General features: G+C 37.3%; 47 protein-coding genes, 1 pseudogene and 2 riboswitches. Of the genes and pseudogenes, 4 read left to right on the plus strand and 44 right to left on the minus strand.

Annotation, left to right across the window (positions count from 1 at the left end):
- A pseudogene (locus tag MT391_RS11585) lies at positions 1 to 711 on the plus strand (IS4 family transposase); the annotation flags it as partial.
- Between the two features lie 121 nt (positions 712 to 832).
- Here MT391_RS11585 and MT391_RS11590 read toward each other — a convergent pair.
- From MT391_RS11590 to MT391_RS11675, 18 genes are all read right to left on the minus strand, one after another.
- Positions 833 to 2053 carry a glycosyltransferase family 4 protein gene (locus MT391_RS11590; RefSeq protein ID WP_499498125.1) on the minus strand — a complete coding sequence of 407 codons (1221 nt, stop codon included), beginning with the start codon at positions 2051 to 2053 and terminating at the stop codon, positions 833 to 835.
- The gene (locus MT391_RS11595; protein WP_499498127.1) at positions 2053 to 3678 is read right to left on the minus strand and encodes a heparinase II/III family protein; all 1626 of its coding nucleotides are present in this window, start codon (positions 3676 to 3678) and stop codon (positions 2053 to 2055) included. The genes MT391_RS11590 and MT391_RS11595 overlap by 1 nt, the downstream gene beginning before the upstream one ends.
- 43 nt (positions 3679 to 3721) lie before the next feature.
- Positions 3722 to 5842: a bi-domain-containing oxidoreductase gene (locus MT391_RS11600; protein WP_499498129.1), complete on the minus strand. Its 2121-nt coding sequence runs from the start codon at positions 5840 to 5842 to the stop codon at positions 3722 to 3724.
- A 95-nt stretch (positions 5843 to 5937) separates the two neighbouring features.
- Positions 5938 to 6921, minus strand: a complete 984-nt coding sequence (locus MT391_RS11605; protein WP_499498131.1) for a glycosyltransferase — start codon at positions 6919 to 6921, stop codon at positions 5938 to 5940.
- Positions 6908 to 7996 (minus strand): glycosyltransferase, encoded by a 1089-nt coding sequence (locus MT391_RS11610; protein WP_499498133.1) that lies wholly within the window; start codon positions 7994 to 7996, stop codon positions 6908 to 6910. Before MT391_RS11610 ends, MT391_RS11605 begins: the two co-directional genes overlap by 14 nt.
- Positions 7997 to 8000: 4 nt before the next feature.
- Positions 8001 to 9116 carry an O-antigen ligase family protein gene (locus MT391_RS11615; RefSeq protein WP_499498135.1) on the minus strand — a complete coding sequence of 372 codons (1116 nt, stop codon included), beginning with the start codon at positions 9114 to 9116 and terminating at the stop codon, positions 8001 to 8003.
- Between the two features lie 2 nt (positions 9117 to 9118).
- Complete coding sequence (locus MT391_RS11620; protein ID WP_499498136.1) at positions 9119 to 10036, minus strand: glycosyltransferase family 2 protein; 918 nt, start codon at positions 10034 to 10036, stop codon at positions 9119 to 9121.
- Positions 10021 to 10998 (minus strand): glycosyltransferase family 2 protein, encoded by a 978-nt coding sequence (locus MT391_RS11625; RefSeq protein ID WP_499498138.1) that lies wholly within the window; start codon positions 10996 to 10998, stop codon positions 10021 to 10023. The genes MT391_RS11620 and MT391_RS11625 overlap by 16 nt, the downstream gene beginning before the upstream one ends.
- Before the next feature lie 47 nt (positions 10999 to 11045).
- Positions 11046 to 12344 (minus strand): oligosaccharide flippase family protein, encoded by a 1299-nt coding sequence (locus tag MT391_RS11630; protein ID WP_499498140.1) that lies wholly within the window; start codon positions 12342 to 12344, stop codon positions 11046 to 11048.
- On the minus strand, positions 12337 to 13119 hold the full coding sequence (locus MT391_RS11635; RefSeq protein ID WP_499498142.1) for a glycosyltransferase: 783 nt from the start codon (positions 13117 to 13119) through the stop codon (positions 12337 to 12339). The genes MT391_RS11630 and MT391_RS11635 overlap by 8 nt, the downstream gene beginning before the upstream one ends.
- A complete protein-coding gene (locus tag MT391_RS11640; protein ID WP_499498144.1) occupies positions 13112 to 13255 on the minus strand; it encodes a hypothetical protein in 144 nt (47 codons plus the stop codon). Before MT391_RS11640 ends, MT391_RS11635 begins: the two co-directional genes overlap by 8 nt.
- A 2-nt stretch (positions 13256 to 13257) precedes the next feature.
- Positions 13258 to 14520 carry a UDP-N-acetyl-D-mannosamine dehydrogenase gene (gene wecC / locus MT391_RS11645; protein WP_499498147.1) on the minus strand — a complete coding sequence of 421 codons (1263 nt, stop codon included), beginning with the start codon at positions 14518 to 14520 and terminating at the stop codon, positions 13258 to 13260.
- A 20-nt stretch (positions 14521 to 14540) separates the two neighbouring features.
- Complete coding sequence (wecB, locus tag MT391_RS11650) at positions 14541 to 15665, minus strand: non-hydrolyzing UDP-N-acetylglucosamine 2-epimerase (RefSeq protein WP_499498149.1); 1125 nt, start codon at positions 15663 to 15665, stop codon at positions 14541 to 14543.
- 575 nt (positions 15666 to 16240) lie between these two features.
- Positions 16241 to 16756, minus strand: a complete 516-nt coding sequence (rfaH, locus tag MT391_RS11655; protein WP_499498151.1) for a transcription/translation regulatory transformer protein RfaH — start codon at positions 16754 to 16756, stop codon at positions 16241 to 16243.
- A gap of 38 nt (positions 16757 to 16794) precedes the next feature.
- Entirely contained in the window at positions 16795 to 19014 is a 2220-nt protein-coding gene (locus tag MT391_RS11660; RefSeq protein WP_499498153.1) for a polysaccharide biosynthesis tyrosine autokinase, read from the minus strand.
- Between the two features lie 104 nt (positions 19015 to 19118).
- Positions 19119 to 19550, minus strand: coding sequence for an arsenate reductase/protein-tyrosine-phosphatase family protein (locus MT391_RS11665; RefSeq protein WP_499498154.1), 432 nt, complete (start codon positions 19548 to 19550; stop codon positions 19119 to 19121).
- A 153-nt stretch (positions 19551 to 19703) separates the two neighbouring features.
- Positions 19704 to 21005, minus strand: coding sequence for a polysaccharide export protein (locus tag MT391_RS11670; RefSeq protein WP_499498155.1), 1302 nt, complete (start codon positions 21003 to 21005; stop codon positions 19704 to 19706).
- A 928-nt stretch (positions 21006 to 21933) separates the two neighbouring features.
- Positions 21934 to 22425 (minus strand): OmpA family protein, encoded by a 492-nt coding sequence (locus MT391_RS11675; RefSeq protein WP_499498157.1) that lies wholly within the window; start codon positions 22423 to 22425, stop codon positions 21934 to 21936.
- Positions 22426 to 22545: 120 nt separating this feature from the next.
- Between MT391_RS11675 and MT391_RS11680 the strand changes: the two genes are divergently transcribed.
- The gene (locus tag MT391_RS11680) at positions 22546 to 24042 is read left to right on the plus strand and encodes a peptidoglycan-binding domain-containing protein (protein WP_499498159.1); all 1497 of its coding nucleotides are present in this window, start codon (positions 22546 to 22548) and stop codon (positions 24040 to 24042) included.
- Positions 24043 to 25242: 1200 nt separating this feature from the next.
- Positions 25243 to 25404: riboswitch (FMN riboswitch) on the plus strand.
- A 500-nt stretch (positions 25405 to 25904) separates the two neighbouring features.
- Entirely contained in the window at positions 25905 to 26822 is a 918-nt protein-coding gene (locus MT391_RS11685) for a DMT family transporter (RefSeq protein WP_499498161.1), read from the plus strand.
- A gap of 273 nt (positions 26823 to 27095) precedes the next feature.
- Here the strand turns inward: MT391_RS11685 and MT391_RS11690 are convergent, their stop codons facing one another.
- The 25 genes from MT391_RS11690 to MT391_RS11810 all read right to left on the minus strand — a co-directional run bounded on the left by MT391_RS11690 (position 27096) and on the right by MT391_RS11810 (position 55260).
- Complete coding sequence (locus MT391_RS11690) at positions 27096 to 27857, minus strand: transporter substrate-binding domain-containing protein (protein ID WP_499498163.1); 762 nt, start codon at positions 27855 to 27857, stop codon at positions 27096 to 27098.
- A 182-nt stretch (positions 27858 to 28039) separates the two neighbouring features.
- The gene (locus tag MT391_RS11695; RefSeq protein WP_499498164.1) at positions 28040 to 28489 is read right to left on the minus strand and encodes a DUF302 domain-containing protein; all 450 of its coding nucleotides are present in this window, start codon (positions 28487 to 28489) and stop codon (positions 28040 to 28042) included.
- 129 nt (positions 28490 to 28618) lie between these two features.
- Positions 28619 to 30646, minus strand: a complete 2028-nt coding sequence (locus MT391_RS11700; protein WP_499498166.1) for a sensor domain-containing protein — start codon at positions 30644 to 30646, stop codon at positions 28619 to 28621.
- A gap of 98 nt (positions 30647 to 30744) precedes the next feature.
- Positions 30745 to 31815 (minus strand): threonine-phosphate decarboxylase, encoded by a 1071-nt coding sequence (locus MT391_RS11705; protein ID WP_499498168.1) that lies wholly within the window; start codon positions 31813 to 31815, stop codon positions 30745 to 30747.
- A gap of 137 nt (positions 31816 to 31952) precedes the next feature.
- Entirely contained in the window at positions 31953 to 32903 is a 951-nt protein-coding gene (gene cbiB / locus MT391_RS11710; protein ID WP_499498170.1) for an adenosylcobinamide-phosphate synthase CbiB, read from the minus strand.
- Positions 32900 to 33535 carry a histidine phosphatase family protein gene (locus MT391_RS11715; RefSeq protein WP_499498172.1) on the minus strand — a complete coding sequence of 212 codons (636 nt, stop codon included), beginning with the start codon at positions 33533 to 33535 and terminating at the stop codon, positions 32900 to 32902. The genes cbiB and MT391_RS11715 overlap by 4 nt, the downstream gene beginning before the upstream one ends.
- Before the next feature lie 360 nt (positions 33536 to 33895).
- Positions 33896 to 35113 (minus strand): sirohydrochlorin chelatase, encoded by a 1218-nt coding sequence (locus MT391_RS11720; RefSeq protein ID WP_499498173.1) that lies wholly within the window; start codon positions 35111 to 35113, stop codon positions 33896 to 33898.
- Between the two features lie 186 nt (positions 35114 to 35299).
- Positions 35300 to 35971: a 5,6-dimethylbenzimidazole synthase gene (bluB, locus tag MT391_RS11725; protein WP_499498175.1), complete on the minus strand. Its 672-nt coding sequence runs from the start codon at positions 35969 to 35971 to the stop codon at positions 35300 to 35302.
- Positions 35968 to 39765: a cobaltochelatase subunit CobN gene (gene cobN / locus MT391_RS11730; RefSeq protein ID WP_499498177.1), complete on the minus strand. Its 3798-nt coding sequence runs from the start codon at positions 39763 to 39765 to the stop codon at positions 35968 to 35970. The genes bluB and cobN overlap by 4 nt, the downstream gene beginning before the upstream one ends.
- A gap of 6 nt (positions 39766 to 39771) precedes the next feature.
- Positions 39772 to 40866 (minus strand): cobalamin biosynthesis protein CobW, encoded by a 1095-nt coding sequence (gene cobW, locus MT391_RS11735; RefSeq protein WP_499498179.1) that lies wholly within the window; start codon positions 40864 to 40866, stop codon positions 39772 to 39774.
- Positions 40850 to 41656 carry a precorrin-4 C(11)-methyltransferase gene (cobM, locus tag MT391_RS11740; RefSeq protein WP_499498181.1) on the minus strand — a complete coding sequence of 269 codons (807 nt, stop codon included), beginning with the start codon at positions 41654 to 41656 and terminating at the stop codon, positions 40850 to 40852. The genes cobW and cobM overlap by 17 nt, the downstream gene beginning before the upstream one ends.
- Before the next feature lie 248 nt (positions 41657 to 41904).
- Positions 41905 to 42690 carry a precorrin-3B C(17)-methyltransferase gene (gene cobJ, locus MT391_RS11745; protein ID WP_499498183.1) on the minus strand — a complete coding sequence of 262 codons (786 nt, stop codon included), beginning with the start codon at positions 42688 to 42690 and terminating at the stop codon, positions 41905 to 41907.
- Positions 42691 to 42713: 23 nt separating this feature from the next.
- Entirely contained in the window at positions 42714 to 43490 is a 777-nt protein-coding gene (locus MT391_RS11750) for a cobalamin biosynthesis protein (protein WP_499498184.1), read from the minus strand.
- On the minus strand, positions 43487 to 44215 hold the full coding sequence (cobI, locus tag MT391_RS11755; RefSeq protein WP_499498186.1) for a precorrin-2 C(20)-methyltransferase: 729 nt from the start codon (positions 44213 to 44215) through the stop codon (positions 43487 to 43489). Before cobI ends, MT391_RS11750 begins: the two co-directional genes overlap by 4 nt.
- A gap of 1 nt (position 44216) precedes the next feature.
- Complete coding sequence (gene cbiE / locus MT391_RS11760) at positions 44217 to 45656, minus strand: precorrin-6y C5,15-methyltransferase (decarboxylating) subunit CbiE (RefSeq protein ID WP_499498188.1); 1440 nt, start codon at positions 45654 to 45656, stop codon at positions 44217 to 44219.
- Positions 45656 to 46297: a precorrin-8X methylmutase gene (locus MT391_RS11765; protein WP_499498189.1), complete on the minus strand. Its 642-nt coding sequence runs from the start codon at positions 46295 to 46297 to the stop codon at positions 45656 to 45658. The genes cbiE and MT391_RS11765 overlap by 1 nt, the downstream gene beginning before the upstream one ends.
- Positions 46287 to 47129, minus strand: a complete 843-nt coding sequence (locus tag MT391_RS11770) for a precorrin-6A/cobalt-precorrin-6A reductase (RefSeq protein WP_499498191.1) — start codon at positions 47127 to 47129, stop codon at positions 46287 to 46289. The genes MT391_RS11765 and MT391_RS11770 overlap by 11 nt, the downstream gene beginning before the upstream one ends.
- Positions 47126 to 48292: a cobalt-precorrin-5B (C(1))-methyltransferase gene (locus MT391_RS11775; RefSeq protein ID WP_499498193.1), complete on the minus strand. Its 1167-nt coding sequence runs from the start codon at positions 48290 to 48292 to the stop codon at positions 47126 to 47128. The genes MT391_RS11770 and MT391_RS11775 overlap by 4 nt, the downstream gene beginning before the upstream one ends.
- A 13-nt stretch (positions 48293 to 48305) precedes the next feature.
- Positions 48306 to 49745 (minus strand): cobyrinic acid a,c-diamide synthase CobB, encoded by a 1440-nt coding sequence (locus MT391_RS11780; protein ID WP_499498194.1) that lies wholly within the window; start codon positions 49743 to 49745, stop codon positions 48306 to 48308.
- 54 nt (positions 49746 to 49799) lie between these two features.
- Complete coding sequence (locus MT391_RS11785; protein ID WP_499498196.1) at positions 49800 to 51653, minus strand: AAA family ATPase; 1854 nt, start codon at positions 51651 to 51653, stop codon at positions 49800 to 49802.
- Between the two features lie 20 nt (positions 51654 to 51673).
- Positions 51674 to 52363, minus strand: a complete 690-nt coding sequence (locus tag MT391_RS11790) for an energy-coupling factor ABC transporter ATP-binding protein (RefSeq protein WP_299661822.1) — start codon at positions 52361 to 52363, stop codon at positions 51674 to 51676.
- On the minus strand, positions 52347 to 53141 hold the full coding sequence (cbiQ, locus tag MT391_RS11795) for a cobalt ECF transporter T component CbiQ (protein WP_299661825.1): 795 nt from the start codon (positions 53139 to 53141) through the stop codon (positions 52347 to 52349). Before cbiQ ends, MT391_RS11790 begins: the two co-directional genes overlap by 17 nt.
- Positions 53141 to 53743: a NikL family nickel/cobalt ECF transporter subunit gene (locus MT391_RS11800; protein ID WP_299661828.1), complete on the minus strand. Its 603-nt coding sequence runs from the start codon at positions 53741 to 53743 to the stop codon at positions 53141 to 53143. Before MT391_RS11800 ends, cbiQ begins: the two co-directional genes overlap by 1 nt.
- Positions 53743 to 54351, minus strand: coding sequence for a cobalt transporter CbiM (gene cbiM / locus MT391_RS11805; protein ID WP_028870308.1), 609 nt, complete (start codon positions 54349 to 54351; stop codon positions 53743 to 53745). The genes MT391_RS11800 and cbiM overlap by 1 nt, the downstream gene beginning before the upstream one ends.
- A 90-nt stretch (positions 54352 to 54441) precedes the next feature.
- Entirely contained in the window at positions 54442 to 55260 is an 819-nt protein-coding gene (locus MT391_RS11810; protein WP_299661832.1) for a DUF4198 domain-containing protein, read from the minus strand.
- Positions 55261 to 55407: 147 nt separating this feature from the next.
- Positions 55408 to 55543, minus strand: a riboswitch (cobalamin riboswitch).
- Between the two features lie 389 nt (positions 55544 to 55932).
- On the opposite strand from MT391_RS11810, the gene MT391_RS11815 reads away from it, so the two are divergent.
- Positions 55933 to 56514: a PEP-CTERM sorting domain-containing protein gene (locus tag MT391_RS11815; protein WP_299661835.1), complete on the plus strand. Its 582-nt coding sequence runs from the start codon at positions 55933 to 55935 to the stop codon at positions 56512 to 56514.
- Between the two features lie 286 nt (positions 56515 to 56800).
- Here MT391_RS11815 and MT391_RS11820 read toward each other — a convergent pair whose 3' ends face one another.
- The gene (locus tag MT391_RS11820; RefSeq protein ID WP_499498199.1) at positions 56801 to 57667 is read right to left on the minus strand and encodes an AraC family transcriptional regulator; all 867 of its coding nucleotides are present in this window, start codon (positions 57665 to 57667) and stop codon (positions 56801 to 56803) included.
- Positions 57668 to 57671: the final 4 nt, after the last annotated feature.

Here is a 57671-nt window from a genome sequence, read left to right on the forward strand (position 1 = left end):
TAGTGCTTTTGACAGCGTAGCAGAAAGTGAAATGAATCTAGCGGGCGGTTTAGTTGATAGCATCCCAGATAACAGCCTTACGCTCTTTGATAAAGGGTTTTATTCATTAGGTTTATTGCATGATTGGCAGAAAAAAGGAAAACACACTCACTGGTTACTACCGTTAAAGAAAGGGACTCAATTTGAGCTGGTTAGAAGCTTAGGTCGCCAAGATAAACTGATACGCATTGCAACGACTCCTCAAGCGAGAAAAAAGCGACCGCACTTACCTTCGTATATCGATGCGAGGTTGGTGACCCGAAATATCAAAGGAAAAGAAGTAAAAATACTGTCCTCAATGACAGATAATATGGCTTACCCTAGCGCAGAAATTGTTGATTTATATACGCATCGTTGGGAAATTGAATTAGGTTATCGCGAGATGAAGCAGCATATGCTTGAAAGCCGTTTTACATTACGTAGCAAGCTACCTGAATTAATTCATCAAGTGTTATGGGGTGTTTTACTTGCTTATAATTTAATTCGTTACAAAATGATACTGATGCCGATATATGCACCAGGAAACGTCCCGAAAATAGTGATTGATATAGAAAAGATGCCGCACAATTTAAGCTGGAGGGAAAGATAGAACGAAGTTATCCTAGGTGTTTAAAAGCCTCTAAGAATCGATATCCGGTTGCGAAAAGTAAATATGCAGCTCCCCTTAAGTGAACGGCATTAGGCCGAAGCCTGTTTTTTATTACCGAAATACCTATTACTATTATCCCTAAATCAACTAATAACTACCAAACAGGTTCATAAATAACAACTTAGATATTAAGAAAGTTTACTATTACATAACTTTATTAAATATTTTTAATATTTTTTTTGCCATTAGATCGCGACTAAATTGACTAGCTGCAGCTATACTACTCAGTCTCAATTCATCATAAAGCGCTGGATCATTTTTAAGCTTCAGTATACCTTCTGCTATCCGATCTACATTTTCAGACTCAACCGTTAAACCCGAATTTGTTTCTTGGATAATTGCAGTCGCTTCACCTTGTGGTACGCTCATTAAGGTGGGGATTCCCATGCCCATACATTCAAATATCTTTGAAGGAATAACCGTTTTAAATAACTCACTGTCTTTTAATGGTACTAATGAGATATCACATAAGCTCCACAAACGAGGCATCATCTCTTTTGGTTGACGTTCAATTAATACTACATTCGTCAGCTTTTTCTCTGCCACTAAGTCGACCACCTTACGCCTTGCTGCCCCACCGCCTGCAAAAACAATACGAATATCATCATGATCTTTTAACTGCTCGGCAACGCTCACAATATTTTCTAAACCATGTGCCATGCCATGAGTGCCTATATAGCCTGCCACAAACTTATTTTCTAAGTTATATTGCTTAGCTAATTCACAGTCTTTTTCTGCTACAGGTTCATATTTAGTTAAATCAACACCATTTAAAACCACATCAATTTTATCGCCATTCACACCACGTTCAATGAGTTCTTTCTTAAATGAATGTGTTACTGAAATAATAGAATTCGCTTTTTTATATAAAAATAGCTCTATTTTTTCCAACATGCGAATTGCAAAGCTATCTTTCATCGCTCCTACAGCGGTGATCGAAGCTGGCCAAATATCACGCAGTTCAAACACAAAAGGTTTTCTTTTAAATACAGACAGTAACCAACCAGAGCATGCACAAAAAAACTGCGGCGATGTGGCAACAATCACATCAGGTTTCTTTTGAAATAATCCAGCAATAAAAGCTGTCACCATAAACGACATATAATCTAAAATACGTTTAACAAAGCCTTCATTGGCAGTGATAAAGGTTTTTACTCGAATAACATTAATACCGTCTAATTCATGCTTCTGATACCAGCTATTTTTATAACCATCAAACACTTTTCCTTCTGGAAAATTTGGAGCACAAGTTATCACTGTTACTTTGTGACCAGCTTCAACCCAACGGATTGCATGCTCGTAAGTGCGTGTTGCAGGCGCATTCCCCTCAGGCGGGAAGTTATCGGTTAGAAAAAGGATATGCATTATTTCACTCTTTTTATATTAAAGAACACTTCAGCTTGTTTGAACTTTAAAACAAACTTCTTATTTGCAATTGAAAGCCCAAACTCAGGGTGCCAAGTTGAATCACTTATCAATAAGTCAGCGCCTATTTTCTCTATTTCAAATTGCGTTCCATCAGGAAGGATTAAGCTAACATCATTACTGTTTTGCTTAATAACAATATCAGGATGAAGGTGGTAAATAGCTTTCGCTGAAGAAAATTCGCCTGATAGATTATCGACTATTAAAAAAGTGTCATTTTTCATTGTCCAATTACGAGTGTGTGTTACTTTACCCGACAAACGCAAATAGCCATTATGTGAACACTCAACACTCACCATATCAGCACTTTCCTGAATAATAGGTTTTGTTGGGTAAGCGCGTCTCGCAACTCGAAACCCACTCCAGACCTCAGATGAATCTTCTTCATCAACCACAACGGTATTATGAGCTTCTGTTTTACGCTGTCTTAATCGCTCATCACCTAGGCCATAAACTGACGTCCCACTATTCACAAAAATACGCTGTGTACCATAATTCCATTCAAATGAAAGTGTATCTGCGTGAGCATGACCAGGAATATAATCAGGGCCGATTCTAGCAACGTCTAAGATTGCGCTTTGTTCATTAATAGCTAACTTAATATAACCAGAGTCTCTTAGATAAGTGACCTTTTCAGGCACCTTTGATAAAGGCTCCAATAATAGCTTATTAGCATATTGATTAATTCTTTTGGCTGTTGGGGCAATACCTATTGCTGAATCATTGAAGAGTGCAACTTCACCACTGGCATGGGTCATTGTCGCCATCCAATTCAGCATACGAATTGAAATTTCTTTCCATCCGTTAACACGTGATTGCAATGCAGGATGTTGGTATGTATTGCTCAGATTAATCAAATCCAACATATCAGCCAAAATAGTATTGTGATACATAGGCGAGAGCTCGAAATTCGCGCCATCGTCTAATATTTGCTCTGCTAATTCCTTATCTAAAATAGACAAGCCTTTATTTAGCCAACGCGTCGCATCTTTACCATCAAAATAAACACCAGCAAATACTAACGCTTTTGCATTCGCAAATAGGTGATTACCCAATAAATGGTATTCTAAATCTTGTTCAAGCACCGCAGCTTGTTGCCATAAGCTTTCTTGCCAAGTAAGCTCAGCTGAATTACCAGACAAAAACCATTTCACCCAATTTACAATACGTAAAGACTGAGGGTAAGGCTCCCAGCCATTTCCTAATAACGGTGGGTTCTCTTCAATCCACTTATTAATAATTATACGGTGCATAACTACACGTTGCTTTGAATCAATCGCATTAAAATCGTCAAAATAGTGCAAGTTATACAGCCATAGTTTTTCTTGTTGAGTATCATTCCAGTTAGAAATATCACCTTCATGATTCAAGAAACAAAACGTTTCACCTACAACATGTGAGCTTTTTAATAAGCCAGCAACTACCCATTCAGCCTTAGGCTGGGTTATTAAAAGCTCAGGACAATTTTTTACCTTAGCTTTGATGATCTTTCGCTGAATACGATTAATTAATTGAGTTGGTTTTAGATGCTTAAGGGTGTGATATAAATTGTGCAATTTTTTCATAAAAAAAAGGGAGGTTAAACCTCCCTACCTTTATTGGTTTAGATTATTTTCTCAGACTTTCCGCCACTTGGCATGAAATGCGAGCGACTTCGATAATTTCATCGAAACTGATTGGCGAAGCTTGCCCTTGCTTAATGCTCTGAACAAAAGCTTTGGAGCAATCTTTTTGACCTTTATCTTGACTCGATAATTTCATTTTAGAGAACCCCTTCCAGCCAAAACCGATTAACTTTCTAAAGTTATCGAGTTGTAATACCGCATCATTCGCAAACACTTCAATACGTTCTTTCGGAAACGCTTTACCACCATTAGCAAAATAGTGAATAGTACCTATTGATCCATCTTCAAATGACAAGGTAATGCTTGCTTTGTCTTCACGAACAGCAATGCCCGGTGCATCGCCTAAACACATCGCATTAAAGCCAGTAATTTTAGACCCCGCTAAGTGGCGCATTAAGTCGATGTAATGACAGGCTTCACCAATAATTCGACCACCACCCACAGCAATGTCTTGTGTCCAATGTTCAGCAGGAATATCCCCCGCGTTCATGGTCATAATAAAGGTTTTAGGCCCCTTCGCTGAAGCCAATAACTGTTTCATTTTTACCACATGAGGCGCAAAACGACGGTTGTAACCTACCATCACTTTAGGTTTAGTTGCACTTTCATTGTAAGCGGCTTCAATCTCATCGATTTCAGACTCAACTAATGCTAATGGCTTTTCAACAAACACATGTTTTTCATTCTTTAAAGCAGCAATTGTTTGTTGAGCATGTAAATTATGTTGTGTGGCAATCACAACTGTATTAATTGCGCTATCTGTTATCACTTGCTCAAAGTCAGTAGACGCTTTAACAAAACCTTGCTTATCACCATGATGAACAGCACTTACGCCACCACTCGTTACAACAGTATCAAGCGAAGCCCCCGCATCTTTAAATGCAGGCATCAATACGCGAGAAGCATAGTTTCCCGCGCCCACAAAGGCACAAACAGCATCACTGGCTTTGTAACTAACTTCTGCAGATAGCTTAACAGTACGATCCGTTAATTCAACTTTGTTATTATTCGGGTAATCTAAAACAATCCCTAAAGATGATTTATCATCCAAGCATTTGTAAGCATCAAGCGCATCATCTATTGAAAAACGATGCGTGATAAGAGGTTTAATATCAATAGCCCCCGTTGCCATCATATCTAAAACGGCTTCAAAATTACGTTGCTCAGTCCAACGGACAAAACCAACCGGATAATCGTTACCCTTATCTTCATACTCAGTATCATAACGACCAGGGCCGTACGAACAAGAAACTTGGAAAGTTAGCTCTTTAGCGAAAAAATCAGCACGTGATATCTCTTGACCAATAACCCCAACTAAAACAATACGGCCTCGCTGACGACACATAGTGGCAGCTTGACTTAATGGTTCACTGCTTTTTGTAGAAGCAGTAATTATGACGGCATCAACACCACGACCACGAGAGAAAGCTTCAGCGACTTTAATCGGATCTTCACCTTTTGAAAGGTCCACCGTTTCAGCACCCAGCTTTCTGGCTAATTCACATTTAGTAGAATCAAAATCCAGTCCTAAAACGCGGCAACCATTAGCGCGTAATAGCTGTACTGTGATTAAACCAATTAGACCTAAACCAGTAACAATAACACATTCACCCAGTGTCGGGTTAATTAAGCGCACACCTTGCAAACCAATTGCGCCTAATACTGTAAAAGCAGCGGTCTCATCATCAACATTATCAGGTACCTTGGCACATAAATTTTTAGGCACACGAACAACTTCAGCATGATTACCATTCGAGACAACACGGGTGCCAACGTCATAACCTGTGCCACCGTTATTAATAACCGTACCCACATTACAGTAACCTAATGGCAAGGGTTGATCTAACTTAGACTTAACCGCTTCAATCGTCGGCATTAAACCATCTGTTTTAATTTTACCTAATACCATTTTTACTTTATCAGGTTGCTGACGCGCTTTATCGATAAAATTCGCTTTGCCAAAATCAATTAACATACGTTCAGTACCTGCTGAAACGAGTGTTTTAGAGGTGGAGATTAAAAGGTTGTTGTTTTTAACTTGTGGGCAAGGAACTTCGACAAGTGAGGTTTCACCGTTTGATATATTTTGTAGTACTTGTTTCATAAAATTCCTATAACTATAAAAAGTGTAATTAATTTTTAGACTTTGAAAATATAAATGAGAAAACTGTATTTTTGACTGATACAAAAGATTGGGTTTTAATCTGCCAACGAATCCCATTCAGCATTCATATATTCAGAACTTTCATTTTCTAAATTTTGAGCAAGTGAAAAATCATCACTTTCAAAATCAACCACCATGACATTGTGCAATGTGTCAAATTTCTTTTTAAGTTCAATGACGTAATTATAATTTCCAACGAAAACAGGTTTATTAAAACTAGAAAACTCAAAAATAGGAAGACCTACAGTTTCAACTTTAGAAGGGAAAAGCATTGCATCACAATTTTTATAAATATAAAAAAGATCATTTTTGGATTGTTTACCAATAAAATGAAATGCTTTATGAGAATATTCTTCGTTATGATCTGCAGTTATAATAACCTTAATACCTTTCGAAAAGAAATAATCACCTCTTTTATAAATAGCTTCAAAATTCTTATGTTCAGAAAAAATATCATAAAAAGGAACAATAAATGATTTACCTTGGTTCACTAAGCATGCCAAATCTCGATTATAATAATCGCTGTCAACATCCTGGAAATCTATACCAGGCCAAGAAACTAATACCCTAGATAAAGGTATGTTAAATTTTTTAGATAATTTTGCTTTCACAAAGCTTGTTTGAACCACAAATTTACTTTTAGTTTGCAATCTAATTAGAGCTGAATATATAAAAGATTTTAATTCAAATGTAGTAAATACTTTAAATTGATGAAAGTATGTAATGCGTTTACAACAATTAATCAAAAGATTAACATTCGAAAAAGATATTATTTTTTGAGCTTTATATTTATACCAGTACCAAAGAATAAACAATGAAGAAAAAAGAATTGCATTTAAACCAGAATGGTCTTTTTCAAGGTAGTGAATATTATTAGGTAAATTTAACTCCCCTATCCAACTTGGGCCTAGCACCAAATAAGTTCTTTGGGAATCATTTTCGATTAAATATCTTAAATATGAGCTTGCTATAGTTCGAGCTCCGCCTTCTCTAGCAGAACACATGTTAATAATGATCATCGACTTCCACACTTTTTATCAATTTTAAAGCACCAACAACAGGGGACAATGTTTTCTCTGCAATATCCATTATATTCATTCGATCTATATCCCGGCAATATAACAATGCAGTATTAAAATGATTAAAATCTTGGACTTCCAAAACCACTCCAAATTTATTTTGTTCATAAATAATACCGCTAGAACCTGTTTTGGGTGTACAAATAACAGGAACCCCATGTAAAAGAGACTCATTAACTACAGCACCCCAACCTTCGTCACCATCATTCAGCAAACACAGAACTGTAGCTTTTTGGAATACTTTTTCTATTTGTTTATGATTAATAATCCCATGGAAATTTATCATTTTTGAAAGGTTATTTTTCTCTACATAATCTCTGAGAGGGAGAAGAAGAGGCCCGCCACCATAAATATTAATTTCATTAGTTCTTTCATCTAAGTATTGACCGTATTCTAATAGCCTCTTCAGGCCTTTGCCTTCAACAAGTCGTCCTAAGAAGATAATATTATTTTTTTTCTCATTTTCAGAAGAAATAGTTATGCTTTTTTTGTAATCTAATGGACTAGGCGCCGTGAAGTACATAAATTTTATTAATTTATCTCTTTTAAAGCCAATCATTCTAAACCAATCATATCCTTTATTACCAATTGTAAATATTCCTGCAATATATACCTGATATTTATACCTATAATAAATATTTTTTAGCAACCTAAGAGGTAGAAGAAGAGCAGAAGAAGTATTCCCCCCTTCAGAATAAAGGTAAATCGATAATTTTTTCTCACGCACCCGAGACATAATATATCTAGTGTTGGAGCAAATACAAAATCCACTAATAACAAATTTAGCATTACTTTCAAGTAACTTGTTTATAGCTTTTCTATTAGGAGCAATAATAATATTTATATTTTCATTAATACCTTGAGCGGACCAGCCAGAGTTTTTTTCTCTTACTTCACTTGTTTCAAAAGCAACGAGAGTTACATCATTACCTTGCTTATAAATTTCATTTAAAAGTGGTAATTGGTGGATACTGATGATTGGTTGAAAAAAGATAAAATGTTTACGCTTTTTCATGATGTTAACCCTCTTTATCTAGGTATCTTATTGAACCAATCAATAAATAAAAATATATCGATATTGGATTTCCAATACCGATGAGGTAGGCTTCGGATAATGAAAGTATGCAAATCAGTGTAAAGATAGTTTTTGTAAGTGCATCCCGAATAGTAAAAAAGACCATGCTTAGAAGAGATATAAACGCTAACGTACCAAAAAGCCCGGAGGAAGGAAGTAAACTGAAATAAGTACTTTCGGCTAAATTCACAAAATAACCAAGATTATCATCACCTAAGCCTATGCCAATCCAAGGGGAATAATAAAAAGTATTTAATTGTGCAGTAAAAAGATCTAACCTATTGTCTAAAGACAATTCTCTAATAGTGATTTCAGGCTGACTTAAGTAGTAAAAAAATAAAAAAATAGACAAAATGACGATTAGATATAATACATTTTTTAGATCAGATAAATATTTATAAAGAATCAACATATATATAAAAACTATTAAACAACCATATATAGCAGATCTACTCTGAGTCAAGTAAACTATATAAATCATCACACAAGCCAACGCTCCGTATTTTATTTTTTTCAGAAAAAATGTTTGATTCATTAGGAAAACAAAACCAATAGCAGATAATGCACCAAGCATATTTGCATTATCTAATAACCCAATTAATCTTCCTCCTGATAAATAAGTTACCCCTAACAAAGTACTCAAGAGACTCAATATGGATATATAACAACAAAAAACTCCAAAATAGTAAGAAACTGATTTTAATGAAATTGAAGTTAAGTTTGATTCAGTAAAAAAAAAACCTAAATATACTATGTAAAGCATTAATATACTTTTTAGTATCGTACCAAATGGATCAGGACTAATGAAGATTGCAGAAGTAAATTGAAAAATGATAAATATAAAAAATGGGATTAATAATCTCGTAATACGAACCTTCGCGATCTTACTGATAGACACAACTAGAATAGGCAAGCTAACTATTAACATTACCCATTTTATTTTTTCAAAAATAGCAACCAGAGGGAGTGCTTTATTTGAAAGTGCGAATGTAAAAGCCGTAAATAAAGTGAAGTAGACCAAAAGAACTAACCAATGTTTTCTTATTTCTAATAGAGGCATAATTATTGCTTACTCAGTATTTTTTTCCATATTGAATAGTTCCCAAAATGAGGTCTCAAATCGTTATTAGAGTAAATTTTTAATGTATCATTTTTTTTCTTTTTGTAAGAACATCGACCTGAAATTGCCCCTTTAAGAAAACTATTACAAATAATAATAAAACCATTTGTATATGAAAGATTCTTATTAAATTTAAGATTATAAAGGTGAGTAATTAAATAATATAAAGAAAGTTTAATCGCTCTTAACATCGGAAAGTGTTTATAAATAACTCGTATATAATTAAAAATCCATTTTGACCTTCTATCAACACCTTCATTGCCGTCTCGGATTTTACAATAATGCTTAACTTCGGTATTCTCTAAAAGCAACACTTCGTAACCGGCATCCCTACAACGTATAGAGTAATCTAACTCTTCGCCCCCAAACGTACATTTTTCATCCAGAAATCCAACTTCATCAATCACTTTCCTACTAATTACGTGTCCAGCGCCATGAAAATTAGAAATAGAATTTGGTGCAATTAAGTCCTCAGAAAAGCTACGTTCTGTAGCCATATTTTTAACGTTGAGAGCTAATATACCGAAGTTATGCTTTGATGAAAATGATTTTACTTTCTTAACTGTATCTATGGTGATTAAAGAATCATCATCTAGTACAAATATTAGCTCACCTTTTGAAAGTGAAAGCCCTAAATTCCTGCCTTTTGCAACACCTAAATTAGAGTCACTAAGCACTATATTTACATGCTGGTTTACACTATATTTCTTAAGTAGTGTTCTAGTATTATCTGTTGATAAATTATCAACAACAATAACTTCATAATTAAGGCGAAGCTCCTGCCCTATATTAACGACAGTATCTATAGATTTATCTATAATATCATCTCTATTGAAACTTAAAATCACGAAAGTAAACATTTCAAACCCACCAACACTTTAATCAATCTACGAGTTAATTTATAAAATACGCCAAAAACAACTGCAAAAGACGATGAAAATAAACTCAATTTAATTATGCGATACCTGAAAGATCCTAGCTTCTCTTTATTTATATCTAAGTAACATTTAGATATATCCCTTCTCACTAAATCTAAACATTTATTTTGGAAAGGAGAATTTGACTTGATAAGAGAATATAAATATTGGAGCTTATGAAACCCAATCTCTTGAGGAAACTTGGGCTCACTATCAGATACAATTTTTAGTACCATATTAAAGGATTTATAACTATCCTCAAACTTACTATAATTAGTGCTAGCAGTTACACTCTCATTATGCCGTCTATACTTATGCACTATTTTATCAATCACGAATACGGAATTACTTTTCATAAAAGCGGATGCATTTAATACATAGTCTTCGCCAACTTTTATATCATCAACAAATTTTAGTTGTTTTATTAGCTCGCTACGATACAAGTTTGGCCACAAGGTATAAGGTAGTTCACCATCCATATAGTTTTTAATAGGGTTTACTAATAACCCTTTTTTAAAGTTCGTAGATATTTCCCTACAATCTCCAAAAGAAAGAGATTGTCCAATAACAATATCTATATTTGCATTTGATTTTAGTGGTTCATATAGAAATTCGATACCATATTTATCAATGAGGTCATCTGCATCAACAAATAAAACCCAAGAACCCGTAGATTTTTTTAAACCTATATTACGTGCGGCATTTGCGCCAAGATTAACAGAGTTAATAAGCTTAATCTTATCATTATAGCGTTTCAGTATTTCCAACGTACTATCATTACTACCATCATTAATAATAATTATTTCGACACGATCATATGACGACTTTAAAATGCTAATAATGCAAGATTCGATATATTTCTCACCATTATATACAGGGATTATTACTGAAATTAAATCATTCATATTAAAAGATCTTAAATTGTTTATTTGCGTAAATAAATGAGGTAACGTTAAATGAAATTTTCATTAGACCTCGTCCTATTAGTCGATAATTTAATATGATTATTAAAAACTCTAAGTTGATAAAATAAAGCTATCATATGTAAAATAATTACAAGTTCAAATATATAACTCATCATCCCCAAAGAAACGCAGAGTATTATAGAGAGTGGGACAGAAGCATTCATAAACAACGTAATCCAAAAAAATGGTTCATCTTTAAATACTCTTAAATACGTCGCCATTATCTCTACAACAAGTATCATTAATCTAAAGAAAAAAAGTAGAGAAAATAGGTATGGGTCAACAAGCCTAGCAATAATTTCATTCCCTTGGAAGTACCATATAATTACCCCTAGAAAAGTCACCGCCAATAGATAAATCACGATAGAAATCTTCGATAACTTTATAAACTGTTCGTAAGAATCTACAACTTTACCTTGTGATATTAAGTTTCCGAAGTGTGCTCTTTTAGTTCGAACAAAAGAAGCGGATGCACCTGATATAGCAGCCAAGATTGCAAGCGAAATTGCAATTTTTCCGGCAAATTCAGGACTTTCATACTTAAAATAAAATATGGTAAAACTATTCCAGTAGAAATAACCAGTTATCCATACAACTGATAGCTTTAATTGAAATTTGATGATACTTGAAAATGCGTATCTAGCTCGCCTTAAACTAGTATTAATAAATGTTTTTATTGCGTATGAATAAATATCTTTTAAAACTATAAAATTAAAAATAAGTACTACTAACTGTGCGATTACCAACGCCCATAATTCTAACTTTAATATAAATGATAAGATAAGGCTAAAGGAATAAGCTAAACCAGATAAAAACCTTAGCTTGTATACATCATCATACTGCAACATCCCTTCTTTAATACTGTAGAAAATCGAGAAGAAAACATTACCTGACAACACGAAGCAGAAAGAATACCATTGAAATTCCCACACCGTTTCTGGTATATCAGAGAAAAACCAACTGCCATAAATAAGAAGTGATATAAAAAGCAAGATAGATGTTACTAAAAAGAAAATCATTCCAAGCTTAACATAGGCATTAAACTTAGGGCCTTTTGACTTAGTTGAGGCCAAATGCTGTACAATTGCTGTATTAAAACCCATTTCAAATATGAGTTGAATACCTCCTATCGCCAAGAAGGCATAATAGATACCTTGTTGCGCAGCTGTCAATGATTTTGTCAATAATAAGATTATTAGTGGACCTGATAATGTTCTTATTATAAGGCTTAAGTTACTATACACTGCAGCTTTATTACCCCTAATAAACGACAATAAATTAAACACCTAATAACCTCTTAATATTAGTAGTTATCGCTTTCCCTCTTAAGCAATTAATCAACTTAGTTAAAACTAAAAAATTAACAATGACCTTCTTGACACCCTTAATATGTTTATACCTTAAAAAATTTAACCTGGCATCATTAGTATGCCAAGACTTACCCCACCAATGTATTGTATAAGCTTTATCTGTGATTTTTTTATAATCAAATTTTTCTAAATAGTGGTAAGGGTAGAAGTAATCACTGTTAAATATAATGATATCATCTAACTTTACTGTTTTATTTTCCAATGCAATAAAACCACAATGCAACTTTATTATTCGAGTCATTACATCTGGTAATGTAAATATATTACAATGCCATATATCAACTTCATAAAAAGAGACCAATTTTTGAATAATTTCATTATTTTTTGGTGAGTATATAACAGCACCATTAACATGTTTGCCATCTTCAAATCCAATGGTCAATATATTTATCTTTGGTTCGAATTTTTTAAGTACTTGAATATCTGTATCAAAATATATCCCACCTTCTTGGTTTAAAATATATACTCTGGCAACATCTGCGGCATATGCCCAAAGCTGTCTTTTAAGGCACTCCTTAAAGAAAATATTTTCTTTAAGGCCTTTTATTAGGTGTATATTTAATTCATTCCATTCGATTATTTCATAGTCACTATATTTTTCTCTCCATGAATTAATGCATATGTTTATTAGATCACTTTTTTCAGAGAGACCAAACCATACGTAATTTATCTTTTTATTCCCACTAGACATACAAAAAATATTCCACTTTAAAATCGAGTACATAAACAAATATCGGGGTCAGATCTTTCATTTTGCATAATACATTATCTAAAAAACCGACATAACCTAAACCAACAATTTCTATTTTTAAGTTACTAATATTCATAGCTATTTCCAAATCCCTTTAGTATCAATGACATACGAATCATTTGACTTGATTTTCTTAAATTGTTTGTGATCAACCAACATTACATGAATATCTGTTTTTGTCAGTGACTCATCAATTGATGCTAACTTGATATTTTCAATATCGATTGACTTGATATTCGGCTCTATGGCTAGAACTTGCCCAGCATGTTCAGCGGCAATTGCTTTAGCAATATCTAAGGCAGGACTTTCACGTAAATCGTCAATATCTGGTTTGAACGCTAACCCATAGCAAGCAATCGTCACGTCTTTTGCTGTTTTTGTAGGATTAGCTTGTAAAAATTCTGCTAGTGCGATTTTAACCTTTTGTATTACCCATTCAGGCTTACTGTCATTCACATTACGTGCAGTATGGATCAGTTTTGCTTTAGTTGGAGTTTTAGATACTATGAACCAGGGGTCTACAGCAATACAATGCCCACCAACACCAGGGCCGGGTTGTAAAATATTAATGCGAGGATGACGATTAGCTAGGGCAATAAGCTCCCAAACGTCAATATCTAATTTATCGCAGATAATAGACAGCTCATTTGCAAAGGCAATTTGCACATCACGGCAACTATTTTCAGTTAATTTAGCCATCTCTGCTGTACGCGCATTGGTGATGACACAATCACCTAACACAAAGTTTTTATAGAGTTCAACAGAGCGTTCAGAACATTTTTTACTAATACCACCGATAACCCTGTCGTTTTCAACTAATTCACGAACAACATGACCAGGCAATACTCGCTCAGGACAATGCGCGATATTAACATCTGCATATTCACCTGCAGTTTGAGGAAAGGTTAAATCTGTTCTTGCGGCGGCAAGCCAAGCGGCCATTTGTTCCGTAGTCCCTACCGGTGAAGTAGATTCAAGAATGACTAAATCTCCTTTTTTAAGCACTGGCGCAATAGCCTTGCTAGCTGCTTCAATATATTTCAAATCAGGCTCGGGGATTTCACCTTTATTACAAGCTTTAAAAGGCGTAGGTACAGCAATTAAAAATGCATCAGCAGGCTCTGGAATAGTTACTGCTTTTAAATAACGTTCGGTTACCGCTGCATGCACTAACATATCTAAATCTGGCTCCACAATATGGATTTCGCCACGGTTAATAGTGTCAACCGCATGTTGGTTAACATCAACACCAATTACTTTTATTTTTCGTGATGCAAACATTGCCGCTGTTGGTAGGCCTATATAACCTAGACCAATCACGGAGATGGTTTTAAATGACATTTTTAATTCGACCTTTAATATTATTTAGCTAATTCGTTTAATATTTTTAAACAAGCATTACCATCACCATAGGGGTTATGTGCAAAGCTCATTTTTTTGTAGGCATCTTGATCGGTTAGCAATTCATTCAAGTTGCTTACAATCACATCTACATCTGTACCTACTAATTTTACAGTTCCTGACTCTACAGCTTCAGGACGCTCAGTTGTATCACGCATGACTAAAACCGGTTTACCTAAAGATGGGGCCTCTTCTTGTATACCACCTGAATCCGTTAGGATAATATGCGAACGCCCCATTAGATAGATGAACGGTAAATATTGTTGAGGCTCAATTAAATGAATATTATCTATACCTGCTAAAATACGATTAACGGGCTCACGTACGTTTGGATTTAAGTGCATTGGATATAAGATTTGAGTTTCTGGGTGCGCTTTAGCAGTTATAGCAAGAGATTCACAAATTCGCTCAAACCCGCCACCAAAACTTTCACGTCGGTGACCAGTTACCAGTATCAATTTTTTAGTTTTATCTAAAAATGGAAACAAGCTCTCTAACTCAGTATTTAATGCGACATCAGTATCAATTTTATTTTTGACCATTAATAGCGCATCAATAACTGTATTACCGGTTACTGTAATTGATTCAGCATCAAAGTTTTCTTTTAATAAATTTTGTTTTGACGTTTCTGTAGGTGCAAAGTGATATTTACTTAGCGCCCCAGTTAAACGACGATTACCTTCTTCTGGCCAAGGAGAGTAGATATTACCAGTACGCAAACCAGCTTCTACATGCCCTACAGCAATTTGCTCGTAATAAGCAGCTAAGCTTGCTGCAAATGTTGTTGCGGTATCACCATGTACTAATACAACATCTGGTTTAAATTCTTCCAATATAGGCTTTAACTTTATTAAAATACGAGCAGTCACTTCGTTGAGTGTTTGGCCTGCTTTCATTAAATCTAAATCATAATCAGGTGTAATTTCAAATAATTCTAATACTTGATCTAACATTTCTCGGTGCTGTGCAGTGACACAAACTTTAGCTTCAAAACGTTCATCTTCATTTAATGCGTGAACAAGGGGAGCCATTTTAATTGCCTCCGGTCGAGTTCCAAAGACAGTTAAAATTTTCTTTTTAGACATAATATTATCCATTAACACGTTTCAACTCACACAAGTATGTGAATTATTCCAACTTTACATCTCAACTCTTAATTTTGTACTGAGACACTTTTTATTTGTTTTGAGACATTCAGTTTAAGCAAAACCCTATACAGCCTAGATTTAACACCTTTTATCAAAAAGGCCCCAATAGGTCCTGAAAAAGGCCCTTTTAAGCTCTTAATTTGTCTTTTAAAAGGGTCTTTTTCCTTTTAAATAAAATATAGGCACGCTACCGCCACTAAAGTGCATAGCTCTAGTGGTCCAAAGACGAAATATTGTAAAAAATGTATAACAAAATAATTGGCGTTATTCATTTTCTTTTGTAACGCTATATATCTTCAACACAACCTTAATAAATGCAGTTATGTTTGCTTCTTTTTAAATAATGCTTCAAACACGCAGAAATCACTAAAACACATAAAATTAGTAATCTTAACGTCAAAATTTGAAATATTATAAACGAAAAATGTGACAAAAAACACTTTTCAAGGAAATGATTATCATTTTAATCAAACTGTTCTATGTACATTTCGAAGCGGTCTTAATAAATAGACTTACTTGCCTGATTTTTGAACATGCTCATTGGCAACATTAACAGAAACCGTGTTATTCAACATTTTCAATAATAGTACAGAGCGAAGCAAACCATCTTGATGTTGATATATCGCTTCAAGTCCCGAGAAGGGTCCTTCTGTGATTGTTACTTTTTCATCAGGCTGCATTATTACTGTTTTATTTAGCGCAATATCATGGTTAATCAAGTCTTTTTTCAGTTTTAAAATGAGTAGCTCATCAATCACCGCAAGCTTCGCTCCAAAGCGAACGAAGTTTGCAACGCCAGGCGTTGAACGAATACTATTAAAGTTAGCATCTACTTGGTTGGCTTTAATAAAAAGATAACTAGGAAACAGCGTCTCCACTTTTATGACACGCCGGCCACTTTTTGTTTTAGTCAATTCAACGGTTGGTAAAAAAACCTCATAACCTTGATCTTGTAAATTATTTGAAGCTCTCTGTTCATTTTTAGGTTTAGTGGTTAATACATACCAAAAGAACTTATTTACAAACATAATCACTACTTTTTAATAACGTAAAGCTCATCAAAGTACTAAGCTTTGTCGCTTTTATAAGCGTAATTATAGTAACCATAACCATAGGTACTGCTAGCTTTTTTCTCAACGGCGTTGAGGATGAAGCCTTTCACTTCTATTCCGGCCATATCAAAACGATGCAATGCCACTTCTACTTCTTTGGCTGTACTTTGGTCAAAGCGACCTACCATCAAGGTTGTGCCCGCTAATGCACCGACAATACTTGGATCTGTTACTGCTAACACAGGAGGTGTATCAATTAAGACTAAATCATATTGCTCCGAGGCAAATTTGATGAAGTCACTAAAACGAGGATGCATTAATAACTCTGACGGATTCGGTGGTACTTGTCCACGCGTTAGGATATCTAGGTTATCAATATCGGTTTTTTTGATCACCTCATTAATTTGAAGTTTACCCGACAGCATTTCTGACAAACCATTCTCTAATGTCAGTCCAAAATGACGTTGCAAATAACCTTTACGCATATCTGCATCAACTACTAATACCTTCTGCCCTGTTTTAGCGACTACTGCTGCAAAATTAGCGGATACAAATGATTTACCGATACTAGGAGCAGGACCTGAAATCATCACTACGTTATTCTTTGCTTCCATCATGGCAAAGTGCAGGCTAGTACGTAGACCGCGTAATGCTTCAATAGAGAGATCTGCAGGATTTGCTTCTGCTAATAAAATATTTTGCGTATTGTGGCCTTGTTTTCGATGCTGCTTATTGCCTTTACGTAATTTAGCTAATTTACTGTCTAATTTTTCCTGCCACACAGATTTAGGAATACTTGCATAAACAGGTAAACCTAACGCTTCTACTTCCTCAGGGCTTTCAATCCCTTTATGGAAGGCTGCTTTTAACAGTACAAATGCAACGCTTAGCATGCCACCTAATAACGTTGCTAATACAGCAATTAAAGGTTTCTTAGGTTTGATCGCGATATCAAATACTTGTGCTTCATCTAATATGCGTACATTACCGACAGTGCCTGCTTTTAATACACTTAATTCTTGTACTTTATTCAATAACTGAATATAGATTTGTTGGTTTACTTCTACATCACGCGTCATACGTAATACTTCACGCTGTGTTTTTGGTAGTTTTTGAATACTGCTGTCCAAGGTGTCTTTTTTAAGTAACAGCGTTTTACGCTTGTCTAACAGTGAAATGTAGGCAGGATGATCTTTGGTGAAACGTTGACTAATATCTGCTTCTTTAAACGTAAGATCATTTAATTGCTTCTCTAGTTCGACCATCACTTTTAATGTTGATGCAGCTTCTAGGTTTAAATCAATCGATTCATTTTTTTGGCGAAAATCATTTAATACATCTTCAGCCGAGTTCAATTCTTTTTTGATAGTTGGAAGATGCTGTTTTAGAAACACTAAGCTTTTTTCGGCTTCAGCAGAGTTACGCTCAACATTTTGTAAAAAATAATTTTGGCTAATATTATTTAAGATTTTGCCAATTAATAACTTATCTTCACCTTCAAATGATAATGATAAAATACCCGTTTGTTTACCACGCTCACTTACTGCCAAGCTTCCTTGTAACCATTGAATACTCTTTAGTTTACTGCGCTTACTTAAACTAAATCGAGTACCTTCAGCAGCACTTAACGCTTGTACAAACAAACGATAACCGCCTTTTTCAAGTGACTCCCCTGCTTTGCCATTTGCAATTTGATTGCCTTCGTCATCAAACAAAGAAAATAAACCTTGTTCTGCATCATTAACCACTAATTCAATAGCGACTTCTGCTAAGTAATCCGGCACATCAAAACGGCTGATGGTGATATTAGCTTGTTCACCAGATAATCTCGCCAACCCTTTACCAATGATAGGTGTGTAGATAGGTGCAGCTTGGATAGTTAAATTGAGTTCATCAACGGTTTTTCCTAAAATCATGCGTGATTTAATGATTTCAACTTCGGTTGTGGCCGATGATTCACTGGAGAACAGATCGCCCATATCCCCAACCATTGCAGACATGCCAGAACTTTTGGTTTCAACTTGTAACAGTGCATCGGCTTTGTAAATTGGCGTCGCTAATAATGCATAAGCAACACCACCGATAGCAAACAAAGCAGTAACAAAAATGATCAGCCATTTACGATCTAATAACAGCCCTAACAGTTTACCAAGGTCGATCACGTCTGCATCGGATTGTTGGTTTTTGCTCTCAGCTTTTTGAGAGTTACTTCTTTGGTTTATCGTGTTGGTCATAATTTTTCTTATTATCTGCTTTAATTAGTACCCGTGAAGGTAACTATGAAAATAGTAACTAAACATAAGTAATGCTTACTTAGTAATGGGTTGCTTAAAGCACATTAACCAAGCTTTTTAGCCCAAGACATCGCACCCTCTTCAATCATTTTAAAAGCATGTTCAAATGCTTCTTTACTCTGACGATAAGGATCTGGAATATCCTCTTGCCCAGCCCAACGGCTTAATAACATTGTTTTACCACGCGCTTCAGGTGCAATATTGGTTACAGCCTCTACATGGCCTTGTTCCATCACTAATATCAAGTCGTACTCGTGACATAAATCTGCGGTTAATTGCTGAGCTTGATGGCCCTCAAGGCTAACACCGTGCTCTAATGCAACTTGACTTGCTAGTGCATCGGCAGGTTTACCGACTAAAGCGCCAACACCTGCAGAAGCCACTTTTTTATTTTTTAATAAATTTTTAAGTAGAAACTCGCCAGTAGGTGAACGACAAATATTCCCTACACATACAACCAAAATTTTATCAAACATGCTTGGTTTTCTTCCCTATTACTACTGTTTTTTATCGTCAAACACTTCACTTTTGAAGCTAATATTTATTGCTAACTCTTTACTAACTAAAACAATGATAACTCTTTATTAATCCATTATCAGATGCTTAGTACACGGTAAAGAAGTTAGCCATTACCAGTTACGAACGCGTAACATACCTTCTGTTAATTCATTAAATGCTGAAATCGTCGGAACTAACTGTTTAATTACACGATTGTAACGCTCAATTGGTGCAGCGGTAACATAAACAACGTCGTAAGGTTGTAGTTTAAAGTCTGTACCAATCACTAATGCAGCTGCATCAGTAATATTTAGTTGGTAAATATTTGCCACTAAACGCTCTGGACGGCCGCTTTCATTGGTACTGACTTGGCTAACGTTAATTTGAGCAGAATTTGTTTCAGCCACAGTATTTGTTGACTTCACTTGTTGTTGCTCGATTTTTTCATTAAACGCATCTCTACGTTGTTTTAAGAACGCTTCATTATTAGTATCACGCTCGGCACTACGTACAACAAAAATACCCGTTGCATCTGCTGATAGTTCATTGATACCACCTACACTGCTTAACGCTTCAGTTAATGTCATGCCGTCACGGTCAATTTTCAACATTTCAGGACTTTTCACATCCCCTAATACAAATACTTTTTGCGCATCATTACGGGGCACATGGATAATGTCACCTTTAGCAATAAGGCGATTTTGTGTCAAATCTCCTTTTTGCATCAACTTATATAATGAGATAACTTCTGACTGACCGTTTCTAGTTAAGTTCACATTACGCCAATCAGCGGTTGTAGTTAATCCACCGGCAAGGTTAATTGCATCTAGCAACGTTAAAGGTATGTTAGTGATAGGTTGTTTACCAGGGTTAGTAATTTCACCGGTCACATAAGCCTGTTGCGAACGGAAAGCTGCGATATTCACATCTACTTGTGGTGTTTCAATGTATTTGGCCAAACGTTTTGCAATATACCAACGAATTTGAACAACCGTCTTACCAGCTACCGGAATAAATCCGATGTAAGGGTAAAAAATACGTCCATCAGCGTGAACCCAATGTCCAGCCTCTTCGGCACTTCGGTATGAACCAGCAGGGATGGTTAATTCAGGGTGATCCCAAACGGTAATATTTAAAATGTCGCCAACACCAACTGTATATTCATAATCTGCGATTTGTTCGTCTAATACGTTATTTACTTTACTAACGTTAATACCTTGGTCGCTACTTTTAGCATAAGCAGTCACAAACGAAGAGGTCAATGGGTAAACGTTAATTTGCTCCACGGGCATTTTTTGTTTTTGTTCATCACTTAAATTGGATTCATCAAATGTGTTTTTATCACTTAATGAAAGGGAAGAACCAGGGATCGTGCATCCAGAGAGAAGCAATACAAGGCAAATAGATAATGTACTTTTAGGTGTATAAAACATGATTTATATTACTCTCAGTGATTGAATAGGAATGTGAATATCGCCATAACTTGTTCAATGAGAGCTTGGTTGGGCACAACGTTTTTTTCACTTTGTTACCATTCCCTGTATCCATTCACTGTCACCATCCTATGGTGCTGCTATGGTTTAACGCTCATTGCCCGTTGTATCACGAAACATTTACATTTTAATTTTTAGTTTATTGTTTTGTCTTTTACTATTTTTTATAGTGCCACTTTTGTTGCATTGACCGCAACTCATTGGCAATTCAGACATAATGTATTGGTACTTAGCTAAAATGCCAATACATTATGTAATAAATAGTCAAAATTAATACCTAAAACTATGACTTACAGATTAAACTTGCTGTTTTTCTTTAGCTTATTATGTTTCGTAACTAGCTATATTTATTCAAATTTTAGTTATATATCAAGATAACGTTTAACTAAATTATTAGTCTGGTAAATATATTTATGCGCAGGATACCGAAGCAGGTGGATTGATGCAAGTATCCATACTTTATTTACATCTATTATTAAGTTTTTCTGTGTCATTTCTTTATTCATATTTTTGCAGATAAAACTTAGCAAATTTAATTCTTAGATTTAAACTTGAATCCATCAAATAATAAAAGAGAGATCAATTAAACAACTAATGTAATTAAACTTAGACCTAGTTAGGTTTAGGTCAGGTCAGGTCAGGTCAGGTTCAAAGAATAAGTGCACAATTGTATTGGGCGAAACTAGTTAGATTGAGCGCCTATCTTTAGGTTGTTGTAAAACCTACTCCCGTCTTACTAGGTGTAGCTGAAAAAAAGTCCGATATAGTGCCATTATTATTTGAATCTAAATAATAAAAAAGGCAATAATAGGTTTATTAACACCTCTTATTGCCTCTTTCCATCATCTAATTATAGATTGACGCTAACTTATTGCTCTTGAAACTTTATTTTAGCAACACGTTGTTTTTCTGAAGCTAAGTAATCAGATAACTCTGCTTTACTATTAAATACTTCAGCAATCACGCGTCTATTTTGCTGTGCACCAACTTCAGTATTGTTGTCATATAATGGTGAGCTTTCACCAAAACCTAACGCGCCAACTTGTGATGATTTAACGCCTAGCTTGATAAGTTCAGATCTCACTTTATCGGCTCTTTTTGAAGATAAATCGTAGTTATAAGGGGCCGTTGCAAATTTACTGGTATGCCCTTCTACAATTGCATAAAGATCATACTTTTTAAGAAAATCTGCAAACTCGGCAATTTCTTTTCTTTCATCACTATTCATATAGACAGTTGAATCATTTTTAAACTCAACATTTAAATCTGCAACCATAATACAGTCGTCAGCAGCATAAGCCGTACTCATTAAGCCTAAACCTAGCACTGAAGATACCATTAATGTTTTTAACTTTTCCATTGTTAACTCCTTCCTTTGTTTAAAAATTATTCTAACTATATCATAAAATTAGCAAGTAATTGAGATGCAAGCTATTCTTTTGTGGTAAAATATTGACAAACACAACGAAAAGGAAATCAAATGAATAAATTCTTCAAAATATCAGCCGCTGCTGCGGTAGTTATGTTAGGTGTTACAGGATGTACTACAACTGACAGTTCAGATGAAGCCTTGATGATGAAAAATCAAGAAATTCAATCGCTGACTGAGCAACTTCAGTCAAAAAATAATACTATTGCGAATTTAAACTCACAAGCAACGGTGTCACAAACACAATTAAATGATAAAGATGCGGTGCAAAACTCTTTAGTTCCTCTGCATGCTAAAGCTGGTGAGTGTTATGCGAAGGTATTAGTACCTGCAAAATATGAAACAAGACCCATTGAACGTTTAATTAAAGAAGCGCAATCGCAAATTCAAATTACACCAGCTACTTATAAAGTTGTTGAGCAAAAAGTAACTATTCGTGAAGCAAGTTCAAGACTAGTACCCGTTGAAGCTACTTACAAAACCTTTGCTGAGCAAGTAATGGTTCAGCCTGAAAAAACAGAATTAGTGCCTGTTCCTGCTGTTTATAAAACAGTAACTGAGCGAGTGATGGTTGAACCAGAGAAAACCAGGCTAGTGGCAGTACCTGCTGTTTATAAAATGGTTTCTGAAAGAATAATGGTTGCGCCTGAAAAAACAGCATTAGTGACAGCTCCTGCAACTTATAAAGTTACTTCTGAAACGATTATGGTTGAACCTGAAAAAACAGCATTAGTGACCATCCCTGCGACATATAAAACAGTGTCAACACAAGTGTTAGTTTCTCCTGCTTATACCGCATGGAAAAAAGGTCGTGGCGAGATAGAAAAAGTGGATCACTCAACGGGTGATATCATGTGTTTGATTGAGTTCCCAGCGGTATACAAAACGGTTACAACTAAAGTATTGGATAAAGATGCTTATACTAAGCAAGTTGTTACTCCTGCGGTTTACAAAACAGTTAAAACACGTGCTTTAGATAACGCGCCAACGTCTAAAGAAGTTAAAACAGCAGCGACGTACAAAACTGTATCTAGACAAGAACTAGTTACGCCTGCAACAACAAAAGAAGTTAAAACGCCGGCTGTTTATGAAACTATTACTAAGAAAGAGTTAGTCACACCAGCAACAACGAAAACGGTTACTACTCCTGCTATCTATGGTTCTGTTACTAAAACCGCTTTAGCAACGGCAGCGACAACACGAGAAGTTGCTATTCCAGCATTATGTAAAATGGTTAAAACACGTGTTTTAGATACGCCAGCGACGGAGAAGAAAATTTCTATTCCAGCCGTTTACGATACTTATGACACAACCGTTAAAGTGGCCGAACCGTACTTAAGATGGCAAGAAATTTTGTGTGAAACTAACACTACGCCAGATGTAGTTACAAAATTACAACGTGCGCTACAAGGTGAGAAATATAAAATTTCAAGCATTGATGGTGTTTACGGTCCAGAAACCAGTGCAGCAGTTAATGCTTATCAGAAAGATAAAAATCTTAACCAAGGTGCTTTAACCCTTAAAACTTTAGAATCTTTAGGATTATAATTTTTTAAAGTGTTTTTTAGCTAATCACTCAAGCATTTTTTTAGGCTAGAGGTTTTTAAGTTAAAAGTTTGAATGTATTAAGGCTTTATTTCAGTTTCACTGGAGTAAGGCCTTTTTTATGTCTGTTGTATTAATGAGTTTGCTTGGTATGGGTGTGATTTTAGTTAGGTTGAGTTAGGTTCGCCTACGCTCATCTGGTCAGTGTGATTAATTGTATGCTTGGTATTTCGCCCTTATGGCGACCAGCGCTTGTTTTGGTGAGGTTGTTTGATATTTAGCTCGTCTACGCTCGTCGAGGCAGTTTTATTATGATTTACAGTGGTTTCGGCCTGTCGGCTACCCTACTTTCTTTTATCAGAAAAGAAAGTAGGCAAAGAAACTGACACCGATGCGTTTTCTGCTCCAAGTAATAAACTCCTTTTATAACGCACCAGTTCATACAGCACATCCTTGTGCTGAATGAAGTTAAGCCAAACGTCCTGTTTGGCTTTGCTAAAAGGAGTTGCTGACTTAGGAAAACTGCACGGTGGTGTTGTACGTCCACTATGAGTTGATGTCCTATTGTGGCTTAGCTATATATCTGCCAGTTTGCTTTGAGTTTCATCTCGTCTGCGCTCGTCGAGTCAGCTTGGATTATTATTCATAGTGATTGTTAGTGGTTTTAGCTCGTCTGTGCTCGTCGTAGCAGTTTGATTATTATTAACAGTTGTTTCGCCATGTCGACAACTTTACTTTCCCTTTGTCAGAAGAGAAATTAGTACTCCAAAAAGTCAAAGAGACTGACACGGGAACGTTCTCTGTTCCAAATAATAAATCGCTTTTATAGCGCACCGCCTGTTAAGGCACATCCATGTGCCAAACGAGCCTAATCCAAACATCCAGTTTGGTTTTGCTAAAAGCCATTGAAGATTTGGGAAAACTCGACAGTGGCCATGCTGTAGGGACATTGAGTCACGTATTATTGTGGAAGTTTGGGCATTATTTTTTGTAGTAATTTTATTCTACGAGCTTAAATTCTGTAGTTTATTTCAGCTTGTGGGCTCCGCTATTGTGATTAAATGAAGAACATTATTAATGGGCATTTTATTTGTTCATTTCGCTAATTAAATAGAAGCATCAAGCACTTCATTTTACTTGTTTTTTTTAAAAATATTATTACTATAACGCTTGGTTGATTTATTTATAAAATAGTTTCAATCAATTCGACTTCAGGGCGGGGTGAAATTCCCCACCGGTGGTATTTTTACGAGCAATATTTGTGAGTAAAAGAGCCCACGAGCGCCTAACTATTAAGTTAGGGTCAAGCAGATTTGGTGAGAGGCCAAAGCCGACGGTTATAGTCCGGATGGAAGAAGATCGATAACAAACAGATTAAAAGTCATAACAAATAATGCTTTACGGTTCTTATAAGTCGTTGAAGCATTTTTTTGAGTGACTTTTTAAATTTTGTCAAACTAAGCGTAGTCTTGTGTAAACAGGAATAAGTTTTATAAGATTAATGGCTTTCTTAAAGTCATTTACCTTCGTCAAATTTTCGTCTGTATGTTTTATTCTGTGATGTTTAGCTTTTACTATTTTTAATAGCAATTGTAATAAAAAGTGTAGTGATTTTTGCACTGTATATATGCCTTAGTTAAAGGTGTGAATTGATGAGTTTGACGATTAACCACATTAGCTTTTTATAGTTGCTTCTTTTGCGGAGTATTCGATAAAGAAACCGGTAAGTGCGCTTAACAGTTGAATTCAAGCAGTAAAATAGATCACTCTAGTGTTACAGTTATTTATAATTGCTATATCAGCATCATTGAATTAGATTCGTTCCAAGCTCTGTCTTTCTATCCTTTTTATTTTTAGGAAATGTCATGACAGGTATTACTTTTATATTTTTTGCGTGCCTACTTTGGGCCGCTGATACTCTTATCCGCTATCCTTTACTGTTTGGTGGTTCAAATGCACAACAGATTGTTTTATTTGAACATCTGATCCTTGTTACTGTGATTATCGCATTTTTTATTGTGCAACGTCGCAAGTTCAACTTTCTTAGCCGCCAGACTATTGTCCCATTTATTGTTATAGGCGTATTTGGATCTGCACTGGGCACTTTAGCTTTCACCGAAGCCTTTTATCTGGCTAATCCAACTGTAGTTATCCTATTACAAAAGCTACAGCCTTTAGTGGCGGTCACTTTAGCTTGCGTATTATTAAAAGAACAAATTAACTCGCGATTTTTTATCTGGCTAAGTTTAGCACTTTTAGGTAGTTTGTTGCTTATTTGGCCAGATCTACAAGCTTTACTCTCTAGTTTTAGAGAAGGAGATTTGGAGCATAATAATAAGGCGCTACTAGGTTACGGGCTGGCTTTATTTGCAGTGATCAGTTGGGGAAGTGCAACGGTATTTGGTAAAAAATTAAGTTCAAAAGGTCTAAACAGCATCGATCTAATGGCTGGACGTTTTAGTTTTGGACTTTTAGGGATGTTACCTTTTGCGTTTATCACCCCAACTTTAGTCACGACTATTGAAATAAGTATTTTTCAAAAAATTGCCATTTTGGCGCTACTTTCCGGTGTTTTTGGTATGTATTTTTATTACCAAGGCTTAAAGCGGATCCCTGCTCATTGGGCGACACTTGCTGAAATGTTTTTTCCTGTAGCAGCTATATTTATCAACTGGTTATTTTTAAGTGTCGCGATGACACAGGTACAATTGATTGGTGCAGCGACGCTTATTGCAGCTAGTACCATGATTCAGAAGCAAACAGCACCAAAGCAATCAATATAAATGTTAATGACCGGTAAGTGCTGACGAGTCTAATTTTTTAAAATTTGGCGGATTCAACATTGATGAGCTTTCTTTCGGTTTTGACTCGACTGCGCTCGTTGTGGCAGCTTGATTATCATTCATAGTAATTGTTAGTGGTTTAAGCTCGTCTGAGCTCGACGTGAATGTTTGATCATTATTAGCATTGATTTCATTCTATCGGCGACACACCTTTCTCTTACCAGAAGAGAAAGGTGTTATTTTGATCTAATCTAGATCGTCATTTGGTATTCATTATAATAATGAATTTTTCTTCATTATTTCTTTATCAACGCCTTTTAATTTCATTTCATCCATGATGAAATTAACTGTGTTTAATAGGCGTTGCTCTCCTACTGGCATGAGGTAACCAAACTGGCTTTTGGTAAATGGGTTTTCTTCTCTTACAGCTTGTAGGGTTTTATCCGTTGCTTGGTAAAATAAAGCTTCAGGAGTTTCAGTTACCATCACATCGACCGTACCGGCGGATACTGCTTTGGGTACATCAAGGTTATTTTCATATTTTACAATGGTGGCTTTAGTCAGAAATTGTTCTGCGAATTTTTCATTAGTTCCACCAATATTAACACCTACTTTAACACTCGGTACATTCACTTCTTTTAATGTGTCGTATTGGCCTTGCTTGCCATTGGCAACCAAAAATACTTTACCGAAGGTCATATAGCCTTGAGATTGTTCAGCTGCTAATTGACGTGACATTCGACGAGTGATCCCACCCATTGCGATATCATATTTTCCTTGTTTAAGATCTCCGACTAGATTTTTCCAAGTCGTTTGCACAAAACGTACTTCAACGCCTAACTGCTCTGCAAAATGTTTTGCAACATCAATATCGTAACCAGAATACTGTGTATCATCGTAATAACTAAAAGGTTTGTAGTCGCCCGTTGTACCAATAGTTAGTACTCCTTTTTCTTGAATATCCCCCAATAAGTCAGCTTGAGTATTAAAGCTAATAGCAGCGATTGAAAGTAAAGCAATAGAAGATAGTTTCATAAATTCCCTTAAATTTTGAGGTGTTAGTTTAATAAGCCATTATGTTGCGAAGGCGTCAAACCCTATAGCGAATTTATTCAACATAGGGTTCGACCATTTGTAACTTTATAAATCCAAGCAATTGATTTTATTCACTAAAAATCAACAATCAACAATTAGCAATTAGCAATTAAAAGCGTTAGTTATTTTGCAGCCGCTTGCGTTAAGCCACTTAATACGTTGGATACTTTCATTAATACTTTGTCACATCCTTTCAAATCATGGCGTTGCTTCATATACTCTGGGTCGTTGTAAGTAAGCCAAACTTTGTTATCCGCATCAGTCCAAATTAATACTTTTTGGGGAAGATCAATGGCTGCTAGTTGTGAACATTGCATAATTGGCGTACCAACCTTGGGATTACCAAAGATGATCACTTCCGTTGATCTTATTGTTAAATCAACGCCAGCAGCATTTTTTTGATGATCAATTTTAGCAAAAAGTGTTAAACCTTTTTTTTCTACGATTGATGCAAATTTATCTGCGGTCTCTTTTGCTGAATGCTCACTCTCAACTGAAATTAGACCTTCTGAAGCTTGCACATAGCCGGAAACAAAAAACGAGAACAATACAAATGTAATAAATTTTTTCATGATAATCTCTCTTCAATTATAAGGTTAGAGGTATAGGGTTAGAGGTTTCTCCCTGCATAAAATTTTTAGCAAGCGATGGTTGCCAAGAAATTAGCAAAGAGACTAAAGTATTAAAGATGACAGATGAACTTAGAGGTGTAAATGATTAACCTTATGATCATCAAGTAATGTTTCAAAATCGTTAATTCTGAGAGGTTTACTGTACAAAAAGCCTTGATGATTGAAACAACCTAATCGATTCAAACAATCTGCTTGTTGTTTGCTTTCAATACCTTCTGCGACCAACCCAAATTTGAAGGTTTTTGATAATAAGATCAACGCATTGATGATGGATAAGTCTTTTTCTGAATCAACAATGTTATCGATAAAACACTTATCTATTTTTACATTATCAACGGGTAACGTTTTCAAACGCTGTAGCGAAGAGTACCCAGTACCAAAATCATCTATTGATAACTTGATACCTAAAGCTCTTAATTTATGTAGTGTTGGGATCAAGTATTTATTATTTTCCGAGAACAAAGATTCCGTCACTTCAAGTTCTATTGAGCAACCTTCTATCTGATACTTATTAAGTATATTCTCGATGGTTGATACAAAACCTTCATTGTCTAATTGTCGTAGGGAAACATTGATCGCGACAATACCGTTAAACTTTTGTTTGTTTTGCCATTTTTTCACCTGCATGCAGGCCGTTTCAATGACAAAGTCACCGACCTCTTTCATCATGCCATTAGATTCAAGTATCGGAATGAAGATATTAGGTGAGATAATGCCATGATCATAATGTTTCCATCTTAGTAAACATTCGACACCATAAACCTGGTTGGTAATTGAATTAATTTGAGGCTGATACCAGACTTCAAACTCTTGCCTAGATAAAGCCACTTTTATATCTTGCTCTAACAAGTGTTGTTGTCGAACTAACTGCTTCTCTGATGAATCAAAAATCGCATATTGATTACCACCTAAGCGCTTCACTTTTTGCATCGCTACATCGGCAAAAGAGATAAGCTCGCGTAAATCCGTTGAATTTACAGGGAACTGACTAATGCCAATACTGATCGACATTTTAAATTGTCCATACCCAGTAAGAAAAGGACGATCAAAGATAGTTAATAGTTTAGCTGTTATTTTATCTATGTTTTTAAGTGACTCTTCACCTTCGATAACAACAACAAACTCATCATCGCCACTTCGTGCAAGTATGTCATTATCTCTTAATCGTCTTTCAAAGCGATTAGCAATACACTTTAAGAGCTCGTCACCCACATGATGACCATATGTGTCGTTAATCATTTTAAAACGGTCTAAATCACAACACAAAACCGCAAAATAAGCAGGTTTAACTGCATTAGACTTTTGTAATTCAGCTAGTTTTTCAAATAATAATCTACGATTAGGTAAACAAGTCAATGAGTCATAATAAGTATGAAACTTCTTTTCTTCTATTGATTTTTTTAATGTGGTGATATCGTTAAATTGACAAATATAATGCGTAATAATGTCATTGTCGTCTTTTAAACATGAGACATTTAACCACTCTGGGAATACCTCACCATTTTTACGTTTATTCCAAATCTCACCATGCCAACTACCGGTATTTACTAACTCTTGCCAAAATTTACGATAAAAATGCTTGTCTTGTTTACCTGATTTTAATATCGCGGGTGTTTTACCCAACACCTCTTGACTGGAGTATCCTGTAATTTCACTAAAACTATCGTTAGCACATAAAATATAACCCGATGCATCTGTAACCAATACTGCTTCTTTATATTCTCGATACATTTTCGATAAAAAAGATAACGCATGCTTTGCTTCATCTAAGTAAGATAAGTTTTTAATAAATAAAGTGATCACATTGGTTTGATCATGGCGGCGGAAAAATACGACTTCAACGGGAGTCGTATTAGCATTCATGGTAAGTAAACGAGAATGATAATGCCCATAGGTTGTATTGTGCAGTGTTGAAATACCCTGTTCAGCTAAATGCAGATCAAACTCTTTAATATTTTTACCAATGGTATTATCAGTGGTTGTATTGAGCATTTTTAAGTAGTACTGATTAACCTCGAGAATAGTCCCGTCTAATTGTAACGTTAAAATTGCGCCGTTTTTTTCGTATCTATCGAGTAAGTTTTCAAAAAACGCCACTTTCCACCTCCCTTAACGTTAAGACTGGATCTAAATTTACAGATATTAAAATAAGTAACTTATAACACTCATAGTCAAACAATGAACGTAAAGTTAGATTAATGACTAGTCACATTCATTAATGCCAACTTCAATTTTTTAAATTGAGTTTCATTAGCAATGCCAAAACGTAATGAGTCATTTTCATCGGTTAATCTGACATAAATACCTTGTTCACAAAGCTGATGATAAACATCTGAGGCTTGATTCAGAAAAACAGTAATAAACAATGCATTGGCTTCAATACGTGCACCTACAAAATGTGTTTTGAGTATAGTTCGCATTGCTTTGCTTTGTTGCTGTAATCGCATTTTTTGAGTTACTTGCCACGTTTTATCTTTCAAAGCCTGTTCGGTAATAAATAATGCTGGTCCATTGATTGACCAAGGTCCAATATTTTCTTGAATAGTTTCACACCACGCTTGGCTACTACAAACAAAACCAATACGTAAACCAGCAAGCCCAAAAAATTTTCCAACGGAGCGTAATACAATCACATTTGCTCTAATTTGATCTAAGCGATGTTCTTGATAGGTTATATCATTTAAATCCGCAAGGTGAGAAATAAAACTAAATTCAGGCTCAAAAACATCTGCAAATGCTTCATCAATGATCAATAAAGCTTGTTGCTGGGTACATAGCTCCTGACATTTTTTTAATTGATCAATAGTAAAAGCATCGGTTAGAGGATTATTTGGATTGATCACCACCACCACACTATTTTTTTGTATCTCACTGGGTAATGACTGTTGATAAAAATGTAATTGATAGCCAGCTTTAGACCAAGCTTGTTGGTGTTCTTTATAACCTACTTTAGGTAAATAGGCATGCTTATCTTTGGGTGGAGTTTTATTGAGTTCAGCCACTTTACAATTCCACAGTTCAGGTAATTTTTCAATCAATTGCTGACTGCCAGCTAACGGCCAACAATACTGTGCTTGATAATAGGCTTTAGCTGCATTGACTAAACCTTGCGAAATAGTAGGAAGATCTTGCCATACATGAGTTGGAATATTGGGGATCGGGTAACTAAATGGTGCAATGCCCGTAGACAGATCTACCCACTCTTTCTCCGGGATTTGATACTGCTTTGCGACGCGACTAAGCTGTCCGCCATGTAATATTGCCATTATTCGATTGCACCTTGTTGGATTTCTGTAATGCTATTTTTTAATACTATGTTCTAGGAACGCTATGCTTCAAAACTGTACTTTCACTAACGAGTATTTTTATTGATTGCACTTATGACTCTATCCTAAAGTTGAATTTAGAGACAATATTCATAAATAAAAACAATAAGTAACCAAGCCATAACCGCCTGTTTGACAAGACTTAAGCTAGCTTTAATATGTTTACTATTAACAGTTTCACCTTGCCCTAACAGGGGAGAATGTACTACTTTTCCAAAATAAACCGCAGAACCGCCCAAACATACATTAAGTAGCGTTGCACCTGATGCCATTACCCAACCACCGTTATGGCTTTTGTAGGATAAACTTTGGCGATAGGCATTGACCATCACTTGCTTACTTAGACTAATGTTTTTAATGATATTGCTAGTTTTCATTAAAGCAATGACAGCAAATAATAACGTAGTTATTTTAGCGCTCACAAATCCTAAAATATCATCCATACGCGCACTGAACTTACCAAAATAATTAAATTGCTGCGTACGATAACCCCACATTGCATCTAATGTGTTACTTAGGCGATGCACAATGACCAAAGGCGCTCCGCCCAACACAAAATAGATAAGCGTTGCAGTGACACCATCATGACCATTCTCTAACATTGATTCTGTGGTTGCGCGACTAATGGCTTGCTGATCTAACTGGCTGGTATCTCGGCTTACAATATAGGAGCAGAAGTGTTGTGCTTTGGTTAAGTCACCATTCATTAACGGTGTATAAATTTGCATACCGTGCACATTCAAACTATTTAATGCAACGGCCCAATACACAATATAAATGTTAATCAGCACCATCAGGTAAGTCGGCAAAAATAACATTAAAAGACAATATGTTAATGGCACCGGTAAAACCAGTACTAACCAAGCTAATATCCCTGACCAAAAGCGTTGCTTGTCACTGCCTTTATTTAATCTTTTTTCTAATTTTTGAGCTAAATTTCCGAATATAACCAGAGGATGAAAACGATTAGGCTCGCCAATATAATGATCAATGGTCAATGCCATGATCAAAGTAATAAATAACATCATAGCGCTGAGAAAGTACCCGTCTTAATATCGTAACTTAATGCGATTAACTGTGCATTCTGATAGTCATAACCTGTGCTGGTTGCCGGGATAACTGGTGATGCCGTTGTTGATGCCACATGAACTTGCGATTGCTGATCAAAAGCAAACCACTTTGCCATAAAGCAACGTAAGATATCACCATGACTAATAATTAAATTTATCTCATCACTGGATGCTTCAAGCTGTTTAATTAATGTATTTTGAAAACGGGTTAATAACTGTTTTGCACTTTCACCCTGACTTGGTTGGAAATCGGTTATTTGTGAGGTTATTTCTACATAATTAGGATTACTTTTCATTTCACTAACTAACTTCCCCTGCCAATCACCAAAATGACGCTCTTCAAAGCCAACGACTTGTTTAACGGGCAACTGCAAATATTGAGCACAAATATTAGCGGTATCAACGGCACGTCCGAGTGGTGATGTGAGTATTTGCGTAATGTTCAAATCAGCACACTTAACTGCTAACTGTGAGGCTTGCTGTTGACCTGCTTGTGTTAACCCACTATCAAGTTGCCCTTGAATACGTCGCTGTAAATTCCACTCGGTTTGGCCATGACGAGCAAGATAAAAGTTAATTTTATTATTCAATATAAGCTCTTGTATTAGTTAATAAGTATAGCTTGAGGGCTAGCATATTTGGCATTGTAAACTTTAGCATTAGTTAGCTGAATGAATATCAATTAATTAAGGTAACTATTAATCAACGTAAATATTAATTAACGTAAATATTAATTAACGTAACTATTAGTTAAGGCAACTATTAGTTAAGGCAACTATTAATCAATCATAACGCTTACATTTTTAAATTATTTTAGCTTTTAAAGCCTGATAATTTCTGACATAAAAGCTAACCTTTAGTTCACAGAAAGATTAAATCCTGTAAGCGCTAATGCTACTAACTTTCTCATTATTAGCGCCTACAAAATTTACAAATACTGCTTACAGTTACTATTTTCTATGTGCTAGTGCCTCACCTTGTACGCCATTATTAATACGCTCCATCTCTTCGTCCAATAACTCTTGAGGGAATTGGCTCATGAAACAACAACAGATGCCTTCACCAATCATTGTTCTTGGCCCTAACGGATGAGCGATATGTTTGTAAACACCATGACTATGAGGCTCAGGCTCGCTATGGCTGTGCGAATGTTGGTGTAAATGGCTATGCGAATGATCGTGTGAATGACTATGACCATCATGTTTATGAGAGTCGTCATGTGAATGGCTATGGTCGTGAGCATGATCGTGGCTGTGTTCTTTACTGTCGCGATGCTCTTGACTAGACGCTTCTGGATCTTGATATTCAGCATGGTGATGATGAACATCAATTTCACCCGCGGCTAAACGACGTTTAAATATAGCCATTAAATCTTCTTCACTCGATTGTGTATTATCCATGATGTCACGAACACGCACCTCAAAAGCATCGATGACTTTTTCGTGGTCACGTAAGTAAGGTGTATTGATGAATTCAATCCCTGGATTTTCTTTTGCAACTTTATCAACATAACCAGAAATACGTTTGATTAATCGGCCCGTAAATAAGAAATAAGGCGCAACGACAATACGCTTATAATCAAGTTTAACTAGCTTTTCAAGACCGACACCAACCGATGGATAAGTCACGCCAGAATAAACAGTATCTGCCCAACCAAAGCCCATATTCTCACTAACAATACGTGTCAATTTAGCAGCTTCAGCATTCGCTTGTGTGTCCGATGTACCACGCCCAACCACAACTAACATAGTATCGTATAATTCAGCGGGAGGATTATTCGCATCTAACCCTAATGACTCATAAATACGTGCTTGAAATGCATTAATCATAGGCTCTTGTAAACCTAATTCTTTACCGTAACTAACTTGCAAACCTTCATTTTTGTCTTCAAAGGTTGTTAATACTGAAGGAATATCATTTTTTGCATGAGTAGCCGCAAATAACATACCTGGTACGGCATAAATATGTTCAACACCTTGATCGATCAGGTTATTTAATCCCATATGAATATTAGGTGCTGAGTATTCTAAAAAACCGTATTCAACTGGTAGGTCTGGAAAACGTTTTTTTAGTCCTTCAGCAACCAATGAAAATTCCATTTCGGCGTCTTTATCACGGCTACCGTGACCACATACCATGATGCCTTTTTTTACTGCTTTATTAGTCATTTTAAATCTCTTTCTTATTTTGATTTGAGTATTTTTCACGCTATTTTCGATATTCTAATTAACTGCTCTTTATTTTTTATTTAAGCTTAACAATATTAAGTATTAATGCTTTTTCATTCGCTCGCGGAGCATGACACGAGTGTAAACATTCCATTTAAACGTCTATCTTTTAAATTTTGAAAACGTTTAAGGCTTTTCAGGCTTTTCAGGCTTTTCAGGCCAGGTATTCTCAAACAAAAAAGTTTCAATTTCAGCGGCCTGAGCCCAATTTTGTTCAATCAGCATAGGTTTTTCATAAAATTTTTCAACATGACCGATACACAAGATTGCGATCGGTCGGCTATCTGTCGGCATATTAAGCAAAGCAGCTAATTGAATTGGGTCAAATAATGAGACCCAACCAAGGCCAATGCCTTCAGCACGAGCCGCTAGCCATATATTTTGAATAGCGCAAGAGACTGAAGCCAAGTCCATATCTGGCATGGTACGACGACCAAATACATGCTTTTCTCGACCTTCGGGCAGGGCCACAATGATCAATTCGGCACATTCTGAAATGCCTTCCACTTTGAGCTTTAAAAAATCACTTTTACGTTGATTTAATAGGTCAGCAGTTATATTACGCTCTGTTTCTACTAGCGTTTTTATCGATGTTTTTAGTTTATTATCCGTAATACGAATAAACCGCCAAGGTTGCATTAAACCAACGCTCGGTGCTTGGTTTGCGACGGTTAACAAGCGTGTTAATAAACCTTGTTCAAGTGGTTGATTATTAAAGTGACGCATATCGCGACGCTCTTTAATTACTTTATAAATAGCCTGCTTTTCACTGTCTTTATAACTATGCAGACTCTTCATGATTTACTCTCTTGCATTTCATCACACTGTAATAACAGATCTTGTAGTTTTTCTCGGTAGGCATCGGGTGCTTGCCACAAACCACGTTGCGCCGCTTCCATTAAACGTTCAACCATTTCTTCCAAAATTTGCGGATTATTATCTTTCAAAAACTGCTGATTAACGTCATCAAAGAGCAAGGTATCAGTGACTTGCTGATATTGATAATCCGCAATCAAGTCAGTCGTTGCATCATAGGCAAAAAGATAATCCACAGTTGCTCCCATTTCAAAAGCACCTTTATAACCATGTTCACGCATACCTTCAATCCATTTAGGATTTAAAACACGTGAACGTATAACTCGATTCAATTCTTCCTTCAAAGTACGAATAACCGGCTTACTTGGATTACTATGGTCACTGTGATAAATAGTCGGCGCTTTACCAGAGTAAACCTGTGCGGCGTTACTCATGCCTCCTTGGAACTGATAATAATCATCGGAATCTAATAAATCATGCTCTCTGTTATCTTGATTTTGCACCACAACTTCAATATTGCTGAGTTGATGTAAAAAAGCGTCTTTAGCTTGTACGCCATCTTTTTCACTATTGCCGTAGGCGTACCCCCCCCAATTTAAATAGGCTTCTGCTAAGTCGCTTTTTTGTTCCCAGCAACGTTCATCAATTAAACCTTGTAACCCTGCGCCATAGGCACCAGGTTTAGATCCAAACACGCGATAACTGGCTTCACGTTTAGCTTCGCTAATTGTCATACCATCAGCGATTAGCTGCGCTTCACGTTGTTTAATATTTTGTTTAATGAGATTACTATTTCCCGGTTCATTGAGTTCACTAATCGCGACGACTGCTGCATCAAAAAGTGCCATGACATTAGCAAAAGCATCACGGAAAAAGCCAGATACACGCAGCGTCACATCGACTCTTGGACGATTCAATAGTTGAAATGGGATAATTTCAAAATCAACCACTCGGTTACTAGCTTGAGCCCAGATAGGTTTTACGCCCATCAGCGCAAAGGCTTGAGCAATATCATCACCGCCTGTACGCATAGTGGCGGTTCCCCACACCGATAAACCAAGTTGTTTAGGGTAATCACCCTGTTCTTGTAAATGTCGATGAATTAACGCTTGCGCCGATTCTTGCCCTAATACCCAAGCGGCTTTTGACGGGATAGCACGATTATCAACGGAGTAGAAATTTCTACCTGTTGGTAAGGTATCTAAGCGGCCACGGGTTGGTGCGCCACTTGGCCCTGCTTCAATAAATTTCCCATCTAACCCGTCAATAATCGCACTTAATTCATTTTCAACACTTTGATTTAGTGCCGTTTGAATTGTTGATTGTGCATATACCAATAATGCTTGTGTTGCTGGGTAATGATTAAGCTCAATGAGGTCGTTATCGTTAAGTAAAAAGTGCTCAACCCATTCTAACGCCAACAATTCTAAGCGCTCACGAGTATCAGCATGGGTTCGCCATAGAGTTTCACTAACATTCGCTAACAATTCAGGTTTTTCGCCACACCATTGTTCACGAGTAGCTTCTAAAGGGTCAAAAGGTTGGCCCTCTGCCATCAGTGAAAAATCGCTCACCAAGCAATGTAAAACACCTTGATTAATCGCACCTTCTCCACGCGGTAAACGCAATAAAGCAATTAAGGTATTAGCGACTTTATGCGGCTCAGGCAGTTGCCCGAGAATATGCAAACCATGGCGGATCTGCGCTTCTTTGATATCACAGAGATAAGTATCTAACTCTTCTAATACTTGGTTATCATCTTCTCGAGCAGCGGCATTTAATTCATCTAAAATATTGGTTTCTTGTACTTTTGCTAAAATTTGCTCGCGTAACCAGACTTCGCGGCGCAGATCTAAACCTTGAGCTTGGTAATACTCATCCACCAGCCCTTCTAATTCAGCCAGTTCACCATAGGTTTCTGCACGTGTCATCGGTGGCATTAAGTGGTCAATAATAACCGCTTGAGTACGTCGTTTCGCTTGTGCTCCTTCGCCGGGATCATTAACAATAAAAGGATAAAAGTGCGGCATAGGACCTAATACGGCATCTGGCCAACATTCATTAGAAAGCGCGAGCCCTTTGCCCGGTAGCCATTCTAAATTTCCATGTTTACCCACATGAATCACCGCATTCACTTGATAAGTAAATCGTAACCAAAAGTAGAACGCTAAATAATTATGTGGCGGCACTAAATCAGGGTCGTGATAGTTTGCTAATAGGTCGATATTAAAACCACGTGCAGGTTGAATACCGAGAAAGGTTTCACCTAAGCGAATACCTGAAATCATTAAACGTCCATCACGACATTTAATATCGTCTTCGGGTTTACCCCAACGTTCTATAATGGCTTGCTGGCTGGCTAACGGTAAATCTGCAAAGGCTTTTTTGTAATCACTTAAAGACAAGCTCTGCCAACAGGCTAAATGATGTAATGTATTGGGATTGTTGGTCACTGATTCTAATAAAGTTTCAATCAGTTTGTTGCCGTTTTCAGGTACGCTATCAATAGGATAATCTGCGTCCTTTAAGGCATTTAATATATTCACTGTAGAATTGGGCGTATCTAATCCTACACCATTACCAATACGGCCATCTTTGGTCGGATAGTTAGCTAAAATCAGCGCAATTCGTTTATCTTTATTATCGGTTTGAGAGAGCTGAATATATTTTTTAGCCAACTCAATGACAAACTGAGCACGCTCTGAATGTAATTGATATTGGACTAATGATATTTGAGTTGTCTGATCAAAAAAGGCTTCGGTTTTAAAGCTGATAGCACGGGTTAATACTTTGCCATCCATTTCCGGTAAGACCACTTGCATGGCGATATCACGGCTGCGTAGGCCTTGTTTATAATCAGTCCAATCTTGTAGAGTACTGCTTGAAAGCACTAGTTGTAGAATGGGGATATCAACAGCAAATAAACGCTTAAAGCTATTCGGCTGTGAACTTAAACCCGGGCTACTAACCGTATTTGCGGCAAAACCAGTACTGTTGAGTATTAAACGACAATCGTGTTCCACTAATAATTCATTAACGACACGCATGGCTTGTTCATCTTTTAACGAACTAATCACTATTGGTAACGGGTTTAAATCACTTGACACCATCAGATCAATAAATTGGTCAAACATCTCGCAGTTAGCAGATTGTAAGTGGCTACGATAAAAAATTAACGCCACCGTTTTTTGTTCAGCTTGCCAGTTAGCTTGAATTTGTTGTTGATTATAGAACTGCGCCACGGGTAAAAATACCGCCTCATTGCATTCAACATTTAACTCAAAATATAACTGATTTAAATAAGCAAAAAGTTGTGCGCTGTTATCAAGCCCACCACTGCGTAAATAACGCCACACTTGATATTGCGTCTTCTCAGGCACGGTTGATAATTCAATTAACTCAGGGTCAACATTATCATCGCCGGGTACCAAAATAAGGGTGCGATTGGGTTTTGCTTTTGACCAACGAAGTAATCCTTCCACGCCATACTGCCAATAAGCTTTGCCACCTAATAGCGACACCACCACGACCTCTGCTTGCTCTAGCACTTTATCTTCATAAAGGTCAAAAGCAGCAGGTTTTAATAAGTTAGTCCAATTAACCAAACGCGTTTCAACAAGCCTATGCACAACATAGGCTTGTTTAAAGCCCGCTGACAAAGCAGTTAATTGGCTATCGGCGGCACTAAATACAACCAAAGGCGCAGGCGATTGCGCTAAATCAACAATGCCTTCTTGTTCAACAAATCCACCCGGTTGTGCCGCTAATAAATGCATTGCGTATTAAACCTCAGCGCTTTTTAAAATAGCGATAACCGCAGCTTCATCTAAGCCTTTACCGATTAATACTAATTCGGTTTTTTGGCTTTCATCGGCTTCCCATAAACGATCAAAATGAACTTCTAAACGTTTACCAACAGCCTGTAACACTTGACGCATTGGTTTATTTTCAACTGCCGCAAACCCTTTAATACGGAATAAGTTAAATTCGTTTAATAGCTTTTCAACACTTAGTTTCAGTTTATCGGCATCAACCGTCCCCAAGCTGATCACCATTGAATCAAAATGGTCATGTGCGTGATCATGATGGGCACCATGAGCATGATGATGGTCGTGATGGTTATGTACTTTATCAATGGTTTTTTCAGTGCCAGCATTAATACCAATTAATACTTCAAGTGGCACATCACCATTGTTGATATAAGCTGTTTTAACTGAACTTGGTACGCGTTTTTCTATTACCGCCTTAACGCGCGCTTGCTCTTCTTCGTTTAATAAATCACTTTTACTCACGACCACTAAATCAGCAGAGTTAAGTTGATCATCTAACAACTCTTGTAAACTTGGGTCGTGATCTAAACTTTCATCTAGTGCTCGTTGCTCTTTTACTTTATCTTCATCATCGGCAAAACGGCCAGCGGCAATCGCAGGGCCATCAACTAATGTAATAACTGCATCTACGGTGCAATATTCTTTGATACCCGGCCAGTTGAATGCTTGTACTAACGGCTTAGGTAACGCAAGACCTGATGTTTCAATTAGAATATGGTCAATTTGATCACGACGAGCCACTAGTTTTTCCATCACAGGTAAGAACTCTTCTTCTACCGTACAACAGATACAACCATTAGCGAGTTCGTAAATACCGTCATCTCCACCGACTAATACCGCAGCTTCATCTTCACACTCTAGCGGACAGCTACGTAACAGTTCTGAATCGATATCTAACTCACCAAACTCATTCATGATCACGGCAATACGTTTGCCTTTGGCTTTTTTAAGCAAGTTAGCTAATAAAGTAGTTTTACCGCTTCCAAGAAAACCCGTTACAACGGTAGTTGGAATTTTGTTTAACGACATGTTATTTATTGTTGACATCTTTAGCCTCTAATTCTTCAATAGAAAGTGTATTTTTACGACGACGGAAAATATTCGGTTTATCTTTTTTATACAAGTATGAATCTTCAAAATTGGTGGTATCTAATACATGGCCAACCAGAATCAATGCCGTTAATTTGAAGCCTTTCGCTTCTACTTTTTCCGCAATATCCGCTAATGTGCCCGTGACTTTATCTTGGTCAGGCCAAGAACTACGATAACAAACAGCCACAGGACAATCTTCACCGTAATGCGGAATTAACTCGGCCACGATTTTACGGATCTTAGTAATACCTAAATGAATCGCTAAAGTTGCACCACTTTGTGCTAATTGCGGTAAACGCTCACGTTCTGGGAAAGGTGTTTTACCTTCATAACGAGTCATGATAACTGTTTGTGATACACCCGATAATGTTAACTCTTTTCCTAAATACGCAGCAGATGCAGCCGTCGCACTCACTCCCGGAATAACTTCATAATCAATCCCATGTTTTTCTAAACGACGGATCTGTTCAGCTATCGCGCCATATAAGGCAGGATCACCACATTGTAAACGTGCTACATCTTTACCTGCTTTTGAAGCTTCAACAAAATACGCTTCCATCTCATCAAGGTTGATCTTGGCAGTATCAACAATCAACTCAGCACTGTCTTCAACATCTTGTAATGTTTGACGGGGAATTAACGATCCTGCATACAAAACGACTGGACACTGTTTTAACAAGCGTGCCCCTTTAATCGTCATTAATTCAGGATCACCCGGCCCTGCGCCAATAAAATAAACTTTCATGTAGAATCCTTCTTAATTAATACTTTTAGCTTTTAATTGTTACTTTTAACTCACTATCACAAAATAAATTATGGCTAAGCAATTCACGCTAGTTCAAGGCGAAAGCACGGAGCTTGGTTTACCAAGTGAGTACTTTCAACGCAGAAATCGCTTGAAATGCAAGGCTATAATTCATTTTGTAAGCGCAGAGCTCAGCTTCTAAGTGAGCACTTTTAACGCAGAAATTGTTCGTAGAGCAACGCTATTAGCTATAATTTTTTCTTGTAGCCTCGGGGTGTGTACACCCAATGTTTATCGCCGTTGATGATATGGCGAGACTCACTATTACCCACACTTACCAAAGTAAACATATCAACGTCTTTAGCATCGAGTTCATCTAAACAAATAATTCGGATAGTTTCATCTTCACGGGTCAATTGGCGACCTAATAAAACTGGGGTTGAAGCAGGACGATATTTTAATAATACGTCGCGTGCATGGTTAAGCTGCCAATCACGTTTTTTCGACACAGGGTTATAGAATGAAATAACAAAATCCCCTTCACCTGCGCTATGAATTCGTTTATTAATGGTTTCCCACGGAGTCAATAAGTCCGATAAGCTGACAGTACAAAAGTCATGGCCTAACATAGCGCCAATGCGGCTTGCACCAGCTTGCATTGCCGAAACCCCCGGCACTACGTCGATTTCAACATCTAACCATTCAGGATGTTCTTCTAATCCTTGAAGTTGTCTATCTAACAATTCAAACACTAAAGTCGCCATAGCATAGATACCAATATCACCACTTGAAATAAGAGAGGTAGTTTTGCCGCTAGCTGCTAAATCTAATGCTAAACGAGCACGACCAATCTCTTCCCCTAAAGGTAAATCATGGTGTACTTTGTTATTACAAGGTGCCCCTAACAAGTCTAAATAAAGTCCATAAGCGACTAAATCAGTACTTTGCTGAACCGCTTTTAATGCTTTTGGCGCCACTAAATCAGCATTTCCCGGTCCCATACCGACAACAAAAAGTTGTTTTTTAAAACTCATTTTATTTCCTAGTTTTTAATTATCTACAGGCTATAACTTCTGGCAATAGCGCAGGTAGCTTGTTTATTTTTATGTTTATTAAGCAGTAATTCACTACCATTATTGGTTAACTGTTGAGCCTTATATAGAGCAGCAGACTCTGCCACGCCATATACGCCAACGGTTTTTAAAATATAATCTGACTTAGTAGAAAGACGATCTTCCATCAAGCTTAAGGTCTTAGCATCAAAGGTTACATATGGTTTTTGTAAGGTATTGGCTAACGCAATTAAACCAACTTCATCACTTTTAATATCAATGCTTGTAATAGCACTAATGTCATTAATGGTAAGCCCAGCTTTACCTAAACATTCCTCTAATAAACCCAGTAAAACCTGCTCTGGACAATGGCGCTCACACCCCATACCAACCACATATTTAGGTTTTAAGTAGCTATTAGCGGTGGTTAATACTAATTGGTTTTGCAGCAACTCAGTGACTTGTCTTGCTAACTCATTAGCACCACCTTCGTGTCCTGATAAAAGCGGGATCACAAACTGCCCTTGTTCATCTAACACCAAAACAGCAGGATCGCTATATTTATCATTTATTACCGGTGCTAGGGTTCGCATCACAATGCCAGTGGCACAGATAAAAATAAGTGTTTCACCCTTTGTAAAGTAGCCTTGTACAACATCCTTAAAAGGCGCAGGTTTAAAGCAAACGTCACTGTTTATTGGTGTCGAAGCGCTATTTAAAAGGTACTGTAAACGCCTTGCTAACTGTTGCCCGACTTTCGTTAAACAGATAATTCGAATCACGCGGTGAGTTCCTCTCTGGTGATCACAAATAAAGAGAAGTAAGGCCCTGCGACATTGTCTAGCTGATTTAAATCTCGAATTATTTTCTGTTGGTCCCGACTGATATATTCCAAATAGTTAGCATCATCAAATCGCTGAGTCTCTTTCAACAAAGCAATTAACCGCGGACGTTCAATTCCCGCTTTCATGATAACGACGGCATCATGATCTAATAATGCAGCTTTAATTTTTGCATCACTATGGCGCCCAGTGATCACCGCAAAAGATTGTTTTAATACAGTTAACGGAATTTGTAATTCAGCCGTCGCAGCAACAAAGGCAGGTACCCCAGGAATGACTTGTGACGGGTACTGACTTTCCAAGCGTTCTAATAGATAAGTGAAAGATCCAAAGAACAAAGGATCACCTTCACATAAAAACACCACGGTTTTACCTTGTTTCAGATGTACTTGTATCTGCGCAATGGCTTTGTCATAGGCTAAGTTTGCAGCCACTCGCTGACGCGACATTGCAAAACGAATACCTAAATGTAGCTGTTGTTTAATTGGTTTTTTGAGAGCTTCAACTGCGATATCAAGTGATTGCGACTGCCCAGCCTCATTTTCTAAATAACACACAACATCGGCAGCTTGAATGGCTCGATACGCTTTTAATGTTAATAACTCAGGGTCACCAGGGCCTACACCTACACCAATAAAAGTGCCACTTTGTAACGCTAATACCACTTTATTGTTCCTTTTCTTGGTTTTGCTGAGTATTTTTAGTGAAACTAAATAAACTAACACTTAAAGCAGGTTTATAAGCGAGTTGACCGCCTAAGGTTCTACTTTTGTTTACAGCCACTTGTAGTGTTTCAAGTTCACTATCGGCAACCTTGTCGCGAATGCTATAAAAATCGAATAACTGCGATTTAGTTCTTTCCATCACTGCCGAAACAACTATTTGACCACCCTCAGGTAATTTCTCCCAAAGCATTTCAAGTAGCATTGGTAATGCACCATCACTGCCACCGATAAATATTTTGTTTGCTGCAGGCTGTTCAGAAAAAGGAGGCTCTGAAAGGGCTTCAGGTGCACGCCCGAACTGTGTTATTAAGTTATTAACGACACCAAATTTTTGTTGGTTTTGTAATAAACAATCAAAGCGAGCTTGATTATGTTCGATGGCATATATTTTTGCCTGTGGTTGCCAATAGGCTAATTCAACGGCAACGCCACCACATCCAGCACCGATATCCCAAATTGTGTCATTTTTACTTGGTTGTAATAATGACAATATAGCTAAACGTACTTCACGCTTACTGATCATGCCTTTACTACCTAATTCACCGGTTTCAAAATCAGTATCTTTAATGCCTGGAAATTCCGGCAAATAACCTTTATTTGCACCACAAATAACAAAGGAAACATGTAAAGCATCGAAGTTTTGTAGATTGCCCTCAGATTCAGCGGTTAATAATTCAGAGACGCTAAAACGTGATATTTTTTGTTGGCTATACCCTAAACGTTCACACACTATGATCTCTGCTTGTGTAAATCCTGTTTGTTCACAAATGGCTGCGATGTGCTGTGGCATACTGTCTTTATCAGTCAATAGTAATAATGTTTGCTGTGCCTTTAATTCTACTTTCAGTTTTGCTAAAGGACGACCATGTAAACTCACTACATTAACATCTTGCTGTGCTATCGACAGGCTATGACAAGCTTGGGTAATACTAGAAACTGCAGGGAAAAAACGCACTGCGGCATCGTGAAAGTTCTTGCTGATCCAAGTACCAATACCGTAATAAAGTGGATCACCCGAGCCTAACACTACGACTTTTTGTTCTGTTTCTATTAATGCTTTTAGCTGTTTTAATTTTGGAATAATTTCAGTGCGTGGCGGTAACACCTCGGCTTTTGGTTCAACCTGTTGTTGCTCACCCTCAGTCAGAGCCTCGACCTTAGGCTGAAAGGCTAATTGTTTTTCTAAAGTCAATAATTGACGCTCAGATCCAATCACCAAATCGGCTGACTGTAACGCTAATAAAGCTTGTTCACTGAGCATTGCATTTTCAGTGACACCTAGTCCAATTACAGCTATTTCGCGCGTTGGCTTGTTAGATGCTTTCGCACTGTCTGCAAGCTTAACTGAAAACACATTCATTAACTTTTTAAAGAACCTCATTAATACAACTCTCCTTTGATACAACGTAATAAGGCATTGCAACTTGCACTGGACACCGCACTACCACCTTCGCGTCCTAATAAAGTAATACATTCTATGCCTAACTCTTGGTGAACATCCCATAATGCTTGTTTTGACTCTGCTGCACCAACAAATCCAACCGGCATGCCAATAATTAAGGCGGGTTTGGGTGCGCCTTGGTCAATCATTTCTAATAAACGAAACAATGCTGTCGGTGCATTACCAATCACCACAACACTGCCTTCTAAATAGGGTAACCATGCAGTCAATGCTGCCATGGTTCTGGTTTCGCCAGTTTCTTTTGCCCGCTGTGGCACACCATCTGCGTTTAAAAAGCACAATGGGTCGGTTTTAATCATGCGTTTTGTAATGCCTTGTTTAACCATCTCCACATCACACAAGATTGCCGCCCCTTTTTTCAGCGCATCAATACCTGATTGGCAAGCATGTTCACTTAATCTAACCTGTGCAGCTACGGCGGGGATCCCGACACTGTGCACCACTCGCATCACGACTTGTTGCGCCTGCATTGATAAGTGTTCCAGATCCGTTAAAGCTCTGATTTGGCGAAAACTCTCTTGTTCAATTAATGTTGGATCGTGAATATAGTCAAATTTCATCTTTAGGCTCAATTGCTATGTTATTGAATGTTTTATTTAATGTTTTATTTAATTTTTTATTTAATGTATCGCGGTGTGTGTTGTCAGATCCAGTTGAGAGCAATGACTCTTTTAATAGCGCGATACAACTTGCTGCATTATCAAATTGGTATTGTAAGGGTTGAAGATCTGGACGCTTAAATTGATATACGGGAATACTCGCTGATCTAGCAGCTATAATTTTCGCATAAGTGGCATCTCCACCACTGTTTTTACTGATCACGGCATCAATGTTATAGGTTTGTAGTAACTGCATTTCGTCTTCGAGATGAAACGGACCAATTGCTTTTAACCAAGTCACATTAGCAGGCAATATAATTTTTGCGGGCATTGCAGTACGTAATAAAACTTGTTCAGCTTGAGCAGATAAAGCATCAATCACGTCTTGTGAAACTTGACCTGCGGTAACAAATAAACAACGATGTTGCGCTACTTTTTCAGTCAATGTTGGCCAATCAGAGACTTCAACCCAATTGTCTTGGTCAGTTTTCTGCCATTGCTGGCGATGGAAACGAATCGAAATAATAGACAGTTCAATGCTGACTTGAGCAATCGTATTACTCATGGTTTGTGCAAAGGGGTGAGTCGCATCGATAACATGTGTAATTACATGCTCAGTGACATATTTAGCTAGGCCGCCAAACTGACTGAATCCACCACTAATCGACTCACAAGGCACAGTCGCCTTGCGCACAATGCCTGCAATACTATAAATAACATCAAACCCTAATCGATGTAATTCAGTGGCTAACTTACGTCCATCAGCAGTACCACCAACAACTAATATTCTCACAAATCAACCTTACTTTGAGCGATTATTTGACCTTGAGAATCAAATTTATCTTGATGGCTATTAGCAACAAACAAACCTTTTCTATTAACAGCCCACACTTCCACCTCAATAGATGCGTGAACAATGCTTTTAGCAAACTTTAAAGCGTCAACACACACCACAGTGGCAATATCTAATCCAGCTTCTTTAGTCATATTAAGGACTTGAATAGTCGTATTAGCCGTTAATATTTGTTGTTGCAATTCAGCACTAGCACCTAGATTTTTTGCGATATTCGCTAACTGTTCAAAATCGATACTCGATTGGCGGCTATTAAGATCTAAATGTCCATTCGCCAGCTTAGTTAACTTACCAAAACCGGCACTAATACTGAGTTTTTGAATGCGATTTCCTGATTTAGCGTCGATTTTTTCACGACGCAAATATTTCAACATAGCACCCACAAAATCGCCCATCTCAATCAAGCTCACTTCGTCCATTTGATAGTATTCTTTAATAGCATGTTCGCTGGCAATGCCTGTTGAAGCAGCAAGGTGCGTGAAGTGATTAGCGCGAGCGACATCAATGCCTTGATGAATAGAGGCAATGTAAGCAGCACAAGAATAGGGACGCACAATGCCCGTTGTACCTAAAATGGATAAACCACCAATAATACCTAAGCGGCTATTCATGGTATTGGTTGCGATCTGCTCTCCATTTTCAACCCCCACTGAAACTTCAAAGCCTCCAGCATATTGATAAGCTTGCGCGTAATGCTCAAGATGGCTTGTCATCATTTTACGTGGCACTGGGTTGATTGCAGGTTCACCAATTGCTAGCACTAATCCGTCACGAGTAACCGTACCGACCCCTTCAGCGGCTTTAAACTTAATACCTTGCTCAGGCATTAAACGTAATTCAACAAATAAAGTAGCACCGTGTGTCGCATCAGGGTCATCACCAGCATCTTTAATAGTACTGGTACGTATCCCTTGCTCAATAGATTGATAATTAATGATATCCAGATTAACCACTTCACCACGCGGCAACGTTATCTCAACGCTCGCTGGTTGCTTATTAGCTAATAACGCGCGCACAGCAGCCACACAACAAGCTGTTGCACAACTTCCCGTGGTTAAACCATTACGTAATGGTTGCTCTGTTTCACTCGATTCCGGCCACATAATTCAGGTTACTCTATTGTTGTGCTTGCATTGCAGCTTGCTGCTGAGTCTCTTTGCTAACCGCACTCGTTACAGCTTGGGTATGGTAGTTTTCCCACGCCACTAACTTTTGTTGGTCAACCGCTTGTAATTTACCCATAAAAAGATCCGCAACTAGCGCAGGATTAGAGGGGAAAAATAGATGCAGATAACTTGCGGTTAAATTCTCGCTACGATAAATCGCTTCGCCGGGCGCAGGATGACGTTGACGTTGCCCATAACCGATAGGTTGCATCTGCATAATCGCACGTGATCTATGGTGAGCATGCCCATGAATCTCACCTTCAGGTAGAATCGCTTTTTGCATTCCCTGACAGCCTCGCTTTCCAGACATACTGCCGAAGCCATCTAATAAACCTAGCATTTTATGATGCTTTTGATCCAAATCCACCAGCTCATTTAGGCAATATAAGAAACCACCACATTCCGCTAAGATAGGTTTCCCTGCTTGATTAAATTCAGAAATTTGAGTCTGTAATACGGTGTTTTCAGCTAACTGCGCAGCATACAATTCAGGATAACCACCGGGCAACCATAACGCATCCGCCTCAGGTAAATTATCCCCTTTTAACGGAGAGAAGTAGTGTAATGTCGCGCCCATCTCTTGCAACAAACGCGTATTGGCTTGATAGATAAAACTGAATGCAAGATCCTGTGCAATAGCAATCTTTTTACCTGCCAATAATGGCTCAACTTTTGGTTGTGCAGCTGAATAAAAATCGACACTTTTTGGTAATGCTAATAATGGACTATTGGCATCTGCACGTTTTACTCCGTCCACTAACCATTCGCATCCTAAGGTAAACTTAGTTTCTAACTCATCAAATACTTCGCTTGCTTGCACTAGACCTAAATGACGTTCAGGTAATGCCACTTCAGGATCTTTTTTAAGACAAGCTAACAGAGGTAATTGTTCTCCTAATGCGTCCCTTATTAATTGTGCATGGCGTTCACTGCTACAATTGTTTGCAATCAAACCATGGCAAGTATAATCATCGCGAAAGTTGGCTAAGCCGATTGCTACCGCTGCCGCCGTTTGTGCCATGCCTTTTACATCCATCACAATAGCGACCGGTATATTAAAACGCGCCGCTAAATCTGCGCTTGATGGTTCGCCGTCAAACAGGCCCATGGCACCTTCAACTAAAATAAGATCCGCTTCGGAGGCTGCTTCAAAGAGTTTTTGCTGACAATAGTGTTCACCTGCCATCCACATGTCTAACTGTTCAACATGTGCACGTGAAGCTTGCGCTAAAATTTGCGGGTCCAGGTAATCAGGTCCAGTTTTGAATACACGCACTTTTTTGCCTTGCTCAGTAAAATAACGCGCCATCGCTGAAGTGATGGTAGTTTTACCTTGGCCTGATGCTGGTGCGGCTAAAAATAGCGCCGGACAACTTGCTTTTTTTATCATCGACTTTATCTCTTCCTGTTTTAGGCTGTCACTTTTTTAGGCTATCGCTTTGTTTTAAGCTGTCACCGCAAAATATTGTGCATTAAGCTGCTGTGCTAATATTTTGCCACGGCCACGCTTGATCTGCGCTTTTTCAATATCAATTAATAAAGTGGGAACATTTAGTTTTAAATCATCGATATCCACACGACTTCGACCATCGGTGATCAAGTAACAAAAAAGTGATAATTCTGGATATTGTTGCGTCAGTTGTTTAATGCTGTGTGATGCTTTTTCTAGAATTAGTCGCAAGGGCGTCCCACCTAGTGCAGTGATATCATCTAATAAGCGAGTGACATGTTTAGGTGCTCGTCCTGCTTTAATGATGGTTTCAACTTGGTTATTACCAAATCCTAACAAGCTGATTTTATCACGCTGTAGATAAGCATTATCAGTAATATTCATCACCACCGATTTTGCGATCGACGATAAGCTCTCACTTAACGTTGATGCTGAAGTATCCAATAGAATCAAATGTAAGTTTTGTTCGCCAGTGTCTACTTTTTTAAAGGAAAATTGCGCTGGCGGCCATTGCCCTAAACTATTTGCTAAGGTTTTAAACCAATCGGGTTTATGACTATTTATGGGAGATTTTTTCTCACCTTTTGTAGTATCTCCTTGCTTGTTTTTACTATATTGTTCAGTTAACAAACTGGGTTTAAACGGTGCTTGTAAAACACTTTTTTCTAATTTTGGTAATGCGATATGAGCTATAGTATTCGTTTTTTGAGCTTCTCCCGATTGAGCGGGCATTGCCCCCCATTCTCCAGAATTACCTTGACTACCACCCTCATTATTAGAATCATTAGCTGGATCAGGATTATTGCTCGAATTAGAATTTAGTGCATCTTGCTCATTTTTTTGCTGTGGAGCTTGAGGGCGAGAAAAACCACCACTATTATCGCTCGCAGATGTTTTTTTATTATCCGATGTTGGTGGGTTCTCTGGCATTCCTGAAGGCGGAGGTGAGCCACCATGTTGCATACGATGTGATAAAACAAGGGGCGCAACCTGTGCGATATCATCAAAACTAACCGCTTTTCGGCCACACCATGCAGCATGGGTTAAGCTCGCATGATGCATCATGATATCCGCACGTAAACCATCAACATTAGCTTGTTGGCAACGCGTAGCTATCTCGATTAAACAATCATCGCTACATTGCACACTGGACAGTAATTTCTGCGCATCGCTTATTTGTTGTTGTAAAAAAATCTGCTCAGTTTGGTAATCGTCACAGAAAGCAATTTTATCAAGCTCAAAGCGTTGTCGTGTTTTAACGATATTAACACGCTCATTAATACTATAAGCATTGTCTAATTCAACCATCAAACCAAAACGATCTTTTAATTGTGGGCGTAATTCACCCTCATCTGGGTTCATGGTGCCAATTAAAGTAAAACGCGCATCATGGCGGTGACTAATACCATCACGCTCGACAACATTAACGCCGCTACTAGCAACATCTAATAATTGATCAACTAAATGATCCGGCAATAAATTAACTTCATCCACATACAATATGCCATTATGTGCTTTTTTTAATAACCCAGGTGAGAATTTAACTTGTTTGTCTTTTAGTACATGGTCCAAGTCCAATGTACCTATCAACATCTCTTCACTCGCCCCTAAGGGTAAGGTGACAAATTCTGGAGTCTGTCCATCTTTAACCGGCAATAGGTCTGACACAGCGCGAGCTAGCGTTGATTTTGCACAACCACGCGGGCCTGAAATTAACACACCACCAATCAATGGGTTAACCGTGGCTAATAATAACGCCAGTTTAAACAAGGGCTGCCCCTGCACCGCACTAAAAGGAAATATAGCTTGTTGTGATTGCTCAATATAATTATGTGTGTGGCTGTTCATTTTCTTCTATCTCCTATGCACTAAGCCACAGCGACCGTTGATTTTGATGGTTCGGTTAACAATCCATCTTGTAAATGTAATTGTCTGGTTCCTAATTGTTCTGAAAAGGCTCTATCATGGGAAATAATAATCATCGCTTGTGGTAACCCTTGCAACACATTTAAAAGACGCATTTTTGCTTTTTCATCTAAAGCATTAGTTGGCTCATCTAAAATCAACACCTGCGGCTCCATCACCAATACACTGGCTAAAGTAATCATTCGCTTCTCGCCTCCAGAAAGTTGATGGGTAATACGAGATTCAAAACCTTGCATACCTAACTTTTTCAACGTCTGTAATGATTTATCGATCGCTTGTTGCTTAGTAAAACCTAAATTCAGAGGCCCAAACATGACATCTTCCAATACCGTTGGACAGAACAATTGATCATCGGGGTCTTGAAAGAGTAAGCCTGCTCTAGCGCGTAGTTGATTGAACTGCTTTTCTGTTTTACAAGGTTCACCAAAACCAATAATGTCACCTTGTTTGGCTTTTTTTAGACCGACGATTAAATGTAATAATGTAGTTTTTCCGGCGCCGTTATCACCATTGATTACAACACGTTCATTACTGTGTAAGGTAAAGTTAATACTTTTTAATACCGCCCCACGTCTTGGGTAAGCATAACTGAGATTTTCTATTTTAATCAGTGGATTATTTGAATAAGTCATCAATATTGAGCCCTATTAACAGTATTAAGAAACACATAACACACACGCCAAAAATAATATCTATACGGCCCATTTTCATATCATCGTTAAGGTAATAACGACCGCAAAATCCGCGGCACTTCATGGCATCGGATATACGTTCGGCACGCTCCACAGAACGGATCAGTAACATGCCAAATAGATAACCAATACTTTTCCAAGTATGTCGATTGGTACGCAATACAAAAGCACGTGCTTGCATTGCACGGCGCATTTTTTTGTATTCTTGGCTGATCACATCTAAATAACGCACCATAAATAACATAAGATGAACTAATTTATCAGGTACTTTCAAGTGGGCTAAGGCATGCCCTAATGTTGAAGCGCTCATGGTCGCGACTAAAGAGAACAAAACCAATAACACCGCATTCGCTTTAATAGTGATTAATAACGCATGCGATAAACCTTGCCAACTAGCAGCTAAACCAAATACGCTAAACATCACATCACCAGGCGTGGTAAAAGGCAAAATACAGATCAGTGTAAGCATAAATAAATCCATCGCAATCACACGTCTTAATGTGCGCTTTATATTAAGTTTGCTTGATTTTACTAATACAAAAGCAGCGATTAACCCTAACAACGTAGGAGCAAATTGACTACTAAGCACCACCACTAGCGCAAATAACCCAGAGCAAAGCACACGCACTCTAGCGTCAATAGCATCGATCCAGGATGCTTGATGTTTTAGTGCTTGTCCTGACCATGACGTCAAACTATGCTCTAGCCCCTGTGACATTATTTTTTAGCCTTTAATCTACGTTCACGTAAAAGAGCGACTACCCCGAGCAAACCAAAGATATAACCAATTCCACCAATAATATCGCGAATACCTGATTTTTCTTTTAAAGCTTGTATCTCTTTACGCAGCGGTTTTATCTGTTTGGCAATCGCTTTCTCTAACATCAATGCGGTTATTTGATTGTTAGTGACAATTTGCGGATCCACTTTTTTAGTTGTCTGATTCGCAGATGACACAGGATCAGCATTTAATGTCGTTGATGAATCCAAACTATCTGGTAACTCTTCTGCGGGTAATTGCATTTTCAAAGTATGCCCTGCGCCCATATTAATCTCAAAGACATGGGTAATACGTTTTTTAGCCGTAAATACAAAATAGCCTTGATCATCGGTGACTACTTCACCCAATGGTATACCGGAAACATCAGAGACTTTAACCACTGTGCCAGCATTTGCCATGGCACCATTTGAAAATCCAGCTTCACCTTCAATATCAAATCCATTAACGTAAACCCCACCGACTACATTGTGCGCTAAAGCTGGGCTTGTAAAGGACAATAAAAAAGACATCAAAATAAATAATGAATAAAGGGCTTTCATTAACTTTTTTCCTTAGTAATAAACTCTGGTTTCACCGTATGAATTAAATATACCGCGGCATAGGAAACAAAGCCTTCCACTATCATAATAGGAATATGTGCGGGTAATACCGCTTTTGCCGCTAATACAAATGATTCCCCCGATAATGCTAAAGAGAAAGCAACCATCACCGAGGTAATAATAATCGCCCCTGCCCCGCCAATCGCGCCCCAAATAGCCGCGACTTTAGCACTTTCATGACGTATGCCTTTATAACAAAGGTAATAAATAATTACCGCAGGTAAAGCAATATTGACGGTATTAACACCTAATACCAATAAACCACCAAAGCCAAAGAAAATAACCTGTAATAACAAGGCTACCAATAATGCAGGGAAGGCAACCCAACCGAGAATAATACCCAACAAACCATTCATAATTAAATGCACACTAGAAAAGCCGAGGGGTAGATGAATATAAGAAGCAATAAAAAATACAGAAGCCAATACACCTACCAATGGTAAATGGTCATAGTCCATTTTTTTAAGGCCAATAAAAACACCTACAACCGCTAACACTGCACCACTTACTAATACCGGTACTGAAAGAGCACCATCGACAATATGCATAATTTATCCGTTTTAAATAACCGCTACCCGCTCCAAGCTTAAACTATTTGAATATTCAAATATCAAGCAAGGGTAACGGTAATGCTTGAACTAAGGAAGCTTAGTCGCCTGTGCCCATATAACTGCATCTTGAGAAAGAGTTTTGCCTTTATACATTTTATCTTCTCCTATGCCTAATGCGGCAAATCCCCACTGCCCTGCTTTTAATAATGAAAAGTGGAAAGTTCCATTGGCATCAGCATAGATAGTTTGTGTTACAAAAATATCTGAAGGGGGAGTCATGATAGGCTCTTTTGCAAAGTGATTATTTTGCATATTCGGCACATAATTAATAAATTCAACTTCCACAGCCGCAAATGGTACAGGTTGTCCTTTAGACTTTACAACGGCACTAAAAATACCACCTTCATAAATCGCATAGGGTTTTGTCAGCGGTACGATCTCAGCGGTTAGTCCCAAATCTTTATTCCAATCGGTTGGTAGGTTACCCACATTAACAATAGTTTTAGTGATCTGCTGGATATAAGTATCTTCTTCCGCTTCAAAATACGGCGATGGTTGTGCAATAAACACATAATCACCTAAACCACGTAACTTAACGTCGGCTTGATAAGCATGACCTTTATCAACCGCGCTCTGCCATTCAATATCCTTTACCGTATCGATCAGGTCAGTTTTTTTACCTTTTTTAATCATATAAAATGCTTCAGGTTTGTCGACCGCCATAACGTGACCACTTGCAGCGGGATGAGTGAAGGGCATTTTAAAGCTAATTTCGCCACCTTTTGCATGTAACAACTCAGGCGTATAAAGCATTTGGAAGTGCGCATTGGCTGACAATGAAGCCATACAGCTTAAGGCAATTAAGAATGGGCTAGAAAATTGTTTTAGTTTTTTAAAAATTAACACAGAAAAATCTCCGTCTGATTAATGAACAGGCGAAGTTGTGGAGGAGATGGTACACCTTTAATAAGAACAAATAACCTCAGCTATCTTCTTAACAAAAACAAACCAGCCGGTGAAGCCCTCCGCAACACCACGGTACTTGCTTCAACAACAAGTAGCATCCAAAGGTTTGGTATCCGGGCTTAACAATAATAAATTAATATTGTTTTACCGTTGCGGGGGCAGCCTTGGCATTTAACCAAGTTCCCAAACATCTACGCTGTACAAAACATAAATGCATAGTTTTTAAGACTATATCCAGAGGAGCGCGAACAATAACTTGATACAGGTCAAACAGTCAATATAAAGCCTATGTTTTATGCTTAATAATACGAGTGTTGGCATCACCAGACACTTCACCTGTGTTTTTTGATCAACACCTTTGTATCGTAAAATTTCTTATCATCGGAAATATCCGTGATAAATGAAACAGAGGCCACGGTATAAAAACAAACATGTGTGACGAAAAAATTTACACATTAAAATATAGAACATACAGAAAATCAGTAAGAGACTGAATTAAAAAACATTTTCATACTGGCATGATTACTGCTTTACCATAGAAAATATACTCAACATTGATTAATCACTAATGAGTATTATAAAAGTAACCTAACAATGAAAGGAATCAGTATCATGAAAAAAATCATCATAGCAGCCGTTGCTTCACTAATGGCTTTAAACGCAAATGCAGCTCTTATTAATATCTATGAGACAAATTCGAGTTTAAACAATATTGCACAATCTGAAACAGTTATTAATAGCACAACCTCTCCAACTTATTCATTTGAAAGTGATAATATTTTTTACAGCGATGCTGCAGCACATGGAGCGCCTGGATTTGATAATGGTCATAACGAAACTTTTGTATTAACTGCAACAGGTTTTCTTGATACTTCTTTATATTCTGCGCTGCAGTTTTTCCACGATGATGGCATGACAGTTAGTTTAGCGGGTAATGCAGTCTATACCTACAATGCAAATACAGGTAAAAGAGACAGTGGACTGATTAGCTTCGCTGATACTGGTTTAGTATCCTTTGATTTGTTGTTCTGGGAAAACTATGGTGCAGCGACTCTACTCACTTACGGTGTGTTAAGAAGTGGCACACAAGCAACTGAAGTAGCAAAAATTGCTTCAGTTCCAGCTCCAGGTGCGATGGCATTATTTGGTTTAGGCTTACTTAGTTTAGTTGCTGCGCGTCGTCGTAAAGCCTAATTTACTAAAATAACTTTTATAACCTCGTTTCTATAAAAAGGTTATTATTAAGTAATTGTTATTAAGTAATTGTTATTAAGTAATTATTATTAAGTAATTGTTATTAAGTAATTGTTATTAAGTAATTGTTATTAAGTAATTATTATTAAGTAATTGTTATTAAGTAATTGTTATTAAGTAATTGTTATTAAAAAATAGAGTAGCCTGAGGTTACTCTATTTTTCCTACACTCTACTATTTTTCACACTCTATTTAGTTTCCACAACTCTATTTTTAATCCTAACAATTATTTACTTTTTTCAAGCCATTGTTTGGGAGACATCCCCTGCTTTTTCCTAAACACACGAGCAAGTGCAGAACCATCCTCATAACCCACCGCATTAGCAACTAAGGCAACAGATTTATTTTGCTTTAATAATGTTTTAGCAACAATGATTCGCCAATCAATCACATAGTCTCCAGGACTCTGTCCAACAATACGTTTAAATAACTCAGAAAATTTAGAGCGGGACATTAATGCCATTTCCGCCATGTCATCTAACCCCCATTGTCGTTCTGGCGCTTCTTGAATTGCGAGGATCACTTTAGATAAGTGTGGATGAGACAATCCAGCTAACAAGCCATGATCCATTATATTATTGCTCAATACATGCCTAAGAATATAGATAATAAAAATATCTGTCAGGGCATTGATCATCGGTAATCGCCCACATCTGTTTTCAAACGCCTCTTCAAATAACCCTAATGAAGTCTGTTTTATTTTTGGGCAGTCATCGAGATTAAAATGCAGCAATGTAGGCAAGGCTTCGGCTATCGGGTTAGATGTTGCTTCATTATAAATAACATTGGCACACACCAATTTTGGAGGGTTCGCGGGATCACCAACTATGCGATGAGTATGCGGTGAAGGAATAAAGAGCACTGTTGGCTTATTAAAGCGCAGTGACTTTCCTTGTTCATCAATAAGGGTTAATTCCCCGGATTGTAGAAGATGTAAATGGCCTTGATTTAATTGTTTATCGAAATGACTAATGCCACACAAATTTCCAGTAAAAAAGACTTCTGTATTCATCGAAAATCGTTTCAATATGATTGAAAGCTGATCCATGTTGATTCTCTCCGCGACCATTTTGGACGATTGGGGGCAAAACATGGAC

This window comes from Vibrio sp. 1-Bac 57 (genome assembly GCF_037546855.1).
GTDB lineage: Bacteria > Pseudomonadota > Gammaproteobacteria > Enterobacterales > Psychromonadaceae > Psychromonas.

What these genes read in the sequence shown, in the direction of transcription:
- MT391_RS11590 (WP_499498125.1), bottom strand. Translation starts at nt 2,053, where the DNA reads ATGCATATCCTTTTTCTAACCGATAACTTCCCGCCTGAGGGGAATGCG.
- MT391_RS11595 (WP_499498127.1), bottom strand. Translation starts at nt 3,678, where the DNA reads ATGAAAAAATTGCACAATTTATATCACACCCTTAAGCATCTAAAACCA.
- MT391_RS11600 (WP_499498129.1), bottom strand. Translation starts at nt 5,842, where the DNA reads ATGAAACAAGTACTACAAAATATATCAAACGGTGAAACCTCACTTGTC.
- MT391_RS11605 (WP_499498131.1), bottom strand. Translation starts at nt 6,921, where the DNA reads ATGATCATTATTAACATGTGTTCTGCTAGAGAAGGCGGAGCTCGAACT.
- MT391_RS11610 (WP_499498133.1), bottom strand. Translation starts at nt 7,996, where the DNA reads ATGAAAAAGCGTAAACATTTTATCTTTTTTCAACCAATCATCAGTATC.
- MT391_RS11615 (WP_499498135.1), bottom strand. Translation starts at nt 9,116, where the DNA reads ATGCCTCTATTAGAAATAAGAAAACATTGGTTAGTTCTTTTGGTCTAC.
- MT391_RS11620 (WP_499498136.1), bottom strand. Translation starts at nt 10,036, where the DNA reads ATGTTTACTTTCGTGATTTTAAGTTTCAATAGAGATGATATTATAGAT.
- MT391_RS11625 (WP_499498138.1), bottom strand. Translation starts at nt 10,998, where the DNA reads ATGAATGATTTAATTTCAGTAATAATCCCTGTATATAATGGTGAGAAA.
- MT391_RS11635 (WP_499498142.1), bottom strand. Translation starts at nt 13,119, where the DNA reads ATGTCTAGTGGGAATAAAAAGATAAATTACGTATGGTTTGGTCTCTCT.
- MT391_RS11640 (WP_499498144.1), bottom strand. Translation starts at nt 13,255, where the DNA reads ATGAATATTAGTAACTTAAAAATAGAAATTGTTGGTTTAGGTTATGTC.
- wecC (WP_499498147.1), bottom strand. Translation starts at nt 14,520, where the DNA reads ATGTCATTTAAAACCATCTCCGTGATTGGTCTAGGTTATATAGGCCTA.
- wecB (WP_499498149.1), bottom strand. Translation starts at nt 15,665, where the DNA reads ATGTCTAAAAAGAAAATTTTAACTGTCTTTGGAACTCGACCGGAGGCA.
- rfaH (WP_499498151.1), bottom strand. Translation starts at nt 16,756, where the DNA reads ATGTTTGTAAATAAGTTCTTTTGGTATGTATTAACCACTAAACCTAAA.
- MT391_RS11660 (WP_499498153.1), bottom strand. Translation starts at nt 19,014, where the DNA reads ATGACCAACACGATAAACCAAAGAAGTAACTCTCAAAAAGCTGAGAGC.
- MT391_RS11665 (WP_499498154.1), bottom strand. Translation starts at nt 19,550, where the DNA reads ATGTTTGATAAAATTTTGGTTGTATGTGTAGGGAATATTTGTCGTTCA.
- MT391_RS11670 (WP_499498155.1), bottom strand. Translation starts at nt 21,005, where the DNA reads ATGTTTTATACACCTAAAAGTACATTATCTATTTGCCTTGTATTGCTT.
- MT391_RS11675 (WP_499498157.1), bottom strand. Translation starts at nt 22,425, where the DNA reads ATGGAAAAGTTAAAAACATTAATGGTATCTTCAGTGCTAGGTTTAGGC.
- MT391_RS11680 (WP_499498159.1), top strand. Translation starts at nt 22,546, where the DNA reads ATGAATAAATTCTTCAAAATATCAGCCGCTGCTGCGGTAGTTATGTTA.
- MT391_RS11685 (WP_499498161.1), top strand. Translation starts at nt 25,905, where the DNA reads ATGACAGGTATTACTTTTATATTTTTTGCGTGCCTACTTTGGGCCGCT.
- MT391_RS11690 (WP_499498163.1), bottom strand. Translation starts at nt 27,857, where the DNA reads ATGAAACTATCTTCTATTGCTTTACTTTCAATCGCTGCTATTAGCTTT.
- MT391_RS11695 (WP_499498164.1), bottom strand. Translation starts at nt 28,489, where the DNA reads ATGAAAAAATTTATTACATTTGTATTGTTCTCGTTTTTTGTTTCCGGC.
- MT391_RS11705 (WP_499498168.1), bottom strand. Translation starts at nt 31,815, where the DNA reads ATGGCAATATTACATGGCGGACAGCTTAGTCGCGTCGCAAAGCAGTAT.
- cbiB (WP_499498170.1), bottom strand. Translation starts at nt 32,903, where the DNA reads ATGATGTTATTTATTACTTTGATCATGGCATTGACCATTGATCATTAT.
- MT391_RS11720 (WP_499498173.1), bottom strand. Translation starts at nt 35,113, where the DNA reads ATGACTAATAAAGCAGTAAAAAAAGGCATCATGGTATGTGGTCACGGT.
- bluB (WP_499498175.1), bottom strand. Translation starts at nt 35,971, where the DNA reads ATGAAGAGTCTGCATAGTTATAAAGACAGTGAAAAGCAGGCTATTTAT.
- cobN (WP_499498177.1), bottom strand. Translation starts at nt 39,765, where the DNA reads ATGCATTTATTAGCGGCACAACCGGGTGGATTTGTTGAACAAGAAGGC.
- cobW (WP_499498179.1), bottom strand. Translation starts at nt 40,866, where the DNA reads ATGTCAACAATAAATAACATGTCGTTAAACAAAATTCCAACTACCGTT.
- cobM (WP_499498181.1), bottom strand. Translation starts at nt 41,656, where the DNA reads ATGAAAGTTTATTTTATTGGCGCAGGGCCGGGTGATCCTGAATTAATG.
- cobJ (WP_499498183.1), bottom strand. Translation starts at nt 42,690, where the DNA reads ATGAGTTTTAAAAAACAACTTTTTGTTGTCGGTATGGGACCGGGAAAT.
- cbiE (WP_499498188.1), bottom strand. Translation starts at nt 45,656, where the DNA reads ATGAGGTTCTTTAAAAAGTTAATGAATGTGTTTTCAGTTAAGCTTGCA.
- MT391_RS11765 (WP_499498189.1), bottom strand. Translation starts at nt 46,297, where the DNA reads ATGAAATTTGACTATATTCACGATCCAACATTAATTGAACAAGAGAGT.
- MT391_RS11775 (WP_499498193.1), bottom strand. Translation starts at nt 48,292, where the DNA reads ATGTGGCCGGAATCGAGTGAAACAGAGCAACCATTACGTAATGGTTTA.
- MT391_RS11780 (WP_499498194.1), bottom strand. Translation starts at nt 49,745, where the DNA reads ATGATAAAAAAAGCAAGTTGTCCGGCGCTATTTTTAGCCGCACCAGCA.
- MT391_RS11785 (WP_499498196.1), bottom strand. Translation starts at nt 51,653, where the DNA reads ATGAACAGCCACACACATAATTATATTGAGCAATCACAACAAGCTATA.
- MT391_RS11790 (WP_299661822.1), bottom strand. Translation starts at nt 52,363, where the DNA reads ATGACTTATTCAAATAATCCACTGATTAAAATAGAAAATCTCAGTTAT.
- cbiQ (WP_299661825.1), bottom strand. Translation starts at nt 53,141, where the DNA reads ATGTCACAGGGGCTAGAGCATAGTTTGACGTCATGGTCAGGACAAGCA.
- MT391_RS11800 (WP_299661828.1), bottom strand. Translation starts at nt 53,743, where the DNA reads ATGAAAGCCCTTTATTCATTATTTATTTTGATGTCTTTTTTATTGTCC.
- cbiM (WP_028870308.1), bottom strand. Translation starts at nt 54,351, where the DNA reads ATGCATATTGTCGATGGTGCTCTTTCAGTACCGGTATTAGTAAGTGGT.
- MT391_RS11815 (WP_299661835.1), top strand. Translation starts at nt 55,933, where the DNA reads ATGAAAAAAATCATCATAGCAGCCGTTGCTTCACTAATGGCTTTAAAC.
- MT391_RS11820 (WP_499498199.1), bottom strand. Translation starts at nt 57,667, where the DNA reads ATGTTTTGCCCCCAATCGTCCAAAATGGTCGCGGAGAGAATCAACATG.